This is a genomic window from Ruegeria sp. CG4, from assembly GCF_056537185.1.
This window is the reverse complement of the sequence record NZ_JBQFRB010000001.1, coordinates 169253-226121: the sequence shown is the minus strand read 5'-3', so window position 1 is coordinate 226121 and position 56869 is coordinate 169253. Positions and strand designations below refer to the sequence as shown.

Genomic DNA, 56869 nt, shown 5'->3' with positions numbered 1-56869 from the left:
GATTGAGGGCAATGGGGTCGAAGGCGTTCTGTGCATCAAGGACAGCTGGCCGGGCCAGATGCGCACCGTCTGGGGCGATCATGAGCGGTTCGAAAAGACCTATTTCTCGGACTACAAGGGCTATTACTTCACCGGTGACGGCTGCCGCCGTGATGAGGATGGCGATTACTGGATCACTGGTCGCGTTGACGATGTGATCAACGTATCCGGGCACCGTATGGGCACGGCCGAGGTGGAAAGCGCACTGGTTGCGCATGCCGCCGTCGCCGAAGCCGCCGTTGTGGGCTACCCCCATGAGATCAAGGGGCAAGGCATCTATTGCTACGTCACCCTGATGAATGATCGTGAGCCCAGCGACGAACTGCTGAAAGAACTGCGCACCTGGGTCCGGACCGAAATTGGCCCGATCGCCAGCCCGGATGTGATCCAGTGGGCGCCTGGCCTGCCCAAGACACGCTCGGGCAAGATCATGCGCCGTATCCTGCGCAAGATTGCCGAAAACGACTTTGGCAGCTTGGGTGATACTTCGACACTGGCTGATCCGTCGGTCGTCGAAGACCTGATCAAAAACCGTGCGAACAAGTGAGGATGTGATGGACGCTGCCACGATCACCACACCCGCCGTTCTGATCCTTCTCGGCCCTCCGGGCGCCGGGAAGGGCACACAGGCCCGCATGCTTGAAGAAAAGTTCGGGCTGGTTCAACTGAGCACCGGCGATCTGCTTCGGGCCGCCGTTGCTGCCGGAACCGAGGCAGGCAAGGCCGCGAAGGCCGTGATGGAAGCCGGCGATCTTGTCAGTGACGAGATCGTCATAGCCATCCTGCGCGACCGGATGGCGGAACCGGATTGCGCCAAGGGTGTCATTCTGGACGGATTCCCGCGGACTACGGTTCAGGCCGAAGCGTTGGATGGACTGTTGGCCGAAAACAGTCAGAAGATCAGCGCTGCGATCAGCCTTGAGGTGGAGGATGCCGAGATGATCACCCGCATCTCGGGCCGCTATACCTGTGCTGGCTGCGGTGAGGGGTACCACGATCAGTTCAAGAAACCGGCGGTCGAAGGAAAATGTGACAAATGCGGTCACACGGAGTTCAAGCGCCGCGCCGATGATAATGCGGTAACCGTTGCGTCCCGGCTGGAAGCCTACCATGCACAGACCGCTCCGCTGATCGACTACTACGAAAGTCATGAGGTTTTGAAACGGACCAACGCCATGGGCCGGATCGAAGACATCGCCAGTGATCTGGAACAGATCGTCGGCGACGCGATGAGTTAAGGGGATAAGTGAAGCCCAATTTGGGGCTCTGATCCAACAAAAGAATACTTCAACGGACCCGCCTTGGCGGACCGGAGGAGTTTTGCCAAACGCCACCCGGCGTTCGGCGCATTCGAGAGGCGGCCCAACGCACTGGAGGAGTTGGGCAAGGGGCCGCTCAACGACGAAGCGAAGGAGGAACCCGCGATGGCGGATCAATCTACAAACTCCGCGCAGGCTGCCGAGGCCGATAAGGGCTATTGGCAGGCCAACCTGCGCCTCATCTACATCAGCCTCGTGATCTGGGCGCTGGTGTCTTTCGGATTCGGCATTCTGCTGCGTCCGCTGCTGTCGGGTATCGCTGTTGGCGGCACCGACCTGGGCTTTTGGTTCGCTCAGCAGGGATCGATTCTGGTCTTTCTGGTGCTGATCTTCAACTACGCCTGGCGCATGAACAAGCTGGACGCCGAATACGGCGTGGATGAGGAGTAACCCCCATGGACCAGTTTACCATCAACCTGCTGTTTGTCGGCGCGTCGTTCGCACTGTACATCGGCATCGCGATCTGGGCCCGTGCGGGATCCACATCCGAATTCTACGCCGCCGGTCGCGGCGTTCACCCGGTCACCAACGGTATGGCGACAGCGGCGGACTGGATGTCCGCGGCCTCGTTCATCTCGATGGCGGGTCTGATTGCCTTTACCGGCTATGACAACTCGACCTTCCTGATGGGTTGGACCGGTGGCTACGTGCTGCTGGCACTGCTGCTTGCACCTTACCTGCGTAAGTTCGGCAAGTTCACCGTATCGGAATTCATCGGGGACCGCTTCTACAGCCAGACCGCCCGTATCGTTGCGGTGATCTGTCTGATCGTGGCTTCGGTGACCTATGTTATCGGCCAGATGACCGGCGTTGGCGTGGCCTTCGGCCGCTTCCTAGAAGTGTCGAACACATCCGGTCTGCTGATCGGTGCCTGTGTCGTGTTTGCCTACGCAGTTTTCGGTGGGATGAAAGGTGTGACCTACACTCAGGTCGCTCAGTACTGCGTGCTGATCACCGCCTACACGATCCCGGCGATCTTCATCTCGCTGCAGCTGACCGGCACTCCGATCCCGGCGCTGGGACTGTTCGGCGACACCGCAGGCGGAGAGCCTCTGCTGAGCAAGCTGGACGCGATCGTGACCGAGTTGGGCTTCAACGAATATACCGCCCACCACTCGAACACGCTGAACATGGTACTGTTTACACTGTCGCTGATGATCGGCACCGCAGGTCTGCCGCACGTGATCATGCGCTTCTTCACCGTGCCGAAAGTGTCTGACGCCCGCTGGTCGGCTGGCTGGACGCTGGTCTTCATCGCTCTGCTGTACCTGACTGCCCCTGCGGTTGGCGCAATGGCGCGACTGAACATCACCGACATGATGTGGCCCAACGGTGGCATCGAAGGTGGCGCTGTTTCGGTTGAAGACATCGACACCGATCCACGTTACGATTGGATGCAGACATGGCAGAAAACCGGTCTGCTGGACTGGGAAGACAAGAACGGCGACGGCAAAATCCAGTACTACAATGACGCGAATGCCGACATGCAGGCCATTGCGGAAGAAAAAGGCTGGGTTGGTAACGAACTGACCAAGTTCAACCGCGACATCCTGGTTCTGGCCAACCCCGAAATCGCCAACCTGCCGGGTTGGGTGATCGGTCTGGTCGCGGCCGGTGGTCTTGCGGCTGCCCTGTCGACCGCTGCGGGTCTGCTGCTGGCGATCTCGTCGGCGGTGTCCCACGACCTTGTCAAAGGTGCGATCAACCCGCAGATCTCTGAAAAAGGAGAACTGCTGGCGGCTCGTATCGCCATGGCCGTGGCCATCGTCGTTGCAACCTACCTGGGTCTGAACCCGCCGGGCTTTGCGGCGCAAACCGTGGCGCTTGCCTTCGGTCTGGCGGCGGCCTCGATCTTCCCGGCACTGATGATGGGGATCTTCTCGACCCGCATCAACAACACTGGCGCAGTTGCTGGTATGCTGGCAGGTCTGACCGTGACCTTGGTCTACATCTTCCTGCACAAGGGCTGGCTGTTCATTCCGGACACCAACTCGTTCACCGATGCTGACCCGCTTCTGGGTCCGATCAAGTCGACTTCGTTCGGTGCCATTGGTGCAATGATCAACTTCGGCGTTGCCTACGTCGTCGCCGGTATTACCAAAGAGACTCCGCCGGAGATCGTCGAATTGGTCGAAAGCGTGCGCATTCCCCGTGGTGCGGGCGCAGCTCAGAACAAGTGAGCCTGATGTGGTCGGTACCCTCCATGGCTGACCACATCTTTCGATCCACTGTACCCGCCCGGCATTCCACCGGGCGGGGCTTTTCATTCAGAAGCCAAGGACGACCCTATGCCTCTGTCCCATGATGAGATCACCCGGTTTCTGAAATCCGTCCACCCCTATGACGCCCTGCCCTCGGATACGCTGAACGCCGTTGCCCGGCAGATCGAGGTTCACGAGGTCGAAGCGAATAGCCCGGTTTACGAGTTGGGCGGCCCCCTGCCCGGTGTTTTCGTAATCTACGAAGGACAGGTCGAAATCACGGATGAAAACGGCGCGGTCGTATCCCACCTTGGTCTACGTAACTCCTTCGGCGAGCGGGGGCTGCTGAAAGACGGCAAGGCAGCAACGCATGCGCGCGCGGACACGCCGTCTGTTCTGATTCTGCTGCCGCCCGCCCTGGTGCGCCAACTGATCGACGATCATGATGTGGTCTCGAGGTTTTTCAACCGAACCCGGGGCAACCGCTCCACTCCGCAAAGTCTGGCAACCACCGCCATTGACGTTTTGATGGCACGCGATCCTGCGACTTGCCCACCTTCCACCCCGGTTCAAAAGGCAGCGCAGTTGATGCGAGAAAGGCATATCTCGTCGCTTTGCGTATCCGAAGGCGGGACCCTTCTGGGCATTGCCACGCTGAGGGACATTGCAAGCAAGTTCGTGGCAGACGGAATGCCCGCAGCAACGCCGGTTTCGTCGATCATGACGGTAAATCCGGTCACACTTTCGCCTTCGGACATAGGATCAGACGTTCTGCATGTCATGATGGAGCGCGGCATCGGCCACATCCCCATTTCCGAAGGCGGACGTCTTGTCGGCATCGTCACGCAAACAGACCTGACCCATTATCAGGCCGTCAATTCCGCCGAACTCGTGCGTCGGATCGCCCGCGCCCAATCCGCCGAGGAGATGGCGCTGGTAACGGCTGAAATCCCTCAGTTGCTGGTGCAGTTGGTGGCCGGAGGGAACCGGCACGAGATCGTGACCCGTCTGATCACCGACATTGCCGATACTGCCACCCGGCGCTTGCTGGTATTGGCCGAAGACAAATTTGGACCACCGCCAGTTCCCTATTTGTGGCTGGCGTGCGGTTCGCAAGGGCGGCAGGAACAGACAGGTGTTTCGGATCAGGACAACTGCCTGATGCTGGACGATAAGGTGACGGACGCCCAGATGCCCTATTTTGCTGATCTGGCCAAATTTGTTTCGGACGGGCTGGACACCTGCGGGTATTTCTATTGCCCCGGCGACATGATGGCCACCAACCCGCGCTGGTGTCAGCCGGTCCGCGTCTGGCGCGACTATTTCAAGGGCTGGATCGCCAAACCCAACCCCGAGGCACAGATGTTGGCCTCGGTTATGTTCGACCTGCGCCCCATCGGCGGCGCGTTCGAGCTGTTCTCGGATCTTCAGGCAGATACGCTCGGCGCGGCCAGCGCAAATTCAATCTTTGTCGCCCACATGATTTCCAACTCGCTCAAGCACACGCCACCATTGGGCCTGCTCCGCGGCTTTGCGACGATCCGTTCGGGCGAGCATCGAAACACGCTGGATCTGAAACATAACGGCGTCGTGCCTGTGGTGGATCTGGCCCGGATTTACAGTCTGCAGGGGCAATTCACCGAAGCCAACACACGTGCACGCCTGAAAGCCGCCGAGGCCGGCGGCGTGCTGAGCCCCGCTGGCGCGCGGGATCTGCTGGACGCCTACGATCTGATTGCCGAAACCCGGCTTGAACATCAGGTTCGGCAGATCAAGGCTGCGAAAGATCCCGACAATTACCTGCCCCCGTCGGATTTGTCCGACTTTGAGCGAAGTCATCTGCGCGATGCCTTTGTCGTGGTAAAAACGATGCAGTCGGCGGTAGGCCACGGCAAGGGCATGTTGGGTTAAGTGTAGTTTGACGAGTACGATGGGATCGCTTTCGGCGACCGTATTTGGAACAAGAAGAAGAGGCGAGACGCGCCTGAGTCAGAAAGGTTAGCCATGTTTCTTGAATTGATCGGTACGGTTTTTGCAGGTTTTGCTTTTGCAGGCATCGCAATGCTGTTGAACAAGCTTTCCGGTGGCCGTCTGCCCCGCTGGACCGCGCCGGTTGCCGCCGGTGCCGGGATGATCGGAGTGACCATCGCCAGCGAATATTCGTGGTATGGGCGCCAGCTTGAAACCTTGCCTGAAGGAATGGAGATCGTGCAGGAGGTCGAAAGCCGCGCCTTCTATCGACCTTGGACCTATGCCGTGCCCTTCGTGGATCGTTTTGCCGCGATCGATACCGTATCGGTACGCACCAACGCGCAGGTTCCCGAGCAACGCCTGGTGGATTTATACTTCTTCGGTCGCTGGGCCCCGGTTTCGAAACTGCCCGTTGCAGTCAATTGCGCCGAAAACAGCCGCGCCAACCTGGCAGACGGTGCAGAATTCGCCGATGACGGACGGCTGCTGAATGCCACCTGGATCGCGGCGGGTTCCGGAGACCCGGTCATAGAAGCCACCTGCGAGGTCTGATCATGCTGACCCGGCTGAGCCTGCGCCTGAGAGTATTCCTGTTCTTCTGTCTGCTGGCACTTGGCGGATTGACCGTCTGCATTGCAGCCCTGTGGGTCGGATACGCACGAACGGGCAACCCGGACCTGGCCAATGCGTTTGTTTTTGCCGGTATTCTTATCGCCTTTGGCCTTTTGGCGCTAAGTGTCGGCGTCTGGCTGTTGTTTGACGACAATGTCGCGAAACCGATCGAGCGCTTGTCGGCTGAACTGCGCGCCCGTGCGCATGCCGGTGTCAGCAGCGACCTTGACCTTCAGGCCGCGCGGTATTTGGGGGATTTGGCCCCGGCAGCGGCAGGGCTTGCGGATCGGCTCACTGACAAGACCCTTGATATCGCCGAAGCCGTCGCTGCGGAAACTGCTCATCTCGCGGCTGAAAAGCGGAAGCTTACGGCGCTGTTGACGGAAATTCCGGTGGCAATGCTGCTGGCTGGTCCGACCCATAAAATCGTTCTCTACGACGCGCAGGCCGCCGAGGTTTTGGCCCAGATTTCCCATCCTAGGCTGAACGCCTCTCTTTTCGAGTATCTGCAGCCGAACCCGCTGACAGCGGCGTATGAGAAGATGTGCAAGACCGGGCTCGAGGTCGCATGTACGCTGACCAGCATTGATGGCAACCAAAGCTATGCCGCGCGTATGAAACCCCTGGGCCATGCGCCCGGCTATATGCTGATCTTCGACGACAGCGCCGCCAATATCCCGCCCGAGGCCGCCCGCCCGCTGGTTTACAATTTCGATCTGCTGGACGGAGCCACCGATGTAGAATTCGAACATCGCGCCCTGACCGACCTGTGTTTCGTGGTGTTCGATACCGAGACCACGGGCCTGCTGCCGCACAAGGATGAAGTTGTGCAGATCGGCGCAGTCCGGGTGGTCAAGGGCCGGATCGTCGAAGGTGAGCATCTGGATTTGCTGGTCAACCCCGGAATTCCGATCCCTCCGGCTTCGACCAAGGTGCACAAGGTCAGCGACCACATGGTCCAGGGGGCACCGGACATAGCTCAGGCTGGGCGCGTTTTTCATCAGTTTGCTCATGATGCGGTCATTGTGGCCCACAACGCCCCGTTCGATATGGCGTTTATGCGCCGGCATGAGAAACGCATGGGTGTGGAATGGAACCACCTGATTTTGGACACGGTCCTGCTGTCGGCTGTGCTGTTCGGTGCCAGCGACACACACACCCTGGATGCACTATGCGAGCGTCTGGACATCACAATCCCGGAGGCGCTGCGCCATACGGCATTGGGCGACGCCGTCGCGACGGCCGAGGCTCTGGTCAAGATGCTGCCCATGCTTCGGGCACGCGGGATGGTGACATTTGGCGATGTTCTGGTCGAGACACGCAAACATGGGCGGTTGCTCGAAGATCTGAACTGACGCGTAAATATTCACGCCATTTTCACCTTTCCATGGACAAACCCGACCGCTCATGGCACCTGATGCGCGTCTGAAACACGAGCGCGCAATGACGGATAGAACCTTCACCCCTGGCCCGGATCACAGCAACGCCTTTCGACAGGCGTTGGGCTGTTTCGGCACAGGTGTGACGGTCATCACGACCAACACGGCCGCAGGGCCGCGCGCGATTACCGTGAATTCCTTTTCCTCGGTGTCGCTGGATCCCCCGCTGGTTCTGTGGTGCCTTGCCAAGGATTCCAACCGCTTTGACGCCTTCAGCGCATGCACGGACTATTCGATCCACGTCATGGCGCAGGAGCAGCAGAATCAGGCTTTGAAGTTTGCCCGAAACGGCTTTGATTTCTCGCATGCAGACTGGCGCGCGGATCCTGCCGGTCGCCCTCAACTGGACGGCTGCCTGGCGCGGTTTGATTGCCATCTGCATGACCGGCACGAAGCGGGCGATCACCTGATCTTGGTGGGTCGCGTCGAAACCGCGATGTACCGGACAGGTCAGGGTCTGATTTTCAAACGCGGTCAGTTCGGTGGTTTTGTCGATACGATCTGAACGCTATTCGTCCAGAGACCCATGAACGGCAAGCGCCTCAAGTTCAGCATCTTGGGGAACGATGACGCGAAACGCTTCATGAACACCTGAATCGGTCAACTCGCGTGCAACGGTCAGCAGCGTGTTGGGCGCGTGCTCTTCACACAGGCCGGACATATGGTCAATTTCGGCCTGTGCAACGCCCAGGGCTGCATTGATTGACGGGGCTCCGTAGAAACGGACGAAATGATCCGCGAGGCTCTGCGCGATCTGTTCAAGTTCGGATGGTTCGACCTTGGTAACGGCGACGAATGTCACCCGTCCGAATGTCTCAAGCCCCAGCCAGCCATTGGCAAAGGCCTGCCGCGCCTTGCCAGCCAGATCGGCCGATCCCCAGTTCGAAAACTCGAACCCGCCCGAAATACACCATTCACCGGTGCGCGCGGGCGACTGAAAGACATTCATGTCACTTTCGTCAAAGTGAATGGCACGGGCCAATTTCATCAGGATGCCTCCAGCAATTCAGTCAGTGGGCGCAGTTGGGTGTCCGAACCCTTGCGGATCAGCATACCGAACCTTTCATCCGTGCCAAGGAAGACGCCCTGTTCTTCAATCGGCTCACCCACGCCGCGCAGAAGTCCCATCCATTCTGCGTGCAACGGGCCGTTGCCGTCCTCTTGCCAGCGATTGAGCCATGTCAGCATGTGACGCGACCAGCTTTCGACCAACTGCACCGGGCCGACTTCGGCACAGCCTTCGTCATACAGCGCGGTGACATCAGGGTTTTCCCCGGGTGCATCGCTTGTCTGCAACAAGGCCAGTTCCCACCCGATGACCAACCAGTCAGGGACTTCTTCCAAACTAGAGGCGGAAGCAGCGGCCCGAAACTGCCCACACCGAGCACCGTTCACGCAGACCAAACCGTCCCAGCCCAGATGTACGGCAACCTCGGGCGGGGCCAGCGCGCCCAAAGCGTTCTGAAAACCCACCGCGCACAACGGAAGCATTGCCATTGCGTCCTGCAGCGGCACCTCGGGCGCGAAGACAATCGCAACCCGCAGACGGTCTGCCTGAATATTGTAAACGACCGCGCCCGCGTCACAGCCCAGCGCAGCCATGGCCTGCGCGCGGTCAAACGGGTCTTCCCCGCCCTGAACCGGATGTCCGGTCAGCAATGGGGGGAAGACCGGCTCAATCATGCCTGGCCCTTGGCGATCATGTCGCGGGCGATCTTGCGGAACGCCTCGGCCTGCGGACTGTCTGGCTTGCTGACCACGATCGGCGCACCGCCATCGGCTGCGACGCGAATGTCCAAATGCAGCGGAATTTCCCCCAGCAGCGGAACGCCCAGCGCCGCGGCTTCGGAGGCCACTCCGCCGTGTCCGAATACATGCTCCTCATGTCCGCAATTCGAGCAGATATGGGTCGACATGTTCTCGATCATCCCCACGATGGGCGTTTTGAGCTGATTGAACATGTCGATGCCTTTGCGGGCGTCGATCAGCGCCACGTCCTGCGGAGTTGACACGACAATGGCACCGTCCACCCGGAACTTCTGGCTCAGCGTCAGTTGCACGTCGCCTGTGCCGGGCGGCAGATCGACGATCAGCACATCCAGTGCACCCCATTGCACCTGGTTCATCATCTGCTGCAGCGCGCCCATCAGCATTGGACCACGCCACACAACCGCCTGCCCTTCGTTGGTCATCAGGCCCATCGACATCATGGTGACACCGTGATTGCGCAGCGGCAGAATCGTTTTTCCGTCAGGGCTTGCCGGTCGTCCGGAAACCCCCAGCATACGCGGCTGCGATGGCCCGTAAACATCCGCATCCAACAGTCCAACCCGGCGACCTTCGGCGGCCAGTGCGCAGGCCAGATTGGCGGAAACCGTCGATTTACCGACCCCGCCCTTGCCGGATGCCACGGCGATGATCCGGTCAACACCCGCAACCGGCTGTGGCCCCGTTTGCGAAGGCTTGGGTTTCGGCTTCAGATCCGGCGGCGCCTTTTCGGAATGCGCGGTCATCATCGCGGATACTTTTTCAACACCCTCGACCATCTTTGCGGCCTGTTCAGCGGCGGCACGCACCGGCTCCATCCGCTCGGCCTGTTTCGGGTCGATCTCCAGCACGAAACGAACGGTTTCACCTTCGACATTCAGGGCGCGTACCACACCTGCACTGACGATGTCCTGACCCGAAACCGGGTCGGTGATCTTTTTCAGATTCGCCAGAACCGCGTCACGAACACTCATGCATCTGTTTCCTTGTTCCGCCCCATAGTGTGGGTATCGCCTGTCATTGCATGTGTCTCCGTCTTTTTCAGTTTATTTGACGCTATCCGCCTGTCGCCGCTAGGCTTGGGGAATGCGTGCCATCCTTTTGTGCCTGAGCCTGTCGCTGTCTGCCACCCCTTCGTTATCGCAAGAGGCGCTTGGGCTTGCGGCTCCGGATCAGGTGAGGGACTCGGGTCTACTGCAACATATTCTTCCGCGCTTTTCCCTCAAGACCGGAATCCGGGTTATCGCCGATGAAAACGGGATAATGTCTGTGGCGGCCTCCCCGCCGGGTAAGCCCGTCTTTGCCCGGGATGGCGTCACCTACCATCTTCGTATTCAGGATGACCCCCGCCAGGTCCGGTTTGAGGACTGGATGCTGTCGGACATTGGAAAGCGCACGATCGAAAGCTTTGTGCCGGATCAGGGCCCTCCTTTCGATACGCAGTTTGACACCGTTGAAACTGCAGAAGAAACGGCAACGAACGCGAACACTGAAATCGGGCGCGAGCTGTCGTTTACCCATTGCGGAAGGTGTCATGTTATTGGTCCGCGCAACCGCATGAACGGTCTGGGCTCGACCCCGTCCTTTGCTGTTCTGCGCGCCATGCCAGACTGGTCGGAGCGGTTCGAAGCCTTCTTTGCGCTGAACCCGCACCCTTCGTTCACCCAGATCGCAGGGCTGACACCGCCGTTCGATCCGACCCGGCCCTCGCCTATTCACCCGGTCGAAATCACGCTGAAGGACTTGGAGGCCATCCTCGCCTTCGTATCGAACATCCGCGCGGCCGATCTGGGCGCGCCACTGCAGCATCAGTGATCCTTTCGCTTCGAGAAGTAGTCCTCGGTGGTGACAACACGCGGCCTTGGGCTGGATTGAAAAGGATTGTCCTGATGCAGAAACTGCGCATTTACACGGCAATTATCGCACATCTGGATCATCCGCGCTTGTTCGGATGAGGCAAACATCGGATGGCTTCCCGACAGTTTGTCCATAATACGCTCGACCGTGGACTTCACACCGAACAACGCCCCACACTCGACGCAGGCAAAGGGTTCTTCCTCGTTCAACACTTGCTGAGACAGGGCTTTGTCACTCAGGTCCATCTGCGGGACCAGGGCAATCGCTTTTTCGGGGCAGATCGTCCGACACAGGCCACATTGCAAACACGCGTCCTGCTGGAAATTCAGTTGCGGCATATCCGGGTTGTCGACCAATGCGCCGGACGGGCACAGCGACACGCAGCTCAAACACAGCGTGCAGGCATCCGTATCAACAGCAATTGCCCCATATGGCGCGCCCTGTGGCAAAGTGATCGGCTCATCGGCACCAGGGTTCAGCGCCTGCGCTGCCAGTCGCGCGACCTGCCGACGATTTCCCAAGGGGAGGACCGGATCGGTCAAAGCCTGCGGGACATGCTGATCGTAAAGACGGTCAGACAGTGAATCCGGGTCAGTTTCATCAATCACACCAAGACACTCGGGATCGGCAATGGCCTGCGCCAGCATCAGTTCCTTGTCCAGCGCGTCCTTTTCGGTCGTTGGCGAAAGCAGGACATCGACTCGTGCAAAACCGTGGGCCAGACCGGCCAGCATTTCCGCATGACCAAAGCCCGAGATCACGTTCAGTTCCAGCGGGATCACATCCGCAGGCAAGCCCCGACCGAACCGGGCAGCAAGCCGGATCATCTCGGCCCCATGGGCATCGTGAACCAGCAAACGCGGAGCGATGCCTCCGGCCCTTCGGTAGGTGCGCGCCAAGACATGCATCCGGGACAGCAAAGCGGCCAGAGGCGGATCCTCGTAGGTGATCGCCGTCGACGGGCAAACCGATGAACATTCGCCGCATCCGGCGCAGATCATCGGATCTATTGCGACGTGTTCTCCGGCCGGAGTAATTGCACCCGTCGGACAAATGCCCAGACAATTCGTGCAAGCCACCTGTTCCGCCCGGGAATGGGCGCAAAGGGTTTCATCGAGACGAACATAGAGCGGCTTTTCGAACGTTCCAACCAATTGCGCCGCATCAAACGCCACCCTTTCGACGGCCAGCGCATCGCGCGGATCGGCGCGCAGGTAGCCTTCGCGCTTGGCCGGGGCCTGAACAAATGGGGTGCCGCCGGTCAGGTCGATCACAATGTCGCAGACCGATCGCGCGCCATCCTTTGCGTCGGTCCAACCGAACGCGCCCCGCCCGCCGGGTTTCAACTGCCTCAACCTGTCCAGCTTCAGCGAGAACGCACCAAGCGCCCCATTCAGCGTGCGCAATTCCCCATGCACGACGTCAAACGATCTGGAGACCGGTACAGCGTCATCGGTGGCCAACACCGTGATCGCCAAAGTATCTGACAAGCGCCCGGCCAGCGCAAAAGCGGCCTCGCCCGGTCCAATGACAAAGCAGGTACCCTCGCTAACGACATCGACGCTGGGAGTGATCGGTTCCGGCAGCAGTGCTTCGGCGGCCAGCGCGGCCATCTTGGGTGCCGCATCCTGCCCCTGTTCGGACCATCCTGCGCGGTCGCGCAGATCGACAAAGCCGGGCGTTTCAACACCCAGATCGTCGGCAAGGTCACGAAACACGTCCTGCTCCTGCCCGCAGGCTATGATTGTCGTATCCTCGCCTTTCAGCGCAGAGGCGGCGGCTTCCAGTTCCCGCGTGCACAGCGCGCTGTGAATTTTGGAACACGACACATCGCAGGCCGAGGCCACCTTGTCCGCATCCAGCGACTGGGTTCCCGCGCAATCGCAAAGCAGCATCTTTATGGCCATGTCCATCCCCATCGCTTTCCCACCTTCAGCACATTAAGCCGTATGCGCAGTGAGGCAATGTCCACGGCACCAAAGAAGGGTTTATTCGCCGGATCGACCCCGCATAACCCTCGCCCGGACACCAAAATTCATTACCAATTGGTTAAAAAATAAACTTGTGGTGATCAATTGTCATGTTTCGCTCCAATAAGATGCTTGGCGAAAAGCCGTTTTGTGTACCATAGTGGACACCAAGGAAGGCAGGGGAGAGCCTTTCGGGGAGGATTAGGTGGCCAGGGCCGCAAATCAGATCGAAATGCCGGTTGGCGTTGTTGTGCGCAAAACACCGGGTGTGACCCGTTGGGCGCGGTGGAACTGGCGTGCTGTGGCGGCTTTGCCCGGAGCAGGACCTGCAGATTGGAAGGAATTGCGCCGCGAGGGGGAAGCCGTGGAGTACCACGCCGCCACCCTTCCGCTGACGCTCTGGGCAGACGAAACCGAAGCCTACATGGTGAACCTGTCTGACATTCAACCGTCGGTCTATCTGGTCTTGCGGGACGAGCTTGACGGAGATCATCCGTTGAATGCGGTTCTGATCACGGCATCTCCTTTTGAAGGTCAGGACTATGCAGATACCGGAGAAGAGATCGTCGAAAAAATCCCCATGAGCGAAGGTCTGATTGCGTGGGTGCGCGACTTTACGCTGCAACATCACCGGGATGAGGTGTTCGTCAAACGCCGGCGCGACAAGAAACGGACCGATCTGGTGGAAGATGGAAAAGGGGATGCGCGCATTCGGCAGGCCTCGGACGTGTATCGCGCGCCGCGGAGGATCGTGCAATGACGGAAGTGCGCGATTTCTGGTCCCGCCGCAAGGCTGCCGTTCAGGCTGAAGCCGAGGCTGAACGCACCTCCTCCGAAGCGCAGAAAGTGGCAGAACAGCAGGCAGAGCTGGAAGAGAAGTCAGATGCGGAGATTCTTGCCGCATTCGATCTGCCGGACCCGGATGATCTGAAATCCGGTGACGACATTTCAGGGTTCATGGCCCAGGCCGTCCCCGACCGCCTCCGCCGACGTGCATTGCGACGCCTGTGGCGATTGAACCCGGTTCTGGCCAATGTGGACGGGCTGGTCGACTACGGTGAGGACTATACGGACGCCGCATGTGTCATCGAGAACATTCAGACGGCCTATCAGGTCGGCAAAGGTATGCTGGCTCATGTCGAGGCGTTGGCCGCCGAATGTGATGAAGAAGAACGTCCACCCGAAGGCGAGGACGAGGTGATCACCGACATCCGGGACGAACCCGCATTCGTTGAGGACACGCGACCGGAACCTGTACAGGTCGCAGAAAGCGATACGCCTGACGATACCGAACTAGCCCCTGCCCCGCGCCGTATGACGTTTGAATTCGAAGGATAACCCAATGACCGCAAGCAACGCGCAAAACCTGGATGTCTCGGCCGAAGACCGACTGCGCGCGGATTTCTACAACTTTCTTGGTTTGCTGTTGGCGGGCCCGCCGGATCAGTTGCTGCTGGATCAGATGGCCGGATTGGGTGGCGACGACACTGAACTGGGCAAGGCCATTCAGGCCATGGCAAGGGTTGCCAAAGTCACCAAACCCGCAGCGGCGGAACGGGAGTTCAATGCGCTGTTCATAGGGCTGGGTCGGGGCGAGTTGCTGCCTTATGCCAGCTTCTACCTGACGGGTTTTCTGAACGAGAAACCACTGGCCCATTTGCGCAACGACATGGCAGCGCGTGGGATTACGCGGGCGCAAAATGTGTTTGAACCCGAGGACAACATCGCGTCGCTGATGGAGATGATGGCGGGCATGATCGTCGGGCGCTTTGGCGCGCCCGCCACGCTGGAGGACCAGAAGGTGTTCTGGAACAAGCACATCGGCCCATGGGCCATGCATTTCTATTCGGATCTCGAAGCCGCCGAAGCTTCGGTTCTCTATGCCTCGGTCGGGACAGCTGGCCGGGTTTTCATGGAGATCGAGCGGGAGGCTTTCCGGATGACGGCAGCGTAACTTGCTGCCATTCGCCAGCGCCCCAAACGGCGCTAATTCGCAATTGGGAAGGAGGAGCCCATGAGCAAGACCAAGGAAGACGGCGCCACACGCCGCGATTTCCTGAAACTGGCTGGCACCGCAGCACCCGCTGCCGTTGCCGCCGCCAGCCTGACCGGGAAAGCCGAGGCAGCCGAGCTGCCGACGGACGAGACCCGGATTCAGGACACAGCGCATACACGCGCTTACTTGAAAAGCGCGCGCTTCTGAGCCGCGACGACAGCGCCCGGGTCTGATCCGGACGACGTCACACCCGACTGACGGTTGCGATTGGCCCTGACGTCGGCTTTAGCAGTACCAAGCCAGCCATGGCTCACATGGCCAGCAAGGGAGGAAAACAATGCTTAGGAAAAAGACCAACGGGGTTGCGAGACGCCCCCAGCGGACAAGTATCCTGTCCCAGGTCGGCGAAAAAACCGTCGATCGCCGCGCATTCCTGCGTGGCTCGGGCCTGACGATCGGCGGCCTTGCCGCGATCAGCGCCACGGGTGGAACCGTGACGCCAGCCAGCGCCCAGACAGCGGCAAACCAGGCCGTTGAGAATATCAAATCCGTATGCACCCACTGTTCGGTCGGCTGTACAGTCGTCGCCGAAGTGCAGAACGGTGTCTGGATCGGGCAAGAACCCGGTTGGGACAGCCCGTTCAACCTGGGTGCGCACTGCGCCAAGGGGGCCTCGGTCCGCGAGCATGCCCATGGCGAGCGTCGCCTCAAGTATCCAATGAAAAAGGAAGGTGGCGAGTGGAAGCGCATCAGCTGGGAAGAAGCGATCAACGAGATCGGCGACGGCATGATGAGCATCCGCGAGGAATCCGGGCCGGACAGCGTGTACTGGCTGGGGTCCGCGAAGCATAACAACGAACAGGCCTATCTGTTCCGCAAGTTCGCCGCCTACTGGGGCACGAACAACGTGGACCATCAGGCCCGTATCTGCCACTCAACCACTGTTGCGGGTGTTGCGAATACATGGGGCTACGGCGCCATGACCAACTCCTATAACGACATCCATAATTCCCGGGCCATCTTCATCATCGGCGGCAACCCGGCCGAGGCGCACCCCGTCTCGCTGCTGCACGTTCTGCGCGCGAAAGAGCAGAACAACGCGCCGCTGATCGTCTGCGACCCGCGCTTTACGCGCACCGCGGCGCATGCAGATGAATATGTCCGCTTCCGCCCCGGCACAGACGTTGCGCTGATCTGGGGTATCCTGTGGCACATATTCGACAACGGCTGGGAAGACAAAGAGTTCATCCGCACCCGTGTCTGGGGCATGGACCAGATCCGTGAAGAGGTTGCCAAGTGGAACCCGGATGAGGTCGAGCGCGTCACCGGTACTCCGGGCTCGCAGTTGAAGCGCGTTGCGCGGACCATGGCCAACAACCGTCCCGGCACCGTGATCTGGTGCATGGGCGGTACGCAGCACACCAACGGCAACAACAACACACGCGCATACTGCGTGTTGCAGCTTGCCTTGGGTAACATGGGCGCCTCGGGTGGTGGGACCAACATCTTCCGCGGCCATGACAACGTGCAGGGCGCGACGGACCTGGGTGTTCTATCACACACCCTGCCCGGCTACTATGGCCTGTCGGCCGGCGCCTGGGGCCATTGGGCCCGCGTCTGGGGTGAAGAACCGGAATGGCTGGCTGGCCAGTTCGCCACGATCAAGGACAAGGAAGGCAAGGACAAACCACTTCAGAACGAACGTGGCATCCCTGTTTCCCGATGGATCGACGGTGTTCTGGAGGACCCGGCGAACATGGATCAGGACAACAACGTCCGTGCCATGGTTCTGTGGGGTCACGCTCCGAACTCGCAAACGCGAGGCCCGGAGATGAAAACGGCGATGGAGAAGTTGGACATGCTGGTCGTGATCGACCCGTATCCCACCGTCTCGGCCGTTCTGCATGACCGCACCGATGGGGTCTACCTGTTGCCCGCCTGCACGCAGTTCGAAACCCGTGGCTCGGTCACGGCGTCGAACCGTTCGCTGCAGTGGCGCGACAAGGTGGTTGATCCGCTGTTCGAAAGCCTGCCGGACGAGGTCATCATGGCCAAGTTCGCCAACAAGTTCGGCTGGGCGGATCGGTTCTTCCGCAATATCGAGATGGAAGACCCGGAAACGCCGAATGTTGAAAGCATCACCCGTGAGTTCAACTCGGGCCTCTGGACCATCGGCTACACCGGTCAGTCGCCGGAACGTCTGAAAAGCCATATGGCCAACCAGCACACGTTCGACAGAACCACGCTGCAAGCCATTGGCGGACCCAACGACGGCGAGTACTATGGCCTGCCCTGGCCCTGCTGGGGAACACCGGAAATGGGTCATACGGGGACACCGAACCTGTATGATATGTCCAAACCGGTGGCCGAAGGCGGCCTGACCTTCCGCGCCCGTTTTGGCGTAGAACGCGACGGCGATAACCTGCTGGCCGAAGGTGTCTATAGCGTTGGATCGGAAATCCAGGACGGTTATCCCGAGTTCACGATGCAGATGCTGATGGACCTTGGCTGGGACGGTGACCTCACCGCTGAGGAACGCGCGGCTATCGACGCCGTTGCGGGACCAGAGACCAACTGGAAGACCGACCTGTCCGGCGGTATCCAGCGGGTCGCGATCGCTCATGGCTGTGCGCCCTTCGGGAACGCAAAAGCCCGCGCGGTCGTCTGGACCTTCCCGGATCCGATCCCACTGCATCGCGAGCCGCTCTATACCAACCGGCGCGATCTGGTGGAGGACTATCCGACCTACGAGGACCGGCATGCCTATCGCCTGCCCACCCTTTATGCTTCGATCCAAAAGAACGACTTTTCAAAGGATTACCCGATAATCCTGACGTCAGGTCGTTTAGTCGAATATGAAGGTGGCGGTGATGAGACGCGGTCGAATCCGTGGCTGGCTGAACTGCAGCAGGACATGTTCGTCGAGATCAATCCGCGCGATGCCAACAACCTTGGTATTCGTGACGGGTCGCAGGTCTGGGTCGAAGGTCCCGAAGGCGGCAAGGTCAAGGTAATGGCGATGCTGACCAACAGGGTCGGTGCCGGCGTGGCCTTCATGCCGTTCCACTTCGGCGGCCATTTCCAGGGCGAAGACCTCAGGGCGAAATACCCTGCTGGTGCCGATCCCTATGTCTTGGGTGAAAGTTCCAACACCGCCCAGACCTATGGCTATGATTCAGTGACCCAGATGCAGGAGACCAAGTGTACTCTCTGCAAGATCTGGGCAGCGTAAGGAGGACGATAATGGCTAGAGCAAAGTTTCTCTGCGACGCTGAACGCTGCATCGAGTGCAACGCCTGCGTGACCGCGTGCAAGAACGAACACGAGGTGCCGTGGGGCATCAACCGCCGCAGGGTGGTGACGATCAATGACGGTAATCCGGGCGAACGCTCGATCTCGGTTGCCTGCATGCATTGTTCGGATGCACCTTGCATGGCGGTGTGCCCGGTCGACTGCTTCTATCAGAACGAGGAAGGCGTCGTCCTGCACTCCAAGGACCTGTGCATCGGCTGCGGCTATTGCTTCTACGCGTGCCCATTCGGCGCGCCGCAATACCCGCAGGCCGGTAACTTCGGATCGCGCGGCAAGATGGACAAATGTACCTTCTGCGCCGGCGGCCCCGAGGAAACGCACTCGACCGCAGAGTTCGCCAAATACGGTCGCAATCGGATCGCCGAGGGCAAACTGCCCATCTGCGCCGAAATGTGTTCCACCAAGGCCCTGCTTGCCGGTGACGGCGATGTGGTCTCGGCCATCTACCGCGAGCGCGTCGTCGCCCGTGGCTTTGGCTCGGGCGCCTGGGGTTGGGGCACGGCCTACGACCAGAAAGACGGATAAAACCGTTTTCTTGAACCAAACAGACGACCCGCTGTGCCGGGTCGTCTGATTAGGGATTTTGACCGAGGTTCAGATGTTCCGCTTGCTCACCGTATTGCTGCTGACATTCTCGATGGCCCAGATCGCTGTCGCCCAATCAAGTGAAACCGAAGCCCCTGCCCCTGCCGACAGGTCAGCGACTGGCGGCGCGACGACGCTTGAAGACATCCTGGCGCGTCAGCGCGGTGAAAAGGTGGATAACAGCTATCGCTCGGACAATACCGGCCAAGGCAACGCCGAAGGCTTGCTTGGCCAGTTGGGAACGCGCGGCGTCGCCTCGGACAGCGATGTCTATCGCGCCCTTCGCTATGGCTCGGCAGACGTGACGGTGTCGTCCAAAGGGCCTGCAGCCGGAGTACTGATCCAGGACGGCGGTATGTGGTGGCTGAACTTTCGAACCGGACCGCTGCGCGAATACGGAACCTATATCGTGGGCGGAATGCTGGCGGTCATCGTATTGTTTTTCCTGATCCGCGGGAAAATCCGCATCGACGGTGAAAGGACCGGCCGCACGGTGACCCGCTTCAACGGATTTGAAAGGTTTGGCCATTGGCTGTTTGCCGGGTCGTTCCTGATCCTTGGCGTTACGGGTCTGCTGACTCTATATGGCCGCGACTTCCTGATCCCGCTTGTCGGCAAGGAAGGGTTTGCAACGATTGCTCAGGGGTGCAAATGGCTGCACAACAACCTCGCTTGGGCTTTCATGCTGGGCCTGATCATCGTCACGGTGAACTGGATCGCCCACAATATCCCCAACCGGACCGACCTGAAATGGCTAGCTGCCGGAGGAGGTCTGTTTTCCAAAGGCAGTCACCCGCCCGCCTGGAAGTTCAACGCGGGCCAAAAAATCATCTTCTGGGCCTGTATCCTGCTTGGCGTCTCAATTAGCTTGTCCGGTCTGTCGCTTCTGTTCCCCTTTGAACTGCCGATGTTCGCAAAGACCTTCTCGGTCGCCAACGCGACCGGGCTTCCGCAAATGCTGGGCCTGACCCTGCCCGAGCAGATGTCCCCGCAGGAAGAGATGCAGTATGCCCAAGTCTGGCACGTGATGGTCGCGTATGTGTTCATCGCCATCATCATCGCCCATATCTATCTGGGCTCGGTCGGCATGGAGGGCGCATTTGACGCCATGGGCACGGGAGAGGTCGAGGAACAATGGGCTCGCGAGCATCATTCGCTGTGGCTGGAAGACGTCCAGGAAAAAGAGGCTGGCAAGGCAGCGGCCTCGCCCGCGGAATAGATGCGCAAGCTGGTCATAGCACTGGCCCTGATCCCCTTCCCGGCCTTGGCCGAGTTTTTCACGCTCAAGGGTCACGGCGGGCCGATCATGGGGATCGCCGCTGCGCCGGACGGACGGATTGCGACTGCCAGTTTCGACAACTCGGTCGGGCTGTGGTCGGACCGCAAGCCGGAATGGCTTGAAGGGCACGAGGCCGCCGTCAATTCCGTCGCCTTCAACGGCCGAGCTGTCTACTCCGCCGGAGACGATTTCACGCTGCGTCGCTGGCCGGACGGAGAGATCGTTGGCCAACACAAAGGCAAGATCGTTGGGCTTGCCGCCTCGAAGACGCATGTGGCCACGGCCAGTTGGGACGGAACCATCGGGATTTGGCCAGAAGATGGTTCGGCCTCGCTGACACTTCAGGCGGGTAGCGGCGTGAATGCCGTCACCTTTTCGCCGGATGGGGCCACGTTATACTCGGCGGGCATGGACGGTACATTGCGCGTTTGGGACGTTGCCAGTGGACAGGAAACTGACCGGATGGTCGAACACGGGTTCGGTATTAACGAACTGGTTCTGAACTCCACTGACAACTGGATCGCCTATGGCGCCGTGGACGGTGTGACGCGCATCCTGGACCTGACAACCGACGAAGAACGCGACTTTACGCTCGACCGCCGTCCAATCCTTGCGCTGGCGCTTAGCCCCGATCGCAAACTTTTGGCGGTCGGCGACGGCGAAGGCTACATCATGGTGATCGACACGGTCGAATGGCGCATCGCGCAGGATTTCCGTGCAACCTTGCGCGGGCCGGTTTGGGCATTGGCCTTCTCGCCGGACGGTCAGAACATCCATGCCGGCGGCATTGACGAGGCGATGTACAGCTGGCCCGTCGCCGCCCTTGGGGATCAGGAACAAATGGCGGCAGCCGAACCCAGCTTCCTTAAAAACCCGGATGAGATGAGCAATGGCGAACGCCAGTTTGCCCGAAAATGCTCGATCTGCCACAGCTTGACCCCCGGCAGTGAACGACGGGCCGGACCGACTTTGCACGGCGTTTTTGGCCGGCAGGCAGGCACCCTGCCCGGATATTTCTACTCGGACACGCTGCAAGACTCTGATATCGTTTGGAATGAGGACACAATTAATGCCTTGTTCGATCAGGGTCCGGACCATTACATTCCGGGATCGAAGATGCCGATGCAGCGGATCGCCGGGTCACAGGACAGAGTGGATCTGATCGACTTTCTGCGCCACGCCACCGCACCGGAAAACTGAGCCGGAGGGAACCATGAAAGCCTTTCTTGCCGCCGTTGCGGCGATGGTCGTTATCACTGTCAGCGCGCCTTATGCTCTGAAACAGGCCGGGTTCAGTGCTGCGGATGCAGGGTCTGGTTCCGCGGTGCGCCTCGACTGAATGTCCCACTATCTGACCACAAAAGAACTGGCCGAGCTGCTGCGCATTGGTGAGCGGAAGGCCTATGATCTGGCCTCCTCGGGCGAAGTGCCTTGCGTGCGCGCGATGGGCAAGCTGCTGTTCCCCCGAGCCGAGGTCATCGCCTGGCTGAATGCGTCGCGGTCCGGGCCGCAGGTCGCGGAACCGCCCCTTCCGCCGATTGTCGCAGGAAGTCACGATCCCCTACTGGACTGGGCCTTGCGGGAAAGCGGATCGGGTCTGGCAACATATTACGACGGGTCTTTCGACGGCCTGAACCGCCTGAAAGATCGCAGCGCGCAGGCTGCCGTGTTGCATATCCACGAAGAAAACGGGTTCAACACCCAGGCGATGCGCAACACCTTCGGCGAAGCACCGGTTGTCCTTATCGAGATTGCGCAAAGACAGCGCGGTCTGTTGCTGGCCCCAGGCGTGTCGGGCATCAGGGAATTTGGGGACCTGAAAGCGCGGCGGGTCATACTCCGTCAGGATAGTGCGGCAAGCCAACATCTGTTCGACGGTCAACTGTCCGCCTGCGGCCTCACTCGGGATGATCTGGACGCGCTGCCATCCTGCGCCCGAACCGAGGAAGAACTGGCTGTGGCCCTGCACGATGCCAAAGCCGAGGTCGGATTCGGATTGGGGGCCTTGGCCGGACTGTATAATCTTGGTTTTGTCCCGACGCATACCGAGAGGCTGGACCTTGCAATCTGGCGACGCGCTTATTTTGACGCTCCCCTGCAAAAGCTGCTGGGGTTCCTGCGATCAGAACGATTTTCCACCCGAGCAGCAGAATTCGGCGGGTACGATCTGTCCCGTATGGGGACTGTCCATCATAACGGTGCCAGCGGCTGAGCGCCTGCTTTCATTTGGCGTTTGGGAAGAACAGCTGTTGTCCGTCCAACTGGTAGGACTCGATGGCGGCCTGTCCGTCCGGCCCTGTCAGCCAATCGATAAAACGCTGCCCCGCAGCGGCCCTGACACCCGGGTACTTTTCCGGGTTAACTAGAATAATGCCGTATTGGTTGAAAAGGCGCGGATCACCTTCGACAAGAATTTCAAGATCGCCCTTGTTTCCGAATGACTGCCAGGTGGCCCGATCCGTCAGCGCATAGGCCTGCAACCCGCTTGCCACATTAAGCGTGGCGCCCATTCCCGATCCCGTTTCACTGTACCACCTCCCCGACGCTTTGGTCGGATCAATCCCTGCACTGGCCCAATGACGCATTTCGGCCTTGTGGGTTCCGCTGTCATCCCCGCGTGAGGCGAAAGGGGCCTCGGACTCGGCCACCGCAGACAGGGCGGCCAGAACATCGGAGCCGCCGCGAATACCGGCCAGATCCGACTTGGGGCCTACAAGCACAAAGTCATTGTACATGACGTCAAAGCGTTCGACGCCCCAGCCGTCAGCAACGAATTGCTCTTCGGCGGGCTTTGAGTGCACCAGAAGGACATCGCCGTCCCCATTGATCGCATTCCTGATCGCCTGCCCTGTGCCGACCGCGACGACCCGAACATCAATTCCGGTTTCCGCTTCAAAACCCGGCAGGATGTAATCCAACAGGCCCGAGTTCTGCGTCGATGTGGTCGATTGAACGATGATAAACGGCGCTTCCGCCTGCGCGGGGGCAAGCTGCAGGCCAAACGCTACAACCGCTGCCCGAATGAAGTTTCGGATCATTCAGTTCTCCGTCGAGTTTTCAAGTGACCAGTCCGCCATCAAGGTAGCGTCGCGAGGCTTCGCTTGTCGGCGCCTCAAGTACCTGATTGGCGGCGCCATGTTCAACCACATGACCAGCCTGCATCATGACCACATCTGCCGCCAATCGCCGGGCCTGACCGATGTCGTGCGTCACCATCACGATGCGGACGCCCCGCATGGAAGCCCGCAAGATCATCTGTTCGATTTTCTGCGTCGCGCCTGGGTCAAGTGCGCTGGTCGGTTCGTCCAGAAACAATGTATCGGGCAATGTCGCCAGTGCACGAAGGATGGCCAATCGCTGCGCCTCACCTCCGGAAAGGGATCGTGCCGCTTGACGCGCCTTGGCTTCCAGCCCGCCCTCGGTCAGCAGCTCTGCAATTCGGTCCCTGCGCTGAGCGTGGTTCAGCCCCTGTCGTTTCAGCACAAAGCCCAAATTGCCCGCAACAGAGCGGCGCAACAGAACCGGCCGCTGAAAAACCATCGCCTGACGCGCCTTGTGTTCGGCATTCAGCGGCACGCTGTCCTGAAACACTCGACCACCGTCCGGCGCGATCAACCCATGCAGGCACCTGAGAAGAAGGCTTTTGCCCGCCCCGTTTGGCCCAAGGATCAACGTCGGGCCAGGCCCGTCCAAAGTTAGTTCCCGCACGTTCAGCAGATCTTTGCCATCGCGCGCGATCCTGAGATCCTTCACCTGCAGTTTTCTATACATTTCACCGGCCAGATCACGCATGGCGTAATCCTTCCCGCTCGGCCCTGAGGCTCAGCGCGCTGACCATGGCATTTACCGCTACCGCAATTCCGATCAGGATCGCCCCAAGGGCCAGCGCAAGCGCCAGATTGCCCTTGGATGTCTCAAGCGCGATGGTGGTCGTCATGACCCGCGTCACGTGATTGATATTGCCGCCGACGATGATCACTGCGCCAACCTCGGCAATGGCCCGCCCGAAGCCCGCAAGCAACGCCGTGACAAGTGCCAGCCGGGCATCCCACAACAAGACCGGAACCGAGGCCAGTCGCGACACGCCAAGCGAGCGCAACTGCTCCGAATACTCTTCGGCCAGCATCTCGACCACCTGTCGTGTCAATGCTGCGACGATGGGCGTGACCAGAACCACCTGCGCGATGATCATCGCGGTTGGTGTGTAAAGCAGCTGCAAGACGCCCAATGGCCCTGACCGTGACAACATCAGATAGACAAGCAACCCGACCACCACGGGCGGCAAACCCATCAGGGCGTTCATCAGAACAATCAGCACTCGGCGTCCCGGAAACCGAGCCACGGCAAGAGCAGCACCCAAGGGCATGCCGATGGCGGCTGAAATCAACACGGCAAAGATCGAAACGCGCAGGGATAGCAGGACGATCGCCCAAAGCTCTGTATCCCCGTTCAGGATCAGAGCCATCGCCTTGCTGAATTCTGATGCAAAATCCTGCATTTCATCCCTCTTGATCGCCAACTCGTACAAATTGCATCAATTCACAACGAAATACTAATCGGAAATGATTGTAAGTACAGACACTTTTGCGGCACCCCAAACCAAAAACGCGGCTCGTTTCCGAGCCGCGTTTCTTTGTTTCGGGTAATCCGGTTGTCAGTTCAATGCTGCATCCGTGATCTTATGAGTCCATGCCCCTTCCGGTTCCTTCGTGATGGCGGGGTTTTCCGCGGACACGGCCGACAGAAGCGTCTTCACGGTCTGCTCATAATCGCTGGGGTCCAGCGCGCCGTCCGATCCTTCGATCAGCTTTGCGATTTCACCCATCATATAGACCTGATGATCCAGTTCCTGTGCGCCGGTTTCGTCAAACTCCAGCACGATCTCGGCCGCTTCTTCCTGGTTCTCGGCAGCGTATTTCCACCCTTTCATCGAGGCCCGAACAAAGCGCTCCATCTTGTCGACAAAGGCCGGGTCTTCCAGGTTTTCTTCCATGACGTACAGACCATCTTCGAGCATACCAAAGCCCATCTGCAGGTAGTTGAAGGTCACCAGTTCTTCCGGGGTGATACCGGCCTGCAGAATCTGGCGGTACTCGTTGTAAGTCATGGTCGAAATGCAATCAGCCTGCCCCTGAATCAGAGGATCTGCCGAAAACGCCTGCTTCAGAACCGTAACACCGTTTTCATCCGCACCATCCGTCTCGATTCCCAGAGATGCCATCCATGCATAGAACGGGTATTCGTTCCCGAAGAACCAGACACCCATCGTCCGCCCCGGGAAATCTTCCGGAGATTCAACGCCGGTGGACTTCAAACAGTTGACCTGCAATCCGCCGGTCTTGAAGGGCTGCGCGATGTTGACCAAGGGTACGCCCCGCTCACGCGCCGCAAGTCCGGCTGCCATCCATGTGGTGATGACGTCAGCCCCGCCCCCTGCGATGACCTGTTCCGGCGCGATATCAGGGCCGCCGGGCTTGATCGTGACATCCAGCCCTTCTTCGTCATAATAGCCTTTTGCTTCGGCCACGAAATAGCCCGCGAACTGCGCCTGACCGACCCATTTCAACTGTAGCGTTACCTCGTCCGCCGCCAGCGCCGTAGTGGCTGCCAGGCTGAAGGCTGTAACCGCCCCGCTGAGTAGCTTATTCATCTTCATTTCTCCTAGTTGCTATTGGTGCCCCGTTTTCGGGGTCTGTTGAATTCTTTCCTGCGTTATCCTCGTTGTGACGGATGCCAGAATGTCACCGCCTTTTCGATCATAGCCACCAGCCCGTAAAAAGCCGTTCCAGCCAGCGCGGCCACAACAATCTCGGCCCAGACCATATCCAGCGACAATTGTCCGACGCTGGTCGAAATTCGAAAGCCCATCCCGACTATGGGCGAACCAAAGAACTCGGCCACGATAGCGCCGATCAGGGCCAAGGTGGTAGAAATCTTTAGTCCGTTGAAAATGAACGGCATCGCCGCAGGAAGGCGGAGTTTCACAAAGCTCTGCCAATAGGTCGCCGCATAGGTCTCCATCAGGTCGCGCTGCATGGTTGTCGCTTCGCGCAGGCCAGCCACGGTGTTGACCAGCATGGGAAAGAACACCATCACAACAACGACGGCGGCCTTGGAATGCCAGTCGAACCCGTACCACATCACCAGAATGGGTGCGGTGCCCACGATCGGCAGCGCAGCAACGAAGTTACCAACCGGCAGCAGACCCAGGCGCAGGAAATCCCACCGGTCCACGGCAATCGCCATCAGAAATGCCGCGCCGCAACCAATCACATATCCGCTGAAGGCGCCCTTGATGATCGTCTGCACGAAATCGGCCCAGAGGATCGGCAAACTGTCAGCAAACCGCAGCGCGATAACCGACGGTGCGGGCAGAATGACCAGAGGAACATCCAGCCCACGCACCAGCATTTCCCAGATGCCAACAACCGTCAGCCCGAAAACCAGAGGGGCCAGAAACCTGACCATGCGCGTGTCGGCCCAGGGACCACTGGCCAGCCGGCTGTTCAGCCACCAGCCGAACACCCACAACAGTACTGCACCAAAAACCAGTATCATTGCGCCATCCCCATGCGTTTCAGTACCGCCCGTTCAATCAGACCCAACAGACCCACCAGGCAAGCCGCCAGAATGGCCGCCGCGAACAGGGCTGACCAGATCTGAACCGTCTGCCCGTAATAGCTGCCCGCCAGCAGCCGCGCGCCCAGACCGGCAACCGCACCTGTCGGCAGTTCTCCGACAATTGCGCCGACCAGCGACGCTGCGATGCCGATTTTGAGCGAAGCGAACAGGTAGGGCATCGATGCGGGCAGGCGCAGTTTCCAGAACCCCTGCGATGTGTTGGCATTGTAGGTCCGCAGCAGGTCAAGTTGCATGGCATCCGGGCTGCGCAAGCCTTTGACCATGCCGACAACAACCGGAAAAAAGCTCAGGTAGGCCGAGATGATCGCCTTGGGAATAATCCCCTGAACACCCACCGAATACAGAACGACGATGATCATCGGTGCCAACGCAATGATCGGGATCGTCTGGCTGACAATGGCCCATGGCATGACAGACAGGTCCATGACCCGACTATGGACAATCCCAACGGCCAGCAAAATGCCAAGCCCGGTACCAATGACAAAACCCAGCATCGTGGCGCTCAAGGTTACCCAACCATGATACACCAGCGACCGCTTGGAGGTGATATTCTTGCCTATCGTGGTCTCCCACAGCTCGATCGCGACCTGGTGCGGGGATGGCAGGCGCGGTTTTTTCTGCTCCCACGTGGCGGGGATCGCAAAGCTGTTGCTCAAAACCAGCCTGACCTCTCCCATGTCGCGGCGCGCACTGGCGGTCGGCGGCTGAACCTCGGCCCCGCCACGCTCAAGCTCGGACAGCACACCCTTGATGTTCATCGGAACACATGCGGCGTACCAAATGGCAACGATAGCAGCCACGACTGTCAACACGGCAACAATCTGCTTCATGCACGCCACTCCATCCGGATCACTGGCAGGGTTTCGGGCGGCACGGGCGGCTCCGTTCCGGCCTCGACAAACCCTTCCCGGCGATAAAACCTTTGCGCTGCCTTGTTCGGCTCATGTGTTGTCAGCCACAGAAAATCGCGATTTTCCTTGGCCTTGTCCAACAACCGCTTACCAATCCCCATGCCGGTTCGCAGGCAGTACAACGCGCCGACCTTGCACGCCACGGGATCAACGGACATGTAGCAGTCTACCGGGTCGCCCACGACCCAGATTTCGCGTTCCGGAAAGGCCTCATTGATCAATCCGGCAAGCTTTTCCACGGGCAGTTCTTCAGGCATCCAACTTGTTGTCTTCATCCAAGTCGAGATAACTTGTGCGCAGGCCGGGACATCGTCCGGCTCTGCCCGTCTGATAGATTCACCCGGCATCAGACGTCATCCCCGTGACCGGCACGCAACCCCTCGCGCACGCGGTGGGCCACCTCAATGAATTCCGGAGAATCCCGGATGTCCAAAGGCCGTTCCTTGGGCAGCGGGCTGTCGATCACATCCGTGATCCGTCCCGGACGCGGGCTCATCACTACGATCTTGGTGCTCAGATACACCGCCTCGGGGATCGAGTGGGTCACAAACCCGATTGTCTTTTCCGTCCGCGCCCACAGCGCAAGAAGCTGTTCATTCAGGTGGTCGCGCACGATTTCGTCCAAAGCGCCGAAAGGTTCGTCCATCAGCAGGATATCGGCATCAAAAGCCAGCGCCCTGGCAATACTGGCACGTTGCTGCATCCCACCGGATAGCTGCCAAGGAAACTTGCCACCAAACCCTTCAAGATCAACAAGTTCCAGAACGTTCTTCACACGCTCATCCTGCTCGGCCGCCGAGTACCCCATGATCTCAAGCGGCAGCTTGATGTTCTTGGCGATGGTCCGCCAGGGATACAGCCCCGCCGCCTGAAACACATAGCCATAGGCCCGGTTCCGCCGCGCTTCATCCGGGGTCATGCCGTTCACCGTCAGGGTTCCCCCGGTCGGGGTTTCCAGTGCCGCGATACAGCGCAGGAAAGTGGTCTTGCCACAGCCCGAGGGGCCGATGAAACTGACAAAATCGCCCTTGTCGATCGACAGGTTTACATCTTTCAATGCGTGGATCGGCCCGTCATTGGTCTGGAAGGTGAGGTCCAGTTGTTTTGCCTGAATGACGGGCTGTTCATTACTTGTCATTTTTGTCCTTTCACCGACAAACGCTCAAAACCGTCGCGTAGGTCTGGTCAGGGTTTGCAAGGACAAACCCCTCGTGTCCATCACTGTAGAAATCCCATGTAAAGTCATAGGTTTCTTCATAGCCGATGCATTTCGCCGTCAGTGTCGATATCTGTCCATCTTGATTTCCAACAACCAAGACATCGCAGGCGGTTTCGTAAAACAGCAACCGCCCTTCTTTCAACAAGGCCATGTCAGTTGCCTCGGCGGTGCTGCGTTCAAAGTGAACGTCGCATCCCGAGTTGTTGCCATATACCGGAAATCCCGACTGCGCATACGCGACAGTTCCGCTACATAGCAACGAAGCCATTGAACAAAGTAGTCCGCGCAAATCACACACCTGTCGCCGGAATACCCGTGCGTTCCACCGGTCGTGGGGCAGTCAGGTCTTTCCAGGTGCTCAGCGCCTTGTTCACATGGGTATTGGCCTCACGCGCAACAAACTGACCGTGCCCCTCCTGCGTCCTGATCTCACCATCATGCACCGCGACATGCCCACGGCTGAGCGTGAAACGTGGCAGACCCTTGACCTCTTTGCCCTCAAAGACATTGTAATCGATCGAGGATTGTTGCGTGCCCGCGCTGATGGTTTTGGTCTTTTGGGGGTCCCAGACGACCAGATCGGCATCCGCCCCCACCAGAACTGCGCCCTTTTTCGGATAGCAATTCAATATCTTGGCGATGTTTGTTGATGTAACCGCCACAAACTCGTTCGGCGTCAGCCGCCCTGTTTCAACACCATGGGTCCACAGCATCGGCATCCGGTCTTCCAACCCGCCGGTCCCATTGGGGATCTTGGTGAAATCGCCGACACCGTACCGCTTCTGCTCGGTCGTAAAGGCGCAATGGTCGGTTGCCACCACGCTTAGCGATCCTGATTGCAGGCCTGCCCACAGACTGTCCTGATGCTGCTTGTTGCGGAACGGCGGGCTCATCACCCTGCGTGCCGCATGATCCCAGTCCTGGTTGAAATACTCGCTTTCATCCAGCGTCAGATGCTGAATCAGCGGCTCGCCCCACACGCGCTTGCCCTGCATTCTGGCGCGGCGGATGGCCTCATGCGCCTCTTCACACGAGGTGTGCACGACATAAAGCGGCACGCCCGCCATGTCGGCGATCATGATGGCGCGGTTGGTCGCCTCGCCTTCGACCTGCGGCGGTCGGGAATAGGCGTGCGCCTCGGGGCCGGTATTTCCTTCAGCCAGCAGTTTGGCGCTGAGTTCCGCGACTACATCACCGTTTTCGGCATGCACCAACGCAGTCCCGCCCAGTTCGGCCAGACGCCTGAAGGACGCAAACAACTCGTCATCATTCACCATCAGCGCGCCCTTGTAGGCCATGAAGTGCTTGAACGTGTTGATACCCCGCGTCTCGATCACGGTCTTGATATCGTCAAAGACCTGCTCGCCCCACCATGTTACTGCCATGTGGAAGGAATAGTCGCAGTTTGCACGCGTCGATTTATTGTCCCAGCGTTTCAGGGCATCCAGCAGGCTTTCCCCCGGATTCGGCAATGCGAAATCGACGACCATGGTGGTCCCGCCGGCCAGCGCCGCCCGCGTGCCGCTTTCGAAGTCGTCACTGGAATAGGTTCCCATAAACGGCATTTCCAGATGCGTATGCGGGTCAATTCCACCGGGCATGACATAACACCCGGTTGCATCCAGTTCCTTGTCGCCTTTCAAATCCGGACCAATTTCCGTGATTACACCGGCTTCGATCTTTACGTCTGCCTTGTACGTCAAATCGGCGGTGACGATTGTTCCGTTCCTGATAACAGTGCTCATGTCAAACTCCCTGTTGCGGTCTGCGCCGCTTGCTTCATCTGGCCAAAAGTATCCCGGGGGAGACGCCCAGCGGGCGACGGGGGCAGAGCCCCCTACTCCACAATCTCCGCAGTTTCGACGACCGCGTGAAACAGAACATCCGCCCCGGCAGCAGCCCATTCCTTGCTGATCTCTTCGGCCTCGTTGTGGCTCAGGCCATCTACACACGGACACATCACCATCGCCGTCGGGGCAACGCGATTGATCCAGCAGGCGTCGTGCCCGGCGCCGGAAATGATATCTGTATGGGAATACCCTAAACGATCAGCCGCGCTTCGAACCGCTGCAACGCAGGTCTCGTCGAACTTCACCGGGTCAAAACCGCCGACTTTCTCAAATTCGATCTGAAGCCCCATTTCATCCACGATATCCTCGGCAGCAACACGCAACCGGTTTTCCATATCGGTGATCACGTCCAGTTCGGGCGAGCGGAAATCGACCGTGAACACCACCTTGCCCGGGATCACATTCCGGGAATTGGGGTAGACGTCGATATGCCCTGCCGCCCCAACCGCGTGGGGTGCGTGGGACCATGCAATTTCGTCCACTTTCTCAAGGATGCGCGCCATGGCCAGACCCGCATTCTTGCGCATCGGCATTGGGGTCGAGCCGGTATGGGCGTCTTTGCCGGTAACCGTGATCTGGGTCCAGCTCAGGCCCTGGCCATGCGTGACAACGCCGATGTCCTTTTCCTCGGCCTCCAGGATGGGGCCCTGTTCGATATGCAGTTCAAAAAAGGCGTGCATTTTTCGCGCACCGACTTCCTCGTCTCCTCGCCAGCCAATGCGATTCAGCTCATCGCCAAACTTCTTGCCTTCCGCGTCTTCCCGGTCATAGGCCCAGTCCTGCGTGTGCATTCCCGCAAACACGCCCGAGGACAACATGGCCGGCGCATATCTGGTGCCTTCCTCGTTGGTCCAGTTGGTCGCAACGATCGGGTGCTTCGTCTTGATCCCCAGGTCATTGAGTGTCCGGATGATCTCCAACCCGCCCAGCACACCCAGCACACCGTCGAATTTCCCGCCGGTCGGCTGCGTGTCCAGGTGCGATCCAACATAGACCGGCAGAGCATCAGGGTCAGAGCCTTCGCGATGGGCGAACATGTTGCCCATCTGATCCAGTCCCATGGTGCAACCGGCTTCCTCACACCATTTCTGGAACAGCGCTCGCCCTTCGGCATCTTCGTCCGTCAATGTCTGGCGGTTATTGCCGCCCGCAACGCCGGGGCCGATCTTTGCCATCTCCACCAGACTATCCCACAGCCTGTCTCCATTTATTCTGAGATTCTGCGCCGGAGCTGCCATCTGTTTTCCCCTGTTGCTTGCGATTTGGCTCGCTTTTGGTGTCTTGATTTGACCATCTGGTCAAACTCACGCTATCACGGGTTCGACATCAGTCAAGAAATTGCATCGCGTCGACGGAAATTTAAGCATAATCAGCACCCGTCTGACAAAAATTGGGGTAACTGGGATCAATGCCAAAAGACCGTGCGCCTACCCGAATTCAGAAAAAGAACCGCGCAGCGATTCTCGAGGCGGCGCTGAACGTTTTTTCAGCCCATGGTTTTCGCGGTGCGACGGTGGACCAAATCGCAGCCGAAGCCGGATTGAGCAAACCGAACCTTCTGTATTACTTCCCCTCGAAGGAGGCGATTCACACCGCCCTTCTGTCCGGGCTTCTGGACGTGTGGCTGGCCCCGCTTCACGATCTGGACGAAAACGGCGATCCGCTGGAAGAGATCCTGTCTTACATCAACCGCAAGCTCCAGATGAGCCAGGAGTTACCCCGTGAAAGCCGCCTGTTTGCCAATGAACTGGTTCAGGGCGCGCCTCGTATCCGGGATAATCTGTCCAATGACCTGAAGTCTCTGGTCGACCAAAAAACTGCTGTTTTGACTACCTGGATGGATCAGGGCAAAATCGCCCGTCTTCATCCCTATCATCTGATATTTTCCATCTGGTCCCTGACCCAGCACTACGCCGATTTTGAAGTGCAGGTCCGGGCAATTCTTGGTGAGGAGGACCCGTTCGAAGGCGCAGCGCCCTTCATGGAAACCTTGTACCGCAAACTGTTAACCCCTTGAGAAGCAGTTAACAAACTTAAGGAAGAGTCTTCTTCTGGCACCAGACCCAACCCGGAACCCTGGATTAAACGCAAAGCTGGCCGCGTGTGGTTTCCAAATGAAACAAAGCGGCGCGGATATCATCTTATCCGCACCGCCGACCAATGAGCCTTTACCTGTCACAATGGGCCGACCGATTTTCTGATCCGAAGAAACTCGACGCGTTTTCTCGGATCAGGTTTTCGTCCAAAAGGTACCGAACTACTCAGCCGCTTTAGCCATTGGGTTGTTCGGATGCGTGGTCCAGTTCGCATAACCGGGCTCAACGACCTTTTGTGTGCGTGGGTCGATCTCCCCTGCTGCCATCGGCTCCATCGAGATACATCCCTCGACCGGACATACATCGACGCACAGGTTACAGGCCACGCATTCATCATCCATCACTTCAAAAACGCGATCGGCGGACATCGAAATCGCCTGATGGCTGGTGTCCTCGCAGGCGGCATAGCATCTGCCGCACTTGATGCACTGGTCCTGATCGATCTTGGCTTTGGCCACGTAGTTCAGGTTCAGGTATTGCCAGTCCGTGACATTCGGCACCGCCAGACCAACGATTTCGGACACGTCGGAATAGCCCTTTTCATCCATCCATTTGGACAGACCGGCCGTCAGTTCATCGATGATCTTGAACCCATAGGTCATCGCCGCCGTGCAGACCTGAACAGTGCCGCACCCCAGCGCCATGAATTCCGCAGCATCGCGCCAGGTGGTCACGCCACCAATGCCTGAAATCGGCAGGCCATGCGTAGCCTCCGCGCGCGCAATCTCGGACACCATCGACAAGGCAATCGGCTTGACCGCCGGCCCGCAATAACCACCGTGGCTGCCCTTACCGTCAATCGAGGGTTCGGGGCTGAACGTGTCCAGATTGACGCTGGTGATCGAGTTGATCGTGTTGATCAGCGATACGGCATCCGCACCACCGTTCTTGGCCGCAGCAGCGGGTTTGCGGACATCGGTGATATTCGGTGTCAGCTTCACGATGACCGGGCGGTCATAGTATTTTTTGCACCACCGGGTAACCATCTCGATATATTCCGGAACCTGTCCGACGGCCGACCCCATTCCCCGCTCGCTCATCCCGTGTGGACAACCGAAGTTCAGCTCGATTCCGTCCGCTCCGGTTTCTGCGACGCGCGGCAGGATGGCTTTCCATGCCTCTTCCTCGCACGGTACCATGATCGAGGCGATCAGCGCCCGGTCAGGATAGTCTGCTTTGACCCGCGCCATCTCCTCGAGGTTCACTTCAAGCGGGCGGTCGGTGATCAGTTCGATATTGTTCAGGCCCAGCAGGCGACGATCCGCGCCGTAGATGGCCCCGTAGCGCGGACCATTCACATTCACGACCGGCGGCCCTTCGGCACCAAGCGTTTTCCACACGACACCGCCCCATCCAGCCTCGAATGCGCGTCGTACGTTGTATTCCTTGTCCGTCGGCGGCGCGGATGCCAGCCAGTAAGGGTTGGGGCTGGAAATTCCCAGAAAGTCAGTTGTCAGATTGGCCATGGGTTCTCCTTACCGGGTTAACCGGTTTTCTTGAAAATCATCTCGGTCGGGCGGATGCGCCCGGCGTCAAGGTTTGCGACATAGTTTTTGAACTTCTCAGGGGCAGTATCACCCATCATCAGGTGGATCCCCAGCGGTGCGGGGCCGCTTTCGGCCGTGCGGGCAAAGACCTCTTCAAAGAACGCTTTCGCGAATTCCGAGCGGTCGTTTTCCGTGATCAGTTCAAATCCAACAGCCGAGGCCGCGTCCCTGTACGCACCAGGCGTGTCCACGAACGAGGTGTCGGGCGTCGTCGACCAGGGCAATGGAAAGACCATCGGATCATCCACCGCACCGCCCATCACGTCAAACAGCGCAAAGGTGCCGCCTTTTGCCAGCACCCTGGCCACTTCGGCGAACAGGCGTTGTTTGTCCTGAATGTTCATGCCGACATGCAGCATGACGGCAAGGTCAAAGCTGGCGTTCGGCACCGGCATGTCCAAAGCGCTTCCGGTCAGAAAGCGCACCTTGCTTTCAAGACCGACAATCGCACTGAGGGCGGTTGCCGTCTCGACGAACTCAGGGGTCAGATCGATGCCCGTAACGGTCGAGGTGTAGCGGTCCGCAATGTAGCGCGACGTTCCACCGATACCGCAACCGATATCCAGCACCCGCGTTGCGTGGGTCGGCGAAAGCTGCGCGAACAGATGATCCGTCGCGGCAACTCCGCCTGTGTGGAATTCGTCGCCCGCTTTCAGGTCGGCAACCGTGGCCGCGTCCGGGTCGATACCGCTCTGCCGTAGCGCATCGCGAACGCGTTCTGTCAGTTCACCTGTCGTATAGTGGCGGGCAACGGCTTCTTCGATCCGGGACATGGCAACACCTCAGCAATGCGATTGAAAGATCAATGCCTCACTATATCACGAAACAAGCGTTGCATGGATGTCCATCGCGGCATCCCTGCCCTCGGCCACCGCGGTCACGGTCAGGTCTTCGCCACCGGTTGCACAGTCGCCCCCTGCCCAGACACCTTCGATGGATGTGCGGCCCGCGCCCGTAACGACGATCTTGTTGCCGTCCAGGTCCAAACCTTCAGGTGCCCCTTCCAGTGTCTGACCAATTGCCTTGAGGACTTGATCCGCCGGAACACGAATGGTTTCGCCGGTTCCGCTCAGCTTGCCTTCGCGGGATTCGGTATATTCAAGCTCGATCTCGGCGGTGGAGCCATTTCCATGAATGGCCACAGGCTGAACGTTGCACAGAATTCGAACACCATGAGAGGCCGCCAGATCCTGTTCATACCGGCTGGCTCCCATCGCGTCGCGGCCGCGGCGATATGCGATGGTCACATGTTCGGCACCAAGAAGGCGGGATTTCACTGCCGCATCCACGGCAGTCATGCCGCCACCGATCACCACGACGTTGCGCCCTACCGGCAGATGCGCAAGGTCATCTGCCTGTCGCACGTCCGAGATGAAGTCGACCGCATTACGCACTCCGTCCAGATCATGCCCTTGTGCGCGAAGTGCGTTCACCCCGGCCAGACCGATCGACAGGAAAACCGCGTCATAATTCTGGCGCAGCCCGTCCAGCGAGATGGTGTCACCCAGCGCGGAACCCGTCTCGATCACGATACCGCCGATTTTCAGCAGCCAGTCCACCTCGGCCTGAGCAAAATTGTTGGTCGATTTGTAGGCCGCGATACCATATTCGTTCAGCCCGCCCGGCTTGGGCCTGGCGTCGTGGATCACCACGTCGTGGCCATGCATGGCCAGACGATGGGCACAAGCCAGTCCCGCAGGGCCCGCGCCAACCACAGCGATTGTCTTGCCGGTCGATGGCGCCCTTTCGAATGGATGCACCCCGGTCGCCATGACGCTGTCCGTGGCGTAACGCTGCAGTCGACCAATCTCAACCGGCGACCCTTCGGCGGTTTCGCGTACGCAGGCCTCCTCGCACAATGTTTCGGTCGGACAGACCCGGGCGCACATGCCACCCAGAATGTTCTGTTCCAGAATGGTCTGGCCTGCCGCTTCCGGCTGACCGGCCTGAATCTGGCGCATGAACAACGGAATATCGATGTCCGTGGGACAAGCGGTAACGCATGGCGCGTCATAGCAGAAATAGCACCGATCCGCCGCCACAGCCGCCTCATGCGCGGCCAGCGGCGGATGCAGATCCGTGAAATTCGAGGTCAGCTCATCGCTGGAAAGCCGCCCGGCGACAATACCGGGGACCATCTGGCCCTGTGCCATCACTCTACTCCCTGTAGATATGTTTATTGTGACCTCAGCTTGCCACAAACTAATTTTTTATCAATTGGTAAAATTTATAAAATCACCAAAAAGTCGAAAAAGCTGAGAGAACGACCTCAACTTCACCGTATAGTTTTTTGTTTTTATTTGCTTTTGGTCAAATTTAACTATTCGAGAAAAATCTTCGAGTTAAACTCCGTGCATGGTCCAATAATCACCTGCAGCGGTGGGACAGCGGGTATTCGACGGACAGCGCAGCCAGTCCCAGGCGCCAAATGACTCGACGGCTTCCTACCTGCCGCCATTGATGACAAACATGTCCAGGCCTGTTTGAGTTCCTGCGTCGCGTTCAGAATTGGGCGCGCCGCAGCGGTTTTCCAATCTCGCATCTGGTTTTGGCGTCGTCTGCCGCTTACAGTGCGTCACCAGAACCAGAGCAGCGCCGGAGAACGGCGAAAATCCGTGAGTTTATCGATGCAGGCCAAGGCCACCAAGTTCAATATTGTCATCATCGGACAGAACAACCGCCTGCAATACGAGGCTGTGCTGTTTGCCGCCTCGCTTCGACATTGTTCACCGGGGTTCACAGGCCGACTGTTTGTTGCGGTTCCCCAACCCGGCCCACGCTGGCAACAAAACCCCAGCATTCAGAACGAGGATGTTCTCAAAGTCCTGCGACAACTGGACGCCGAGATTCTGCCCTTTGACAACCATGCCTTCGGCGAAAGCTATCTTTTTGGCAACAAGATCGAAGCATTGCTGGCCATGCCCGAGGGTGAGCCATTTGTGTTCTTTGACAGCGACACCCTAATCACGGGCGATCTGAACACAGTTCCGTTCGATTTCGACCGCCCCGGCGCATCATTGAAGGTCGAAGGGACATGGCCAAAACCCACGCTGTATGGCCCCGGTTTCGACGGCATCTGGCGCGCGCTCTATCAACGGTTCGGGCTGGACTTCGAAAGCTCGATCGACACAGACCAACCGCTGGATCACTGGCGGCGCTATCTGTACTTCAATGCAGGGTATTTTTTCTATTCCTGCCCACACGCTTTCGGAAAACGGTTTCTGGAATACGCGCTCGCCATCCGCGACGAGGATATCCCAGAGCTTGTTGGCCAGAACCTTGACCCCTGGCTGGATCAGGCCGCGTTGCCGCTGGTGATCCACGCGCTTGGCGGCGGGCGCGACGCCCTGCCGGACGGATTGCTGGATGGCACCGTAAGTTGCCACTACCGGCTGTTCCCGCTGCTTTACGCGCGCGAGCCGGATCATGTCATCGAAGTTCTGGAAACAGTGACCGCGCCGAACCGGATCAAGAAGGTTCTGAAGAACTACGACCCGCTGAAAAAGCTGGTGATTCAGCGCAAGGGCGAGAAGATCCGCAATATGTTCAACCGCGAGAACCTGCCCCAGCGCGAGCAGGTCATCCGCAACCAGATCAAGAGCAAAGGACTGTGGATGCGCTGACTGGATCGTTGTGCGCACGCGACCAATGCCCTAGAGATTCTTCAAGACAAATACCAACAGGAGATTTTCCAGATGTCTGATGGACCCACTTATGGTTTCGACACGCTGCAAATTCATGCCGGTGCCCGGCCCGACCCGGCGACCGGAGCGCGCCAGACGCCGATCTACCAGACAACCGCTTACGTATTCCGCGACGCGGACCACGCTGCCGCGCTGTTTAATCTGCAAGAGGTCGGCTACATTTATTCCCGGCTGACCAACCCTACCGTGGCTGTTTTGCAAGAGCGTGTCGCGACCCTTGAAGGCGGTGTGGGTGCGGTTTGTTGTTCCTCGGGTCACGCCGCGCAGATTATGGCGCTGTTTCCGCTGATGGGGCCGGGTTGCAATGTGGTTGCATCAACCCGCCTTTATGGCGGCACCGTCACGCAGTTCAGCCAGACCATCAAACGCTTCGGCTGGTCCGCCAAGTTCGTCGACACCGACGATCTGGACGCCGTCAAGGATGCCATCGACGAAAACACACGGGCGGTGTTCTGCGAATCCATCGCCAATCCGGGCGGCTATGTCACCGATATCCGCGCGCTTGCGGATGTGGCGGACGCCGCTGGCATTCCGCTGATTGTCGACAACACGTCGGCCACGCCCTACCTGTGCCGCCCGATTGAACAGGGTGCGACGCTGGTGGTTCATTCGACCACGAAGTACCTGACGGGCAACGGCACTGTCACTGGCGGTTGCATCGTGGATTCAGGCAAGTTCGACTGGTCCGCAAATGACAAGTTCCCGTCGCTCAGCGAACCGGAATCCGCTTATCACGGGTTGAAATTTCACGAGACCTTTGGCCCGCTGGCCTATACTTTCCACGGAATTGCCATCGGGCTGCGTGATCTGGGCATGACGATGAACCCGCAGGCTGCGCATTACACGCTGATGGGGATCGAAACCCTGAGCCTGAGAATGGAGCGCCACGTAGAGAACGCCCAGAAAATCGCCGCGTGGCTCGAAGCAGATGATCGCGTGGAATATGTCACCTATGCTGGCCTGCCGTCGTCGCCCTATTATGATCGGGTCCAGAAGTGCTATCCGCGCGGGGCCGGTGCCCTGTTCACCTTCGCGGTCAAGGGCGGCTATGACGCGTGCATCAAACTGGTCAATGCGCTGGAGATATTCAGCCATGTGGCCAATCTGGGTGACGCACGCTCGCTTATCATTCATTCGGCCTCGACCACACACCGGCAGCTGACGCCCGAACAACAGGAAGCCGCCGGTGCCAGCCCGAACGTGGTACGTCTGTCGATCGGGATCGAGGATGCCGACGACCTGATTGCCGATCTTGACCAGGCGCTCAGCAAGGCAAGCGCCTGATCCATGGCAACCGGCAGCGAAACGAACGACCTTGGCCAGCCGATTGGCTGGCCCGTTTCGGGTGACTTCCCGCGTCCGACACCGCCTTACACGCCGATGCAAGGAGGGTTCTGTTCCGTTGTACCGCTGGATATCAACAGGCACGCGCCCGGTTTGTACCGGGCGTTTGCAAACGACGCGGACGGCCACAACTGGACCTACCTGCCCTACGGACCCTTTGAGTCCGAAGCCGCCTTTGTCGAATGGGCCCAGAACAATTGTTCCGATGCTGATCCGATGTTTCACTCGGTTCTGGATGCCAATGACGTCCCGGTCGGCATGGCCTCGTACCTGAGAATCACGCCCGCTGCCGGATCGATTGAGGTCGGTCACATCCACTTCTCGCCCCTTTTGCAGCGCAGCCCGCAATCGACCGAGGTGATGTACCTGATGATGCGCCGTGTTTTCGATGAGCTTGGCTATCGCCGCTACGAATGGAAATGCGATGCGTTGAATGCACCGTCTCGACGCGCGGCCGAACGCCTTGGATTCACTTTTGAAGGCGTGTTCCGGCAGGCGGCCCACTATAAGGGACGTAATCGTGACACGGCATGGTATTCGATAATCGACAGCGAATGGCCACGCATCCGAAAAGCCTTTGAAGCCTGGTTGCTGCCCGAGAATTTCGACGCTGCGGGCAAGCAACGACAACCGCTGCAAGCCCGCGCAGAGGTCTGACTTTATTCGGAAATTTCGAATTCCATCAAGACATTGACCGAGATTGAAACCTCACCGCCGGCAACCGGAACATTGCCTGCTTCGGCCATGCTCATCTGGCGCATATGTGGCATGGGCTGCACACCCCCGCCCTGTTCGTCAATTGACTGAACCGGGCCAAGTGTCACGCCCGCGGCCTGGGCCAGTTGCTCGGCCTTGGCGGTTGCCTCGGCGACAGCTTGCGCTCGGGCTTTTGCTTCAAGCGGCTTGGGGTCCTGAACATCGAAACTCAGGCCGCCAAAGTCATTGGCACCGTCCTGAATGACCGCATCCATGATCTCACCCAGCTTGGTCAGGTCACGCACCCGAACAAAAACCCGGTTCGACGCAGCAAAACCTGTGATTTCCGGGTTCTGCCCCGGCACATTGTTTCGGTTGGACCAAACCGGCGAAAGGGACAGATCGCGGGTTTGCACGTCGCGTGCCTCGATCCCTTTTTCGTCCAGTCGCGACATAATTCTGGAAACCGCGTCGGATGTTGCCTGCATCGCCACCGAAGCCTGCGTATCCTGGTTTGTGACACCCAATGTAATGGTCGCCATGTCGGGTGTGGCCTGAACGGTCCCTGCCGCGCTGACAGTGATGCGACGTTCTTCCGCATGGGCCGCGCTTGCCGCCGTCATTGCCAGCATGGCGGCCAGAAAAGCAAATGTCTTCAAGGTGATCCCTCCAATTCTTGCTGTTTTAAGATGGGGTGACCGGGCGCACTCGTACAAGAGGTGACTTGGCTTTTTCTTTCCCTCGGCGATATCCTGCTTTACTGTCGTGCTGCGAACGCAATGTCGTTTGCATTGACGATGGCAATTATGGTTCTTCGGAGTTATGAAACCCGCTTTTGCGTTATCATTTTCTGCCGACGGAATTTCCCTGCATCACCATTCGGATGACGACTGGTTCTGCATTGGCACGGTTCCGCTGGATGCGCCGGATTTCCCGGATCGCATGCAGGCGTTGCGCGACGCGGGTTTTGCGCTGGAAAACGACCTGAGCTGCAAGGTCGTGATTCCGGAAGACCAAATCCGGTTTTTGACAGTCGAAACCGAAGAACCGGACGCGGACGATACTGGGCAGAAAGTACGCGATGCACTGACCGGGGCCACCCCGTATGCACTGGACGAACTGGCTTATTATACAGCGACGGACGGACAGCAAACCCACGTCGCGGCAGTGGCAACGCAAACTTTGGACGAGGCCCGGGAGTTCGCGACCCAACACGGGTTCATTCCTATCGTGTTCAGTGCAGAAACCGGCCCAAACCCTTTTCCGACCGAGCCCATATTCTTACCTCGGGAAACCACAGAACTGCCCGGTGCACCCGAACCGGCCGATACGGCGCAAGAGCCTGAAGAAGAAGTGGAATCGAACACTCCGGTCCATGCTATCGCGGCGACCGATGCCCCAATCGCATTCCGGGCGCAGACCGCGCCAGGCGCCGAGATTGGCACTGGTGCGGCACACCCAGGTGAAGCCAAACTCTACAAATCTCTGGCATTGGTCGCAGGCATTCTTGCAGTCGCCATCGGGCTATGGTTCCTGACCGGATCCGAAGACGAAATCAGCCCGGAACCCGTTCTGGCGCAGAGCGTTCCGGACGAAACTGCGTCCCCAAGTGTGCCAGAGCAAGTACTGGTTGAAGAAGCCGCGGAACCGGAAAGCGATATTGCCGAAGTCGCTGTCACTCCGCCCCCGGTGGAAGAAACGTTAGAACCGGACACAGAGCTCTCTGAAACCCCCATCTCTCCGCCTGTGGTTGAGGAAAAAGCTGAGCCGACCGCGACGGATCTTGCTATTCTCGAGGCGTTGGACGTCAGCCCAACACCCGTCGAGCAGGTGGCCCGCGATCCTCAGGCGCAGCAGGAACTGCAGTCCCAGACAGGCGTTGTCCTGAGTGCACCCGAAGCACTGATCCCACCCCCTGTCCTGCAATCCGACGACCTGTATCTGTCATCGCTTGACCCGTCGAACCTTTCGCATGACGCGGTGGCGCTGCCTGCGGCCGAACAGTTTGACACTGATCAGCCATTCGAACAGCCCGCTGCACCCAGCGGCGCGGGAACACGGTTTGTACTTGATGAGCGGGGTTTGGTTACCCCCACGGCCGACGGTACAATGAATCCGGATGGGGTCATGGTTTTCCTCGGACGACCGTCTTCGGTTCCGCCCGCAGTCCCGGTTCGCTTCGAACAGGAACCCATCGTCGAAGAGGGCAATGACAGGCTGGCCGGGCTGCGTCCGAAAGTCAGGCCAGATGATCTGATCGAAGGGTTCGAGCGCCAGCAGCTGGGCGGTCGGACACGGGACGAGTTGTCCGGGCTGCGGCCGAAACTGCGGCCAAAATCCCTGCAGGAGCAACCTCAGATTGATGAAACGCCGACCGCGTTGGCGGTCGTTCGGGTTCCGCGCCCCAAATCCCGCCCGGCAGGTTTGGCAGCGGCTTCCGCGCCGAAGGCAACCACCACGTCAGCCAATCTGGGATCAACGGCCGCCATCGATCAAAGCAGTGACGATGTCGGATCGTTTGCGGCAAAATCCGTTGCGCCCAAAATTCCGAGCCGGGCTTCTGTCGCCCGTCAGGCCACTCTGGACAATGCCATCAACCTGCGAAAGCTCAACCTGATCGGAGTCTACGGTTCGCCAGCGAACCGCCGCGCCCTGATCCGGCTGCCCAGCGGCCGCTACAAAAAGCTTAAGGTCGGGGATCGGCTGGATGGTGGCCGTGTTATCGCGATCGGGGACAGTCAGTTGCAGTACCAAAAGAAGGGGCGCAACGTGACTTTGAAAATGCCCCGCAGTTAACAGCCAAAATCGAACGGGAAAAAAACACGCGCGCTGACACGCCAGCGCGCGCTTTATATAGTCGCGTCAAGCGGCTGAAATCTCGCCACTTTCTATCTGTTCGCGTTCGATAGATTCGAACAGCGCCTGGAAGTTTCCTTCGCCGAATCCGTCGTCACCCTTGCGCTGGATGAACTCGAAAAAGATCGGTCCGATGACAGTCTTCGAGAAGATCTGCAGCAGGATCCGTGTCTCGCCTCCGTCGACGACACCTTCGCCATCAATCAGGATGCCGTGCTTCATCATCCGGTCCAGGGGTTCGGAATGCCCCGCAACCCGGTCCGTGGACATGTTGTAGTAGGTCTCGTTCGGGCCTGGCATGAACTTCAGCCCCTTTTTCGCAATCGCGTCGGTTGAGTCGTAGATGTCCTCACTTCCCACTGCGATGTGTTGAATGCCCTCACCCTTGTATTTCTTCAGGTACGAAACGATCTGGCCGGTCTCGCCTCTGTCCTCGTTGATCGGAATGCGGATGCGGCCACAGGGCGAGGTCAACGCGCGGCTGTAAAGACCCGTAAACTTGCCCTGGATGTCAAAGAAGCGGATTTCGCGGAAATTGAACAGGCTTTCGTAAAACCGGAACCACTTGTCCATATTCCCCTTGTAGACATTGTGCGTCAGGTGATCGAGGTAATAGAACCCGTCACCGCGGGGTTTGGATTGCCGCGTCCACTCGAATTCCTCGTTGTAGGGCGACGTGTCATAATACTGATCGACGAAGTAAATCAGCGAGCCGCCAATCCCCTTGATGGCCGGCACGTTCAGTGTTTTGTCGTCGGCGTCGTAAGGCTCGGCACCTTTTGCAACGGCGTGCTCATAGGCCTTTTGGGCATCAACCACGCGCCACCCCATTGCTGGCGCGCACGGTCCATGTTCGGCAACAAACTTGGCTGCAAAGCTGTCTGGGTCGGAGTTCAGGATATACGTGACATCGCCCTGCTGCCACAGTTCGACGCCGGGCTTGTGCTTGTGGTGCCCCACCCTTTCGAATCCCATCTTCGAAAACAGGTCGCGCAACTCCTGCGGTTCTGGATGCGCGAATTCGACAAACTCGAAGCCGTCTGTCCCTGCCGGGTTTTCTTTGCTGATTACGGATTTCGGTGCGTTGTGCGGGAAAGGTCCCATGGCGGGTCTCCTAAGAAAACAGGAATTTCTTTGCTGATTCTAAAATACGTCTTAATTGACGCTGTTTCTGCGCATAATTTTCGTGTAAACTAGCTGCATGTGCGCGATTTACGCACCAAAGACAAGAAAAACGGGGCGAATCCGCATATGTTGGATGCCATGGACACACGCCTGCTGTCTGCGCTGCAAAAGAATGCGCACCTGACGGCACATCAGCTGGGTGAAATGCTGAACCTGTCAGCCAGTCAGGCAGGGCGCCGCCGACAAAGGTTGGAGGCGGAAGGATACATCACCGGCTACGCCGCACGTCTGGACCCGTTGAAACTGGGACTGCACGTGCAGGGTTTCGTGCAGGTTCATCTGGGCACGCACGGCCCCGAACAATCTGCCAGCTTTGCCCGCATGATCGATGCGCGCCCCGAGATAACAAGCGCCTGGACGATGACAGGAGAGGCAGATTATCTGTTGCACATATTCTGTGATGACCTTTCCGCGCTCAACCGCTTGCTTCATCAGGTGATACTGCCGCATCCTGCCGTTGCGAGGGTGCAAAGCCAGATTGTAATGGATCAACTCAAGCGCGACGCACCCCTTCCGACCTGACCGGGACACGAGGACAAACATGGACGATTTCCTTTACCAGGCAACGATCTATCTGGCGGCGGCAGTTATTGCGGTGCCGTTATCAGCGCGTCTGGGGTTGGGTTCTGTACTGGGGTATCTGGCGGCCGGTATCGTGATCGGGCCCATTCTGGGGCTGGTCGGTGCTGAAACCGAAAGCCTGCAGCATGTAGCCGAGTTCGGCGTTGTCATGATGCTGTTTCTGATCGGGCTCGAGCTTGAACCGCGCGCCCTTTGGGATATGCGCGACAAACTACTGGGGCTGGGCGGTCTTCAGGTCGCAATGTCGACGGCGGTGATCGCCGGTGTTTCGATATACGCAAACCACCCGTGGACCGTGGCATTGGCGGTTGGTCTGACCCTTTCGCTGTCGTCGACGGCTATCGTATTGCAGACCTTGTCGGAAAAGGGGCTGATGCAGACCAATGGTGGGCGGGCCACATTCTCGGTTCTGCTGACACAGGATATTGCGGTCATTCCGATCCTTGCGATGCTGCCGTTGCTGGCCCTTCCGCGCGTTCCGCACCTTGAAGGCGACGGCTCCATCGACCGTGGCAATGTCGATGCGCATGGCGCGGCCCATCACAGCCTGTCCCTGGTCGAGGGCTTGCCGGGCTGGGCGGTCACGCTGGTCACGCTCGGCGCCGTTGCTTTCGTCATTCTGGCGGGTGTCTACCTGACCCGTCCCCTGTTCAGATTCATTCACGCCACCCGCCTGCGGGAAATGTACACCGCACTGGCCCTTATGATCGTTGTGGGAATCTCATTCCTGATGACGCTGGTTGGCCTGTCGCCCGCTTTGGGCGCATTTCTGGCCGGCGTGGTTCTGGCCAGTTCGGAATTCAGGCACGAGATGGAAAGCGATCTGGAGCCGTTCAAAGGTCTGTTTCTGGGGCTGTTCTTCATCACAGTCGGTGCCGGGATCAACGTGGGCTATTTCTTCAACGATCCATTTGACCTGATCGGGCTGGCGCTGCTGGTGATCCTGGTCAAAGGGATTATCCTGTATATCGTCGGACGTGCCTTCAAGCTTCGCGGGCGCGATCACTGGCTGTTCACTCTGGGTCTGGCCCAGGCTGGTGAATTCGGTTTTGTCCTGCTGGCCTTTTCCACGCAGCAGAATGTCATCCCCACCGATCTTTCCCAGAAACTGCTGATGATCATCGCCCTGACGATGCTGATTACGCCGCTGCTGTTCATCATCTACGATCAACTCTCGCGCCGCATTGGCGATGTGCGCCCGCAGCCGGAACCGGACGAGATTGACGAAAAAGGCCCGGTTATCATCGCAGGCATAGGCCGCTTTGGCCAAATCGTAAACCGGCTGGTTCGGGCAAGTGGTTTCAAGACGGTCGTTCTGGACCACGACATCGACACGGTGCAGTTGATGCGCAGGTTCGGCGTCAAAGGGTTTCTGGGCGACCCGACCCGCCCCGAGCTGCTGCGCGCGGCAGGGATCGAAAAGGCATCCGTTCTTGTCGCGGCCATGGACGATCACAAGCAGGTCACGCGGCTGGTTGGCTACGCAAGGCGACAACGCCCTGACCTGCACATCATCGCTCGTGCCTATGACCGCAACCACGTTTATGAGCTGTATCAGGCCGGTGCGAACGATATCGTCCGAGAAACCTTCGACAGCTCACTTCGTGCTGGCCGCTACGTTCTGGAAAACATCGGCCTCAGCGACTATGAAGCGGCACAGGCGGAACAGACATTCTATCATCATGACCGAATGTCGGTGCGCGAACTGGCCGAATTGTGGATACCGGGAATGCCGACGGCCGAGAACAAGAAATACATCGAAAGATCGCGCGAGCTTCAGAAGGAGCTAGAAACCGCGCTTTTGGAGATGGCTGAAGAAAACGCCAAGAAGTCTGCCTGACCCAGGCCCCTACCCGGGTCAGAAATAGCGTTTAGCCGTCCGAGACACCGGCCTCGGCAAACGTTGCCATTCCCGAATGACAGGCGACGGCGCTTTTCAGGATGTTGATCGCAAGCGCACCACCCGACCCCTCACCAAGCCGCAGGCCCAGGTTCAACAAGGGTTCTTTGCCAAGCTGCGCCAGGACCGCGCCATGTGCGCCCTCGGCGCTCTGGTGGCCGGCAATTGTATGGTCCAGCGCCCCTTCGGTCACGTCCGCCAGACACGCAGCAGCCGCAGAGCAAATGAATCCGTCCAGAATAACCGGAATCCTCAACACACGTGCCGCCGCGATGGCACCGGCCATGGCGGCAATCTCGCGCCCACCCAAACAGCGAAGGATATCCAGCCCGTCGCCAGCCTGACCATGCAGGGCGACACCTTCAGCGACCACCCGGGTTTTGTTGGCAAGACCCGCATCATCAACGCCTGTGCCACGCCCGGTCCATTCGGCCGCCTCGCCTCCAAACAGGGCGCAGGCAATTGCGGCCGCCGGAGTTGTGTTGCCGATCCCCATCTCGCCAACCACCAACAGATCCGCCGTTGGATCGACCGCCTGCCAGCCTGTACGCAACGCTGACAGAAGCTCTTGCTCATCCATTGCCGGCGCTTTTGTGAAATCCGCAGTTGGCGTATCCAGATCCAGCGCGTGTACGTTCATCGTCGCACCAGCCGATTTGGCCAGTTGGTTGATCGCCGCACCGCCATGCTGAAAATTCATCACCATCTGAACGGTCACTTCAGGTGGAAATGCGGATACGCCTTGCGCCGTAACACCGTGGTTTCCGGCAAAAACGATCACTTGAGGCGCGGAAATCTGCGGCCGGGCATCCCCACGCCATCCCGCATACCAGATCGCCAGATCCTCGAGCCGACCCAGCGCCCCCGGAGGCTTGGTCAGCTGATCGTTGCGCTCGGACGCGCCAGTTGTTGCGGTTTCGTCCGGGCCGGGTGCAGAGCTCAGCGCATTCCGGAAAATTTTCAGGTCGGTAAGTTCGAGCAGCATCGAAAGCCTCGTTGCATCAGAGTGGTCCTGTGTGTTTAACCGAAGCAACCAGACCAACAAGACCCCGAAAGGCGCGGGAGTGCTCAAAAACGACACCAAACTCATTTCCGGCTGGGATATACCCCTGGCTTTGGTGCTTCTGACCCGCCTGCCCGTTCCCCGGCTGCCGGATCATGTATTCGCGCGTCAGGCTCAGGCTGCGTGGGCTTTCCCGATTGCAGGGCTGGCCGTCGGAATAATTGCCTGTCTGGTGGGATGGATTGCCATGTCCCTGAACGTGCCGGCCCTTGTCTCTGCCGCATTGTTGGTGGGCGTTCTGATTGCAGCAACCGGCGCAATGCACGAAGACGGGCTGGCAGACACGGCTGACGGGCTTTGGGGCGGGTTCACGCGGGACCGGCGGCTTGAGATCATGAAAGACAGCCATATCGGCACCTATGGTGTTCTGGCACTTTTGTTTTCACAATTGATCCGGGTGTTTGCTGTCGCATCCCTGCTGACGGCCGGAGGGATCAGCGCCATCCTGACCGCATGCGTGATGTCTCGTGCGATGATGCCCGTTTTGATGGTTATCTTACCAAATGCCCGTTCATCCGGACTAAGTCACTCTGTAGGTCGCCCCCGTTTGATGAGTGCAATTGCAGGCCTGATTGTTGCTTGTGCAGTCTCTGTGGCGCTGATCGGTGGCTCTGCCTTTTTCCCGGCACTTTGCGCGGCGCTGATCGTCGGCCTGTTGGCAATCGTCGCAAAAGCAAAAATCGGCGGTCAGACCGGGGATATTCTAGGCGCGGCGCAGCAATTGGCCGAGGTCACGATCCTTGTTGCGTTGATCGCACGGATTTAGGCGACACCGCCGGTTTCAATCCGCAACACCTCACCGCAATGTTTGCAATGCACGGCATCCGGGTCGTGCCGGTAAAGTCCACAGTTTCGGCATTTATGCCTGACCTTCTGGGGCATGAATATCGCCTGCGCCAGCCGCACGAAAAGTGCGACGCCGACCACCATGATGAAAACCGAGAACAGCTTGCCCCACGGCGTCGACAGCGTGATGTCACCAAATCCTGTCGTCGTAAGCGTCGCCATCGTGAAATACAGCGCATCAATGTATGGCGTCTGGCTGGTTTCCGGGATGAAGTAGACCAGAACTGCCGTCGAGGTCACAAACACAAAAACCAGCAGGTTGATCGCAGCAATCACTGCGTCTTCATGCGTTCGAAAAAATGGGCTGTCGCGTCGCAGATCGCGCAACAGATGATAGGAATGGATCAGACGTAGCGCGCGCAATATTCGAAGGAAGGCCAGGCTGCCGGTGAGGAACGGATCCAGGATCAATGACAGGATCACGACGATATCGGCCAGCGTGTAAATCTTGCGCAGCAGTCTTTTGCGATCCTTCGAAATCCAGAGCCGCGCCGAAAAATCCATAAGGATGATCAGGCCCACAATCATACTGACCAGAGTGATGCCGGGCCCATGACCGCCATGTGCGGTGGCGACAAAGAAGATGATCGTAGCAGCATCAAAAAGGATCAAGGTATACCTGAACCGCACCGATATCGGGTCTTTTCCGATATAGAGGAACTTTATCGCTTGCTTTACCTTCACTGCCTATCCCCCTTTGTTCAGGGCAAAATTACCCTCAAACCCACCGGGGACCAAGCAGCAGAATAAAAAAAGGCCGCCCCCGATGAGGGGCGGCCCAAAATCTGGTAGCCGATTGAGATCAGGCGGCACGCGACATCAGAACCTCGTCGACTTGCTTGGCAGCCGAAATCTCTCCATGCCCGGATACTGCGGCGACTTCGCGGGTCAGACGCTCGAGCGCGGCTTCGTAAAGCTGCCGCTCGGAATAGCTCTGCTCGCGCTGGTCATCGGTACGGTGCAGGTCACGAACCACTTCGGCGATCGAAATCAGATCGCCCGAGTTGATCTTTTGTTCGTATTCCTGCGCCCGGCGTGACCACATGGCGCGTTTGACCTTGGCTTTACCCTTAAGCGTCTTCATCGCCTGACTGATCACGTCCGGCGAACTCAGCGAGCGCAGACCGGATTCGGTGACCTTGTTGGTCGGAACCCGCAGGGTCATCTTATCTTTCTCGAATGAGATCACGAACAGCTCGAGCGAAAACCCCGCAACGTCCTGCTCTTCGATCGAGATGATCTGACCCACGCCGTGCGCAGGGTAGACAACGTAATCGTTAGGGCGGAACTCAAGCTTTTTCGATTTTGACATTCACTTTTTTCCTTCGTTGCGGACCGGGGTACAGACAACAAAAACACCACCACAGGGCACATCTAAGCCCCGTCTGGCGGCGGTTGTGTTGAAAACTCAGAACTCCAAAGCAAGCATACTTACGGAGCGCACCCCAATCCCGATCATCATGTAGGGACGTAGTATACCACAAAAAAGTGGCATCTGAAAGCTTACGCGGGGGAAATTTCGAAAAGCTGCTTGGGAATCAGAAGGATATCCCTCTATCTTTACAGTTTCCCACCAGATTCCAGGACGAATCGTTTAACCGCCCTCACCCGGCGCTTCGGAGAAGTACTTCTCCATCTTGCCTTCTTCCCCATCACGTTCTTCAGCGTCTGGCAGGGGATCTTTCTTGGTCACGATCACCGGCCACTGCTCGGAGTATTTGCGGTTGAACTCGACCCATTCTTCCATACCCGGCTCGGTATCGGGGCGAATGGCGTCGGCGGGGCATTCCGGTTCGCACACGCCGCAGTCGATGCATTCATCTGGGTGGATGACCAGTGTGTTCTCGCCCTCGTAGAAACAGTCCACCGGGCACACTTCGACACAGTCGGTGTATTTGCAGGCGATGCAGTTCTCGGTGACAACATAGGTCATGGCGGCGTTCCCGTTTGCGGTTTGGGCGTCTAGCTAATTCAGTATGGCTTGTTCTTCAAGTGAGGATCAGCATTCCGGAGGTCGAGAAAGATCAAGTGCGCGCCGATCTTTCTTGGTTGGACGACCTTTTCCTTCAAAACCCGGATTACGCGGTGGTGCGTTCTGCTTTTCGGTCATGTCCGAGTACAGCGTTTGCGCCTCGGGTGCCGGTCCCCGCCGTTCGCCCAGTTTTTCGACACGTACGACACGCACGATACGCCCCTGAGCGAACGTCAGAACGTCGCCGGGGCCGACCGAATGCGCCGGTTTCACCACACGGTTTCCGTTTACCCGCACGTGTCCGCCGCTGACCTGTTTGGTGGCCAGGCTGCGGGTCTTGAAGAACCGCGCCTGCCACAGCCATTTGTCAATCCGCAGCCGGGCCTCGGCCATCTCGGGTCAGTTGCCGTCCTTCAAACCCATCAGCGCAGCTGCAAACGGGTTGTCAGGATCGATCGCCTTTTCCTTTTTCGGAGGACGGGAGGAGAAAGTCTTGGAGCCTTGCGGCTTGCCGCCTTTCTTTCCGTGTGGTTTTCCACGGCCTTCCTGCGGTTTGCCACGCGGCTTGCCCTTGCCCTGCCCCTGCTCGCGGCGCGGGCCACGGTTCGGCTGCCGCTGACGACCCCAGGTGAAGGTGTAGAATACTTCGACCTCCGGCTCATCCGAAGCAGGTGCCTCGGCTGCCGCCTCGGTGCTTGTCGCGGCCTCGGCAGGCGCCTCGGCGGGTGCTGCGACCTCTTCGGTTGCCTCTTGGGGTGCGGACACTTCTTCGGCGACAGGTTGCTCGGCAGCATCTGTCGAAGGCAGTTCTGTTTCGACAGCTGCCGGTTTAACCTTTTCACGTTCGCCACGCTCGGCCTTGTAGCCCAGCCCCTGCATCAGATCAGCGAACTGTTCAAGCGTCATACCGGTAATCGAGAGCATGTCGGGTTTGGCTTCGAACCCGCCGCGGCTGTCTTCTGCACGCAGCATGTCGGCCAGACGCTCTAGCATGTCGATACGGATCGAACGCTCGCCGGCATCCCTGTATCCGCACATCGTGTCGTACCCCTCAGGCGCGCCCTTGGCGACGGGCACAGTGACCAGACCCGGTGGAGGCGCTTCGGGAAACTCCTGCAATCCGCTGGACAGGGCCCACAACACCAGTCGCAGACGCGTCGGTGCGGGTTTCAGCAGAAGCGGCATGAAGATTGTGAACTGGCCAAACCGAATGCCGTGCTTGCGCAGCGCGCCACGGGCGTCCTGATCCAGATCCTTAACCTCTTGCGCGACGCCGGCACGGGGCAGCACACCCAAGGCTTCGACCATTCGGAAGGCAAACCCCTTGGCCAGGCCTGACAGCTCTTCGTCGCGCGACAGGTTCAGCAGCGGTTCAAACAGCGCCGCGACCTTGCGGTCGATGAAGTGCTGCAAACGACGCTGAACCTTCTGCTCCACATCCGGTCCCGCAGCCTCATCCACAAAAACCTCGACGACCGGCTTGAGAGGCTCCGCCCCGGCAACCAGTTTGCCAACGGCGTATTCGCCCCACATCAGGCCGCCCTGATCTGTGTAATCAATTTCAGTATCGGGCGCGTTGTAGAAGCGGTCGGCACGCAGATGGAATTGCGGCGCGAGAGCTTGCAGGGACGCCGATTTCAGAGCTTTCGCCTCGGTTCCTTGCGCGCTTTTGTCCGGGATAAACCGGAACCCTTCCAGACGACCGACGAATTCGCCTTCGACGGTCACTTCACCCTTGTCATTTACTTCGGCCAAAAGGGCCTCCTTCTGTTTGAGCCGGCGCAACAAAACGGATGTGCGCCGGTCCACAAATCTTTGAGTCAAACGTTCGTGAAGAGCGTCCGACAGCCTGTCTTCTACAGTGCGCGTTTCCTCGCGCCAATGGGATTCGTCACGTACCCAACCGTTTCGTTGCGCAACATATGTCCATGTGCGAATATATGCCAACCTTTTGGACAACGCATCAATATCTCCGTCGGTTCGGTCGATCCGGCGGATTTGCCGCGCCAGAAAGTCATCCGGGATCGTTCCACGCTCGTGCAGGTGGTTGTAGATCACCTCCAACAGACTTGCGTGCTCGGCATGACTGATGCCACGAAAGTCTGGAATTCGGCAAACATCCCACAGCAACCGGATCGACGGACCGTCGCTGGCGCGCGCCGAGACCTCGGTCACTTGCGAGAGAGATTTCAGAACGTTCAGATCATCGGCTGGCCGCGCCTTGATGAGGTGTTCGTCGTTTGGGCTGACCTCAAGCGAGTCGATCAGCGCCTCGATCGAGCCGAACCGCAAGGCGGCGTTCCGCCAGTTCAGCTTTTTCATTGGCGTGAAACGGCTGTCCATGATCGCCTGCGCCACACCATCATCTAAAGGCGGGGCCTCACCCGTTACGCCGAACGTGCCGTCGGACATGCCGCGCCCTGCCCGGCCTGCGATCTGGGCCAGTTCGTTGGGCGCCAGAGGTCGCATCCTGCGACCGTCGAACTTGGTCAGGGACGAAAACGCCACATGATTCACATCCAGGTTCAGACCCATTCCGATGGCATCGGTGGCGACCAGATAGTCAACCTCGCCATTCTGGTATAGCTCAACCTGCGCGTTGCGCGTACGCGGGCTGAGCGCCCCCATAACTACCGCTGCACCACCCTTTTGACGGCGCAGAAGTTCGGCGATCGCATAGACGCTGTCGACCGAGAACCCGACGATGGCACTGCGCGGTGTCATGCGGCTGATCTTTTTCGAGCCGGAGTAGACAAGCTGCGACAGCCGCTCGCGGCGGGTGAACTGTGCTTCGGGCACCAGCGCCGCGATCGGACCGCGCATCGTATCTGACCCTAGAAACAGCGTCTCACTGGTCCCGCGTGCGCGCAGCAGGCGGTCCGTGAACACATGGCCACGCTCGGGATCGGCGCAGAGCTGGATCTCATCAATGGCCACAAAATCCGCGCCCATGCCTTCGGGCATCGCCTCGACCGTGCAGACCCAATATTGCGCACGCGGTGGCACGATCCGTTCCTCGCCCGTGACTAGGGCCACGACGGAGGGTCCACGGACGGCTACGATCTTGTCATAGACCTCGCGCGCCAGCAGACGCAGCGGAAGACCGATCACACCAGTCCTGTGTCCCAGCATCCGCTCGATCGCGTAATGGGTTTTACCTGTGTTTGTCGGGCCAAGAACGGCCACGATTCGGGATGACCCGTTCACCTTTGCCCCCTGCCCCGGACCTTACAGCGCCATGCCTTCGATCTGAGGCTTTAGACGATTCACGGCATTGGTTACTTCTTCGTGATGGGGATGTATAGACAAAGCGCGGGAATAGGCCTCGTACGCTTTTTCCGGCTGATCCAGCATCTCGAAGATCAGACCCAAGCCATAGATGGCCTCGTATTGGTTCGGGTTCAAGGATAGGGCATGTTCCAGATCAGCCGCCGCCATGCCAAAGCGTTCGATACCGAAAAACGCCGATGCCCGGGCGTGCCAGCCTTCGGCGAACTGCGGTGCGTGGTCGGTTAAAGCCGTCAGATGTTCAATCGCCGCCTTGACGTCTCCGTCCTCAAGCGCCTCGCGCCCGCGTTCCAGCAACAGATCGGCCGAGGCCGAGCCGGATTGCGACCAGAGCGACTGCAACTGACGGTCAATGCTGATCGCCTGCCGGGGCGTGGACTGTGTCAGTTGCTCCAACAGCACGGATTCGTCCTTGGAGTCGGCTTGCTGGGCCGCACCAATGGTGGAAAACACCATCAGTGTTGCAAGTGCCGCGACGATACCTTTGAGATTGTGGTTTGCAATGCTCATAACATTGTTCAGTGTAGCGTTGCGACCGGGGATGTCCATTCTCGGCGCATAAACAAAATGAGGAAGATCATGAGCGAGATTCTTGAAAAGGCCGCAGCCGCGCTGAATGAAAAACTGGCGGGCGGGGCTTTTGATGCTTCGGCCAAATTCGCCATCGCAGATCTGGGTTCGATCGTTCTGGATGCAGACGGCGCGCGTGTCAGCGACGAAGACGCCGACGTGACCCTGAGCGCGGATGCTGATACATTCGAGCAGATCCTCAGCGGTGACCTGAACCCGACCGGCGCGTTCATGTCCGGCAAGCTGAGCGTGGACGGAGACATGGGGATTGCCATGAAACTTGCCTCGGTGCTGGCCTGATGGATTTTTCGCCGGCCCCTTTGTTTGAAGCTGTGGCCGGCGCTCCTGCCGGTGGCAAAGCCCATTGGCTGGAAACTTCGGATGCCAAACGCATCCGTGTCGCGCATTGGGTGCCTGAAGACAGTGCAAACGGTACTGTGCTGATGTTTCCGGGACGCACGGAATATATCGAAAAATACGGAAACGCGGCCGGAGAGTTCACAAAACGGCACTTTGCCTTCCTGGCGATAGACTGGCGCGGTCAGGGTCTGGCGGATCGCCTTCTGGACGACCCCCGGATCGGACATGTCGCGAAATTTCCGGATTACCAGAAGGACGTCCGCGCCGTTCTGCACATGGCAACAGAACTGAACCTGCCAAAGCCCTGGTACGTGATCGGCCATTCAATGGGCGGTGCCATAGCGTTGCGGGCGATTATCGAGCAGAACTGCTTTGCGGCCTGTGCCTTCACCGGGCCAATGTGGGGCATTTACTTTTCCACAATCATGCGGCCGATCAGCTGGATGACGGCCTATTGGGGGCCGAAATTCGGACTGGGCGAGAAAACGCCTCCGACCACGACATTGGACAGCTATGTCACCATTCAGCCCTTCGAAGACAATATGCTGACCCGCGATCCGGATATGTACCGGATGATGCAGGATCAACTGGCTGCGCATCCGGAAATGGCGCTTGGGGCGCCGTCGACAATCTGGCTGCGCGAGGCGCTGACGGAATGTGATTGGCTGATGAAACAGCCTGCGCCGGATGTACCATGCCTGACGTATCTGGGCGGAAACGAACGGATCGTGGATCGTGATGCCATTCGGGCCCGAATGGCCAACTGGCCCAAAGGCAAACTGATCGAAGTTCCCGAGGGCGAACATGAGGTCATGATGGAATCACCCGAGGTTCGGGGACCGGTCTTTGATCAACTTGCCGCGCATTTCAGGGCGAGCCAGCCAAACGCCGCACCAAACGCAGCTTTGCAGAGTTAATCGCTGATCCGTCACTCTGGCCGCTTGTGATCCCTGCCGCCCGCGCCTAGATGTTTCCGAAAGCAGAACATCGAGGTGATCCATGCGCGACCTTCCCTTTCCCGTCCGTGACGCAAACGCTGTCGGCGGGGGCGACAATCTTGGCAACTTGCCGGAATGGGATCTGAGTGATCTGTACAAAGCGGAAGTCGCCCCCGAAATTGGCCGTGATCTTGACTGGTTGGAGGAAGAGTGCGCTTCCTTTGCCTCGGACTACGAAGGCAAACTGGCTGATCTGGGCGCGGATGAGCTGCTGCAATGCGTGCATCGGAACGAAAAGATCAATGCAATTGCCGGCCGCATCATGTCCTTTGCCGGTCTGCGCTACTATCAGCTGACCACGGATGCCGAGCGGGCCAAGTTCCTGTCGGACATGCAGGAAAAGATAACAATCTTTACGACACCGCTGGTGTTCTTCACGCTGGAAATCAACCGCATCGATGACACCGTGCTGCGTGCCCATTTTGATGAAAACCCGGATCTGGCGCGTTACGAGCCGGTTTTCCGCCGTATTCGCGCGATGAAGCCCTATCAGCTGTCCGACGAGCTGGAAAAATTCCTGCACGATCTGGGCGTTGTCGGAGACGCATGGGAGCGCTTGTTTGACGAGACGATTGCCGGCCTCACATTCACCGTGGATGGCGAAGAGCTGAATATCGAAGGCACCCTGAACCTGCTGACTGAACAGGATCGCAGCAAACGCGAGGCCGCGGCACGGGAACTGGCTTCGGTGTTTCAGGAGAATGTCAAAACCTTTGCCCGGGTTCACAACACGCAGGCTAAGGAAAAGGAAATCGTCGACCGCTGGCGCAAAATGCCCACCGCGCAAACCGGGCGTCATTTGTCGAACGATGTCGAGCCTGAGGTTGTCGATGCCCTTCGCGAAGCGGTGGTCGCCGCCTATCCCAAGCTGAGCCACCGCTACTACGAACTGA

At 58.8% G+C, this 56869-nt stretch carries 57 protein-coding genes (2 of these 57 cut by a window edge); 30 read left to right on the top strand and 27 right to left on the bottom strand.

What is annotated here, in order from left to right; translation table 11 throughout:
* The 8 genes from acs to ACR0J2_RS01100 all read left to right on the top strand — a co-directional run.
* Positions 1 to 586 carry the end of an acetate--CoA ligase gene (gene acs, locus ACR0J2_RS01135; protein WP_480811441.1) on the top strand. It extends 1379 nt beyond the left edge of the window, so 586 of the gene's 1965 nt are visible here — the last part of the coding sequence; its start codon lies off the left edge, out of view; it ends in the stop codon at positions 584 to 586.
* Positions 587 to 593: 7 nt separating this feature from the next.
* Positions 594 to 1277 (top strand): adenylate kinase, encoded by a 684-nt coding sequence (locus tag ACR0J2_RS01130; RefSeq protein WP_170806195.1) that lies wholly within the window; start codon positions 594 to 596, stop codon positions 1275 to 1277.
* Between the two features lie 186 nt (positions 1278 to 1463).
* Positions 1464 to 1748 carry a DUF4212 domain-containing protein gene (locus ACR0J2_RS01125; protein WP_170348424.1) on the top strand — a complete coding sequence of 95 codons (285 nt, stop codon included), beginning with the start codon at positions 1464 to 1466 and terminating at the stop codon, positions 1746 to 1748.
* A gap of 5 nt (positions 1749 to 1753) precedes the next feature.
* Complete coding sequence (locus tag ACR0J2_RS01120; protein WP_480811440.1) at positions 1754 to 3538, top strand: sodium:solute symporter family protein; 1785 nt, start codon at positions 1754 to 1756, stop codon at positions 3536 to 3538.
* A gap of 108 nt (positions 3539 to 3646) precedes the next feature.
* Positions 3647 to 5470: a DUF294 nucleotidyltransferase-like domain-containing protein gene (locus tag ACR0J2_RS01115; RefSeq protein ID WP_480811439.1), complete on the top strand. Its 1824-nt coding sequence runs from the start codon at positions 3647 to 3649 to the stop codon at positions 5468 to 5470.
* A 93-nt stretch (positions 5471 to 5563) separates the two neighbouring features.
* Positions 5564 to 6082 (top strand): hypothetical protein, encoded by a 519-nt coding sequence (locus ACR0J2_RS01110; protein WP_170616212.1) that lies wholly within the window; start codon positions 5564 to 5566, stop codon positions 6080 to 6082.
* A 2-nt stretch (positions 6083 to 6084) separates the two neighbouring features.
* Positions 6085 to 7497 (top strand): exonuclease domain-containing protein, encoded by a 1413-nt coding sequence (locus ACR0J2_RS01105; protein WP_170676717.1) that lies wholly within the window; start codon positions 6085 to 6087, stop codon positions 7495 to 7497.
* A gap of 88 nt (positions 7498 to 7585) precedes the next feature.
* On the top strand, positions 7586 to 8086 hold the full coding sequence (locus ACR0J2_RS01100; protein WP_480811438.1) for a flavin reductase family protein: 501 nt from the start codon (positions 7586 to 7588) through the stop codon (positions 8084 to 8086).
* 3 nt (positions 8087 to 8089) lie between these two features.
* On the opposite strand, the gene ACR0J2_RS01095 is transcribed toward ACR0J2_RS01100, so the two are convergent.
* The 3 genes from ACR0J2_RS01095 to ACR0J2_RS01085 are packed head-to-tail and all read right to left on the bottom strand — an operon-like array spanning position 8090 to position 10322.
* Positions 8090 to 8569, bottom strand: coding sequence for a DUF6505 family protein (locus ACR0J2_RS01095; protein WP_480811437.1), 480 nt, complete (start codon positions 8567 to 8569; stop codon positions 8090 to 8092).
* Positions 8569 to 9264: a biotin/lipoate--protein ligase family protein gene (locus tag ACR0J2_RS01090; RefSeq protein WP_480811436.1), complete on the bottom strand. Its 696-nt coding sequence runs from the start codon at positions 9262 to 9264 to the stop codon at positions 8569 to 8571. Before ACR0J2_RS01090 ends, ACR0J2_RS01095 begins: the two co-directional genes overlap by 1 nt.
* Positions 9261 to 10322 (bottom strand): Mrp/NBP35 family ATP-binding protein, encoded by a 1062-nt coding sequence (locus ACR0J2_RS01085; RefSeq protein ID WP_321253432.1) that lies wholly within the window; start codon positions 10320 to 10322, stop codon positions 9261 to 9263. Before ACR0J2_RS01085 ends, ACR0J2_RS01090 begins: the two co-directional genes overlap by 4 nt.
* A 112-nt stretch (positions 10323 to 10434) precedes the next feature.
* Between ACR0J2_RS01085 and ACR0J2_RS01080 the strand changes: the two genes are divergently transcribed.
* A complete protein-coding gene (locus ACR0J2_RS01080) occupies positions 10435 to 11163 on the top strand; it encodes a hypothetical protein (protein WP_480811435.1) in 729 nt (242 codons plus the stop codon).
* Here the strand turns inward: ACR0J2_RS01080 and ACR0J2_RS01075 are convergent.
* Positions 11157 to 13112: a 4Fe-4S binding protein gene (locus tag ACR0J2_RS01075; RefSeq protein ID WP_480811434.1), complete on the bottom strand. Its 1956-nt coding sequence runs from the start codon at positions 13110 to 13112 to the stop codon at positions 11157 to 11159. The genes ACR0J2_RS01080 and ACR0J2_RS01075 overlap by 7 nt on opposite strands.
* 268 nt (positions 13113 to 13380) lie before the next feature.
* Between ACR0J2_RS01075 and ACR0J2_RS01070 the strand changes: the two genes are divergently transcribed.
* From ACR0J2_RS01070 to ACR0J2_RS01025, 10 genes are all read left to right on the top strand, one after another.
* The gene (locus ACR0J2_RS01070; protein ID WP_170676703.1) at positions 13381 to 13935 is read left to right on the top strand and encodes a DUF3305 domain-containing protein; all 555 of its coding nucleotides are present in this window, start codon (positions 13381 to 13383) and stop codon (positions 13933 to 13935) included.
* Complete coding sequence (locus ACR0J2_RS01065) at positions 13932 to 14513, top strand: DUF3306 domain-containing protein (protein ID WP_480811433.1); 582 nt, start codon at positions 13932 to 13934, stop codon at positions 14511 to 14513. The genes ACR0J2_RS01070 and ACR0J2_RS01065 overlap by 4 nt, the downstream gene beginning before the upstream one ends.
* A 4-nt stretch (positions 14514 to 14517) precedes the next feature.
* Positions 14518 to 15129: a molecular chaperone TorD family protein gene (locus tag ACR0J2_RS01060; RefSeq protein ID WP_170676699.1), complete on the top strand. Its 612-nt coding sequence runs from the start codon at positions 14518 to 14520 to the stop codon at positions 15127 to 15129.
* Between the two features lie 60 nt (positions 15130 to 15189).
* Positions 15190 to 15378: a ubiquinol-cytochrome c reductase iron-sulfur subunit N-terminal domain-containing protein gene (locus ACR0J2_RS01055; RefSeq protein ID WP_170676697.1), complete on the top strand. Its 189-nt coding sequence runs from the start codon at positions 15190 to 15192 to the stop codon at positions 15376 to 15378.
* Between the two features lie 130 nt (positions 15379 to 15508).
* Complete coding sequence (locus tag ACR0J2_RS01050; protein ID WP_480811432.1) at positions 15509 to 18403, top strand: formate dehydrogenase subunit alpha; 2895 nt, start codon at positions 15509 to 15511, stop codon at positions 18401 to 18403.
* Positions 18404 to 18414: 11 nt separating this feature from the next.
* Complete coding sequence (fdh3B, locus tag ACR0J2_RS01045) at positions 18415 to 19008, top strand: formate dehydrogenase FDH3 subunit beta (RefSeq protein ID WP_037307340.1); 594 nt, start codon at positions 18415 to 18417, stop codon at positions 19006 to 19008.
* A gap of 73 nt (positions 19009 to 19081) precedes the next feature.
* Positions 19082 to 20287: a formate dehydrogenase subunit gamma gene (locus ACR0J2_RS01040; RefSeq protein WP_480811431.1), complete on the top strand. Its 1206-nt coding sequence runs from the start codon at positions 19082 to 19084 to the stop codon at positions 20285 to 20287.
* Positions 20288 to 21547: a c-type cytochrome gene (locus ACR0J2_RS01035; protein ID WP_480811430.1), complete on the top strand. Its 1260-nt coding sequence runs from the start codon at positions 20288 to 20290 to the stop codon at positions 21545 to 21547.
* 13 nt (positions 21548 to 21560) lie between these two features.
* A complete protein-coding gene (locus tag ACR0J2_RS01030; protein WP_321253456.1) occupies positions 21561 to 21686 on the top strand; it encodes a hypothetical protein in 126 nt (41 codons plus the stop codon).
* Positions 21687 to 22559 (top strand): substrate-binding domain-containing protein, encoded by an 873-nt coding sequence (locus tag ACR0J2_RS01025; protein WP_480811429.1) that lies wholly within the window; start codon positions 21687 to 21689, stop codon positions 22557 to 22559.
* A gap of 10 nt (positions 22560 to 22569) precedes the next feature.
* Here the strand turns inward: ACR0J2_RS01025 and ACR0J2_RS01020 are convergent, their stop codons facing one another.
* The 11 genes from ACR0J2_RS01020 to ACR0J2_RS00970 form a co-directional block, all read right to left on the bottom strand.
* Complete coding sequence (locus tag ACR0J2_RS01020; protein ID WP_480811428.1) at positions 22570 to 23385, bottom strand: ABC transporter substrate-binding protein; 816 nt, start codon at positions 23383 to 23385, stop codon at positions 22570 to 22572.
* Between the two features lie 19 nt (positions 23386 to 23404).
* Positions 23405 to 24139 carry an ATP-binding cassette domain-containing protein gene (locus ACR0J2_RS01015; RefSeq protein ID WP_170676685.1) on the bottom strand — a complete coding sequence of 245 codons (735 nt, stop codon included), beginning with the start codon at positions 24137 to 24139 and terminating at the stop codon, positions 23405 to 23407.
* Positions 24132 to 24845 (bottom strand): ABC transporter permease, encoded by a 714-nt coding sequence (locus tag ACR0J2_RS01010; RefSeq protein WP_170676683.1) that lies wholly within the window; start codon positions 24843 to 24845, stop codon positions 24132 to 24134. The genes ACR0J2_RS01015 and ACR0J2_RS01010 overlap by 8 nt, the downstream gene beginning before the upstream one ends.
* A 156-nt stretch (positions 24846 to 25001) precedes the next feature.
* A complete protein-coding gene (locus ACR0J2_RS01005) occupies positions 25002 to 25997 on the bottom strand; it encodes an ABC transporter substrate-binding protein (RefSeq protein ID WP_321253466.1) in 996 nt (331 codons plus the stop codon).
* Between the two features lie 62 nt (positions 25998 to 26059).
* Positions 26060 to 26905, bottom strand: coding sequence for an ABC transporter permease (locus ACR0J2_RS01000; RefSeq protein ID WP_170616172.1), 846 nt, complete (start codon positions 26903 to 26905; stop codon positions 26060 to 26062).
* Entirely contained in the window at positions 26902 to 27819 is a 918-nt protein-coding gene (locus tag ACR0J2_RS00995; protein WP_170676679.1) for an ABC transporter permease, read from the bottom strand. Before ACR0J2_RS00995 ends, ACR0J2_RS01000 begins: the two co-directional genes overlap by 4 nt.
* The gene (locus ACR0J2_RS00990) at positions 27816 to 28175 is read right to left on the bottom strand and encodes a GNAT family N-acetyltransferase (RefSeq protein WP_480811427.1); all 360 of its coding nucleotides are present in this window, start codon (positions 28173 to 28175) and stop codon (positions 27816 to 27818) included. The genes ACR0J2_RS00995 and ACR0J2_RS00990 overlap by 4 nt, the downstream gene beginning before the upstream one ends.
* A gap of 71 nt (positions 28176 to 28246) precedes the next feature.
* Positions 28247 to 29038, bottom strand: a complete 792-nt coding sequence (locus ACR0J2_RS00985; RefSeq protein ID WP_170616166.1) for an ABC transporter ATP-binding protein — start codon at positions 29036 to 29038, stop codon at positions 28247 to 28249.
* A gap of 10 nt (positions 29039 to 29048) precedes the next feature.
* On the bottom strand, positions 29049 to 29387 hold the full coding sequence (locus ACR0J2_RS00980; protein WP_170616164.1) for a hypothetical protein: 339 nt from the start codon (positions 29385 to 29387) through the stop codon (positions 29049 to 29051).
* Positions 29388 to 29409: 22 nt separating this feature from the next.
* Positions 29410 to 30864, bottom strand: coding sequence for a dihydropyrimidinase (gene hydA / locus ACR0J2_RS00975; protein ID WP_480811426.1), 1455 nt, complete (start codon positions 30862 to 30864; stop codon positions 29410 to 29412).
* A 92-nt stretch (positions 30865 to 30956) separates the two neighbouring features.
* A complete protein-coding gene (locus ACR0J2_RS00970) occupies positions 30957 to 32207 on the bottom strand; it encodes a Zn-dependent hydrolase (protein ID WP_480811425.1) in 1251 nt (416 codons plus the stop codon).
* Positions 32208 to 32377: 170 nt separating this feature from the next.
* On the opposite strand from ACR0J2_RS00970, the gene ACR0J2_RS00965 reads away from it, so the two are divergent.
* Positions 32378 to 32986, top strand: coding sequence for a TetR family transcriptional regulator C-terminal domain-containing protein (locus ACR0J2_RS00965; protein ID WP_170616158.1), 609 nt, complete (start codon positions 32378 to 32380; stop codon positions 32984 to 32986).
* Positions 32987 to 33226: 240 nt separating this feature from the next.
* On the opposite strand, the gene preA is transcribed toward ACR0J2_RS00965, so the two are convergent.
* The 3 genes from preA to ACR0J2_RS00950 are packed head-to-tail and all read right to left on the bottom strand — an operon-like array spanning position 33227 to position 36765.
* Positions 33227 to 34531, bottom strand: a complete 1305-nt coding sequence (gene preA / locus ACR0J2_RS00960) for an NAD-dependent dihydropyrimidine dehydrogenase subunit PreA (protein ID WP_170616156.1) — start codon at positions 34529 to 34531, stop codon at positions 33227 to 33229.
* Positions 34532 to 34548: 17 nt separating this feature from the next.
* On the bottom strand, positions 34549 to 35385 hold the full coding sequence (locus ACR0J2_RS00955) for a class I SAM-dependent methyltransferase (protein ID WP_480811424.1): 837 nt from the start codon (positions 35383 to 35385) through the stop codon (positions 34549 to 34551).
* 45 nt (positions 35386 to 35430) lie between these two features.
* On the bottom strand, positions 35431 to 36765 hold the full coding sequence (locus ACR0J2_RS00950) for an NAD(P)-dependent oxidoreductase (RefSeq protein WP_170676669.1): 1335 nt from the start codon (positions 36763 to 36765) through the stop codon (positions 35431 to 35433).
* A gap of 474 nt (positions 36766 to 37239) precedes the next feature.
* On the opposite strand from ACR0J2_RS00950, the gene ACR0J2_RS00945 reads away from it, so the two are divergent.
* The 3 genes from ACR0J2_RS00945 (at position 37240) to ACR0J2_RS00935 (ending at position 40317) form a co-directional block, all read left to right on the top strand.
* Positions 37240 to 38235, top strand: a complete 996-nt coding sequence (locus tag ACR0J2_RS00945; protein WP_480812018.1) for a hypothetical protein — start codon at positions 37240 to 37242, stop codon at positions 38233 to 38235.
* A 72-nt stretch (positions 38236 to 38307) separates the two neighbouring features.
* The gene (locus ACR0J2_RS00940; protein WP_170616150.1) at positions 38308 to 39600 is read left to right on the top strand and encodes an O-acetylhomoserine aminocarboxypropyltransferase/cysteine synthase family protein; all 1293 of its coding nucleotides are present in this window, start codon (positions 38308 to 38310) and stop codon (positions 39598 to 39600) included.
* Between the two features lie 3 nt (positions 39601 to 39603).
* Positions 39604 to 40317 (top strand): GNAT family N-acetyltransferase, encoded by a 714-nt coding sequence (locus ACR0J2_RS00935; RefSeq protein WP_480811423.1) that lies wholly within the window; start codon positions 39604 to 39606, stop codon positions 40315 to 40317.
* A gap of 2 nt (positions 40318 to 40319) precedes the next feature.
* Here the strand turns inward: ACR0J2_RS00935 and ACR0J2_RS00930 are convergent, their stop codons facing one another.
* Positions 40320 to 41015 carry an SIMPL domain-containing protein gene (locus ACR0J2_RS00930; protein ID WP_170616146.1) on the bottom strand — a complete coding sequence of 232 codons (696 nt, stop codon included), beginning with the start codon at positions 41013 to 41015 and terminating at the stop codon, positions 40320 to 40322.
* 163 nt (positions 41016 to 41178) lie between these two features.
* Here ACR0J2_RS00930 and ACR0J2_RS00925 point away from each other — a divergent pair, with 163 nt between their 5' ends.
* On the top strand, positions 41179 to 43152 hold the full coding sequence (locus ACR0J2_RS00925) for a hypothetical protein (protein WP_480811422.1): 1974 nt from the start codon (positions 41179 to 41181) through the stop codon (positions 43150 to 43152).
* A gap of 66 nt (positions 43153 to 43218) precedes the next feature.
* Here ACR0J2_RS00925 and hppD read toward each other — a convergent pair whose 3' ends face one another.
* Entirely contained in the window at positions 43219 to 44316 is a 1098-nt protein-coding gene (hppD, locus tag ACR0J2_RS00920) for a 4-hydroxyphenylpyruvate dioxygenase (RefSeq protein ID WP_480811421.1), read from the bottom strand.
* A gap of 147 nt (positions 44317 to 44463) precedes the next feature.
* Between hppD and ACR0J2_RS00915 the strand changes: the two genes are divergently transcribed.
* On the top strand, positions 44464 to 44919 hold the full coding sequence (locus ACR0J2_RS00915; RefSeq protein WP_170616139.1) for an Lrp/AsnC family transcriptional regulator: 456 nt from the start codon (positions 44464 to 44466) through the stop codon (positions 44917 to 44919).
* A 19-nt stretch (positions 44920 to 44938) separates the two neighbouring features.
* Positions 44939 to 46819, top strand: coding sequence for a monovalent cation:proton antiporter-2 (CPA2) family protein (locus tag ACR0J2_RS00910; RefSeq protein WP_321253494.1), 1881 nt, complete (start codon positions 44939 to 44941; stop codon positions 46817 to 46819).
* Between the two features lie 31 nt (positions 46820 to 46850).
* Here ACR0J2_RS00910 and cobT read toward each other — a convergent pair whose 3' ends face one another.
* Positions 46851 to 47864 carry a nicotinate-nucleotide--dimethylbenzimidazole phosphoribosyltransferase gene (cobT, locus tag ACR0J2_RS00905; protein WP_480811420.1) on the bottom strand — a complete coding sequence of 338 codons (1014 nt, stop codon included), beginning with the start codon at positions 47862 to 47864 and terminating at the stop codon, positions 46851 to 46853.
* A gap of 79 nt (positions 47865 to 47943) precedes the next feature.
* Between cobT and cobS the strand changes: the two genes are divergently transcribed.
* Positions 47944 to 48708 carry an adenosylcobinamide-GDP ribazoletransferase gene (gene cobS / locus ACR0J2_RS00900; protein ID WP_480811419.1) on the top strand — a complete coding sequence of 255 codons (765 nt, stop codon included), beginning with the start codon at positions 47944 to 47946 and terminating at the stop codon, positions 48706 to 48708.
* Here cobS and ACR0J2_RS00895 read toward each other — a convergent pair.
* The 6 genes from ACR0J2_RS00895 to ACR0J2_RS00870 all read right to left on the bottom strand — a co-directional run bounded on the left by ACR0J2_RS00895 (position 48705) and on the right by ACR0J2_RS00870 (position 54558).
* Positions 48705 to 49472 carry a potassium channel family protein gene (locus ACR0J2_RS00895; RefSeq protein WP_170806167.1) on the bottom strand — a complete coding sequence of 256 codons (768 nt, stop codon included), beginning with the start codon at positions 49470 to 49472 and terminating at the stop codon, positions 48705 to 48707. The two genes, cobS and ACR0J2_RS00895, sit on opposite strands and share 4 nt — an antisense overlap.
* A 118-nt stretch (positions 49473 to 49590) precedes the next feature.
* Entirely contained in the window at positions 49591 to 50100 is a 510-nt protein-coding gene (locus tag ACR0J2_RS00890; RefSeq protein ID WP_170616131.1) for a CarD family transcriptional regulator, read from the bottom strand.
* 282 nt (positions 50101 to 50382) lie between these two features.
* Positions 50383 to 50721 (bottom strand): ferredoxin FdxA, encoded by a 339-nt coding sequence (gene fdxA, locus ACR0J2_RS00885; protein WP_170616129.1) that lies wholly within the window; start codon positions 50719 to 50721, stop codon positions 50383 to 50385.
* Between the two features lie 66 nt (positions 50722 to 50787).
* Positions 50788 to 51153, bottom strand: coding sequence for an RNA-binding S4 domain-containing protein (locus ACR0J2_RS00880; RefSeq protein ID WP_480811418.1), 366 nt, complete (start codon positions 51151 to 51153; stop codon positions 50788 to 50790).
* A gap of 6 nt (positions 51154 to 51159) precedes the next feature.
* Positions 51160 to 53967, bottom strand: a complete 2808-nt coding sequence (locus ACR0J2_RS00875) for a DEAD/DEAH box helicase (RefSeq protein ID WP_170806166.1) — start codon at positions 53965 to 53967, stop codon at positions 51160 to 51162.
* A gap of 21 nt (positions 53968 to 53988) precedes the next feature.
* Positions 53989 to 54558, bottom strand: coding sequence for a tetratricopeptide repeat protein (locus ACR0J2_RS00870; RefSeq protein WP_480811417.1), 570 nt, complete (start codon positions 54556 to 54558; stop codon positions 53989 to 53991).
* A 69-nt stretch (positions 54559 to 54627) separates the two neighbouring features.
* On the opposite strand from ACR0J2_RS00870, the gene ACR0J2_RS00865 reads away from it, so the two are divergent.
* The 3 genes from ACR0J2_RS00865 to ACR0J2_RS00855 form a co-directional block, all read left to right on the top strand.
* Positions 54628 to 54918 (top strand): SCP2 sterol-binding domain-containing protein, encoded by a 291-nt coding sequence (locus tag ACR0J2_RS00865; protein WP_170616121.1) that lies wholly within the window; start codon positions 54628 to 54630, stop codon positions 54916 to 54918.
* Positions 54918 to 55895, top strand: a complete 978-nt coding sequence (locus tag ACR0J2_RS00860) for an alpha/beta hydrolase (RefSeq protein WP_170616119.1) — start codon at positions 54918 to 54920, stop codon at positions 55893 to 55895. Before ACR0J2_RS00865 ends, ACR0J2_RS00860 begins: the two co-directional genes overlap by 1 nt.
* 82 nt (positions 55896 to 55977) lie before the next feature.
* A protein-coding gene (locus tag ACR0J2_RS00855; RefSeq protein WP_480811416.1) for a M3 family oligoendopeptidase crosses the window boundary here: on the top strand, positions 55978 to 56869 show its 5' end (the start). It continues 929 nt past the right edge of the window; 892 of the gene's 1821 nt are visible here — the first part of the coding sequence; the start codon lies at positions 55978 to 55980; the stop codon falls past the right edge of the window.

Coding starts and splice junctions, on each gene's coding strand:
- ACR0J2_RS01130 (WP_170806195.1), top strand. CDS start 594: ATGGACGCTGCCACGATCACCACACCCGCCGTTCTGATCCTTCTCGGC.
- ACR0J2_RS01125 (WP_170348424.1), top strand. CDS start 1,464: ATGGCGGATCAATCTACAAACTCCGCGCAGGCTGCCGAGGCCGATAAG.
- ACR0J2_RS01120 (WP_480811440.1), top strand. CDS start 1,754: ATGGACCAGTTTACCATCAACCTGCTGTTTGTCGGCGCGTCGTTCGCA.
- ACR0J2_RS01115 (WP_480811439.1), top strand. CDS start 3,647: ATGCCTCTGTCCCATGATGAGATCACCCGGTTTCTGAAATCCGTCCAC.
- ACR0J2_RS01110 (WP_170616212.1), top strand. CDS start 5,564: ATGTTTCTTGAATTGATCGGTACGGTTTTTGCAGGTTTTGCTTTTGCA.
- ACR0J2_RS01105 (WP_170676717.1), top strand. CDS start 6,085: ATGCTGACCCGGCTGAGCCTGCGCCTGAGAGTATTCCTGTTCTTCTGT.
- ACR0J2_RS01100 (WP_480811438.1), top strand. CDS start 7,586: ATGACGGATAGAACCTTCACCCCTGGCCCGGATCACAGCAACGCCTTT.
- ACR0J2_RS01095 (WP_480811437.1), bottom strand. CDS start 8,569: ATGAAATTGGCCCGTGCCATTCACTTTGACGAAAGTGACATGAATGTC.
- ACR0J2_RS01090 (WP_480811436.1), bottom strand. CDS start 9,264: ATGATTGAGCCGGTCTTCCCCCCATTGCTGACCGGACATCCGGTTCAG.
- ACR0J2_RS01085 (WP_321253432.1), bottom strand. CDS start 10,322: ATGAGTGTTCGTGACGCGGTTCTGGCGAATCTGAAAAAGATCACCGAC.
- ACR0J2_RS01080 (WP_480811435.1), top strand. CDS start 10,435: ATGCGTGCCATCCTTTTGTGCCTGAGCCTGTCGCTGTCTGCCACCCCT.
- ACR0J2_RS01075 (WP_480811434.1), bottom strand. CDS start 13,112: ATGGCCATAAAGATGCTGCTTTGCGATTGCGCGGGAACCCAGTCGCTG.
- ACR0J2_RS01065 (WP_480811433.1), top strand. CDS start 13,932: ATGACGGAAGTGCGCGATTTCTGGTCCCGCCGCAAGGCTGCCGTTCAG.
- ACR0J2_RS01060 (WP_170676699.1), top strand. CDS start 14,518: ATGACCGCAAGCAACGCGCAAAACCTGGATGTCTCGGCCGAAGACCGA.
- ACR0J2_RS01055 (WP_170676697.1), top strand. CDS start 15,190: ATGAGCAAGACCAAGGAAGACGGCGCCACACGCCGCGATTTCCTGAAA.
- ACR0J2_RS01050 (WP_480811432.1), top strand. CDS start 15,509: ATGCTTAGGAAAAAGACCAACGGGGTTGCGAGACGCCCCCAGCGGACA.
- fdh3B (WP_037307340.1), top strand. CDS start 18,415: ATGGCTAGAGCAAAGTTTCTCTGCGACGCTGAACGCTGCATCGAGTGC.
- ACR0J2_RS01040 (WP_480811431.1), top strand. CDS start 19,082: ATGTTCCGCTTGCTCACCGTATTGCTGCTGACATTCTCGATGGCCCAG.
- ACR0J2_RS01035 (WP_480811430.1), top strand. CDS start 20,288: ATGCGCAAGCTGGTCATAGCACTGGCCCTGATCCCCTTCCCGGCCTTG.
- ACR0J2_RS01030 (WP_321253456.1), top strand. CDS start 21,561: ATGAAAGCCTTTCTTGCCGCCGTTGCGGCGATGGTCGTTATCACTGTC.
- ACR0J2_RS01025 (WP_480811429.1), top strand. CDS start 21,687: ATGTCCCACTATCTGACCACAAAAGAACTGGCCGAGCTGCTGCGCATT.
- ACR0J2_RS01020 (WP_480811428.1), bottom strand. CDS start 23,385: ATGATCCGAAACTTCATTCGGGCAGCGGTTGTAGCGTTTGGCCTGCAG.
- ACR0J2_RS01015 (WP_170676685.1), bottom strand. CDS start 24,139: ATGCGTGATCTGGCCGGTGAAATGTATAGAAAACTGCAGGTGAAGGAT.
- ACR0J2_RS01010 (WP_170676683.1), bottom strand. CDS start 24,845: ATGCAGGATTTTGCATCAGAATTCAGCAAGGCGATGGCTCTGATCCTG.
- ACR0J2_RS01005 (WP_321253466.1), bottom strand. CDS start 25,997: ATGAATAAGCTACTCAGCGGGGCGGTTACAGCCTTCAGCCTGGCAGCC.
- ACR0J2_RS01000 (WP_170616172.1), bottom strand. CDS start 26,905: ATGATACTGGTTTTTGGTGCAGTACTGTTGTGGGTGTTCGGCTGGTGG.
- ACR0J2_RS00995 (WP_170676679.1), bottom strand. CDS start 27,819: ATGAAGCAGATTGTTGCCGTGTTGACAGTCGTGGCTGCTATCGTTGCC.
- ACR0J2_RS00990 (WP_480811427.1), bottom strand. CDS start 28,175: ATGAAGACAACAAGTTGGATGCCTGAAGAACTGCCCGTGGAAAAGCTT.
- ACR0J2_RS00985 (WP_170616166.1), bottom strand. CDS start 29,038: ATGACAAGTAATGAACAGCCCGTCATTCAGGCAAAACAACTGGACCTC.
- ACR0J2_RS00980 (WP_170616164.1), bottom strand. CDS start 29,387: ATGGCTTCGTTGCTATGTAGCGGAACTGTCGCGTATGCGCAGTCGGGA.
- hydA (WP_480811426.1), bottom strand. CDS start 30,864: ATGAGCACTGTTATCAGGAACGGAACAATCGTCACCGCCGATTTGACG.
- ACR0J2_RS00970 (WP_480811425.1), bottom strand. CDS start 32,207: ATGGCAGCTCCGGCGCAGAATCTCAGAATAAATGGAGACAGGCTGTGG.
- ACR0J2_RS00965 (WP_170616158.1), top strand. CDS start 32,378: ATGCCAAAAGACCGTGCGCCTACCCGAATTCAGAAAAAGAACCGCGCA.
- preA (WP_170616156.1), bottom strand. CDS start 34,531: ATGGCCAATCTGACAACTGACTTTCTGGGAATTTCCAGCCCCAACCCT.
- ACR0J2_RS00955 (WP_480811424.1), bottom strand. CDS start 35,385: ATGTCCCGGATCGAAGAAGCCGTTGCCCGCCACTATACGACAGGTGAA.
- ACR0J2_RS00950 (WP_170676669.1), bottom strand. CDS start 36,765: ATGGCACAGGGCCAGATGGTCCCCGGTATTGTCGCCGGGCGGCTTTCC.
- ACR0J2_RS00945 (WP_480812018.1), top strand. CDS start 37,240: ATGCAGGCCAAGGCCACCAAGTTCAATATTGTCATCATCGGACAGAAC.
- ACR0J2_RS00940 (WP_170616150.1), top strand. CDS start 38,308: ATGTCTGATGGACCCACTTATGGTTTCGACACGCTGCAAATTCATGCC.
- ACR0J2_RS00935 (WP_480811423.1), top strand. CDS start 39,604: ATGGCAACCGGCAGCGAAACGAACGACCTTGGCCAGCCGATTGGCTGG.
- ACR0J2_RS00925 (WP_480811422.1), top strand. CDS start 41,179: ATGAAACCCGCTTTTGCGTTATCATTTTCTGCCGACGGAATTTCCCTG.
- hppD (WP_480811421.1), bottom strand. CDS start 44,316: ATGGGACCTTTCCCGCACAACGCACCGAAATCCGTAATCAGCAAAGAA.
- ACR0J2_RS00915 (WP_170616139.1), top strand. CDS start 44,464: ATGTTGGATGCCATGGACACACGCCTGCTGTCTGCGCTGCAAAAGAAT.
- ACR0J2_RS00910 (WP_321253494.1), top strand. CDS start 44,939: ATGGACGATTTCCTTTACCAGGCAACGATCTATCTGGCGGCGGCAGTT.
- cobT (WP_480811420.1), bottom strand. CDS start 47,864: ATGCTGCTCGAACTTACCGACCTGAAAATTTTCCGGAATGCGCTGAGC.
- ACR0J2_RS00890 (WP_170616131.1), bottom strand. CDS start 50,100: ATGTCAAAATCGAAAAAGCTTGAGTTCCGCCCTAACGATTACGTTGTC.
- fdxA (WP_170616129.1), bottom strand. CDS start 50,721: ATGACCTATGTTGTCACCGAGAACTGCATCGCCTGCAAATACACCGAC.
- ACR0J2_RS00880 (WP_480811418.1), bottom strand. CDS start 51,153: ATGGCCGAGGCCCGGCTGCGGATTGACAAATGGCTGTGGCAGGCGCGG.
- ACR0J2_RS00870 (WP_480811417.1), bottom strand. CDS start 54,558: ATGAGCATTGCAAACCACAATCTCAAAGGTATCGTCGCGGCACTTGCA.
- ACR0J2_RS00865 (WP_170616121.1), top strand. CDS start 54,628: ATGAGCGAGATTCTTGAAAAGGCCGCAGCCGCGCTGAATGAAAAACTG.
- ACR0J2_RS00860 (WP_170616119.1), top strand. CDS start 54,918: ATGGATTTTTCGCCGGCCCCTTTGTTTGAAGCTGTGGCCGGCGCTCCT.